Annotated in this window: 59 protein-coding genes and 1 pseudogene (2 of these 60 running past the window's edge); 19 read left to right on the forward strand and 41 right to left on the reverse strand. The window is 67.3% G+C overall.

What is annotated here, in order from left to right:
- Together WDM86_11450 and WDM86_11455 are read left to right on the forward strand one after the other, a co-directional pair.
- Nucleotides 1-1,080 carry the 3' portion of a hypothetical protein gene (locus WDM86_11450; protein ID MEI9990644.1) on the forward strand. The gene continues 42 nt to the left of window position 1, outside the view, so 1,080 of the gene's 1,122 nt are visible here — the last part of the coding sequence; the start codon falls outside the window, past its left edge; its stop codon occupies nt 1,078-1,080.
- Entirely contained in the window at nt 1,077-1,793 is a 717-nt protein-coding gene (locus tag WDM86_11455; protein MEI9990645.1) for a hypothetical protein, read from the forward strand. Before WDM86_11450 ends, WDM86_11455 begins: the two co-directional genes overlap by 4 nt.
- 10 nt (nt 1,794-1,803) lie before the next feature.
- Here the strand turns inward: WDM86_11455 and WDM86_11460 are convergent, their stop codons facing one another.
- On the reverse strand, nt 1,804-2,388 hold the full coding sequence (locus tag WDM86_11460; GenBank protein MEI9990646.1) for a TIGR02466 family protein: 585 nt from the start codon (nt 2,386-2,388) through the stop codon (nt 1,804-1,806).
- On the reverse strand, nt 2,389-2,838 hold the full coding sequence (locus tag WDM86_11465) for an MAPEG family protein (GenBank protein MEI9990647.1): 450 nt from the start codon (nt 2,836-2,838) through the stop codon (nt 2,389-2,391).
- A gap of 184 nt (nt 2,839-3,022) precedes the next feature.
- On the opposite strand from WDM86_11465, the gene WDM86_11470 reads away from it, so the two are divergent.
- Nucleotides 3,023-3,262: a hypothetical protein gene (locus tag WDM86_11470; GenBank protein ID MEI9990648.1), complete on the forward strand. Its 240-nt coding sequence runs from the start codon at nt 3,023-3,025 to the stop codon at nt 3,260-3,262.
- Between the two features lie 3 nt (nt 3,263-3,265).
- Here WDM86_11470 and gloB read toward each other — a convergent pair whose 3' ends face one another.
- Nucleotides 3,266-4,030 carry a hydroxyacylglutathione hydrolase gene (gene gloB / locus WDM86_11475; GenBank protein MEI9990649.1) on the reverse strand — a complete coding sequence of 255 codons (765 nt, stop codon included), beginning with the start codon at nt 4,028-4,030 and terminating at the stop codon, nt 3,266-3,268.
- Between the two features lie 85 nt (nt 4,031-4,115).
- Between gloB and WDM86_11480 the strand changes: the two genes are divergently transcribed.
- Together WDM86_11480 and WDM86_11485 are read left to right on the forward strand one after the other, a co-directional pair.
- Nucleotides 4,116-4,850, forward strand: a complete 735-nt coding sequence (locus tag WDM86_11480) for a methyltransferase domain-containing protein (protein ID MEI9990650.1) — start codon at nt 4,116-4,118, stop codon at nt 4,848-4,850.
- A 273-nt stretch (nt 4,851-5,123) separates the two neighbouring features.
- A complete protein-coding gene (locus tag WDM86_11485; GenBank protein MEI9990651.1) occupies nt 5,124-5,396 on the forward strand; it encodes a hypothetical protein in 273 nt (90 codons plus the stop codon).
- 39 nt (nt 5,397-5,435) lie between these two features.
- Here WDM86_11485 and metW read toward each other — a convergent pair whose 3' ends face one another.
- A complete protein-coding gene (gene metW, locus WDM86_11490; GenBank protein MEI9990652.1) occupies nt 5,436-6,047 on the reverse strand; it encodes a methionine biosynthesis protein MetW in 612 nt (203 codons plus the stop codon).
- Complete coding sequence (locus WDM86_11495) at nt 6,044-7,210, reverse strand: homoserine O-acetyltransferase (GenBank protein ID MEI9990653.1); 1,167 nt, start codon at nt 7,208-7,210, stop codon at nt 6,044-6,046. Before WDM86_11495 ends, metW begins: the two co-directional genes overlap by 4 nt.
- A 174-nt stretch (nt 7,211-7,384) precedes the next feature.
- Between WDM86_11495 and WDM86_11500 the strand changes: the two genes are divergently transcribed.
- The 3 genes from WDM86_11500 to WDM86_11510 are packed head-to-tail and all read left to right on the forward strand — an operon-like array spanning nt 7,385 to nt 10,223.
- Complete coding sequence (locus WDM86_11500) at nt 7,385-8,200, forward strand: hypothetical protein (GenBank protein ID MEI9990654.1); 816 nt, start codon at nt 7,385-7,387, stop codon at nt 8,198-8,200.
- Nucleotides 8,197-9,282 carry a histidinol-phosphate transaminase gene (hisC, locus tag WDM86_11505; GenBank protein MEI9990655.1) on the forward strand — a complete coding sequence of 362 codons (1,086 nt, stop codon included), beginning with the start codon at nt 8,197-8,199 and terminating at the stop codon, nt 9,280-9,282. The genes WDM86_11500 and hisC overlap by 4 nt, the downstream gene beginning before the upstream one ends.
- Nucleotides 9,279-10,223 carry a prephenate/arogenate dehydrogenase family protein gene (locus WDM86_11510; GenBank protein MEI9990656.1) on the forward strand — a complete coding sequence of 315 codons (945 nt, stop codon included), beginning with the start codon at nt 9,279-9,281 and terminating at the stop codon, nt 10,221-10,223. The genes hisC and WDM86_11510 overlap by 4 nt, the downstream gene beginning before the upstream one ends.
- Here the strand turns inward: WDM86_11510 and WDM86_11515 are convergent, their stop codons facing one another.
- From WDM86_11515 to ftsE, 7 genes are all read right to left on the reverse strand, one after another.
- Entirely contained in the window at nt 10,224-11,249 is a 1,026-nt protein-coding gene (locus WDM86_11515) for a DUF2125 domain-containing protein (protein ID MEI9990657.1), read from the reverse strand.
- A 172-nt stretch (nt 11,250-11,421) separates the two neighbouring features.
- Entirely contained in the window at nt 11,422-12,618 is a 1,197-nt protein-coding gene (locus tag WDM86_11520; protein MEI9990658.1) for a crosslink repair DNA glycosylase YcaQ family protein, read from the reverse strand.
- Nucleotides 12,619-12,648: 30 nt separating this feature from the next.
- A complete protein-coding gene (locus tag WDM86_11525) occupies nt 12,649-16,071 on the reverse strand; it encodes an LAGLIDADG family homing endonuclease (protein MEI9990659.1) in 3,423 nt (1,140 codons plus the stop codon).
- Between the two features lie 91 nt (nt 16,072-16,162).
- Entirely contained in the window at nt 16,163-16,900 is a 738-nt protein-coding gene (locus tag WDM86_11530; GenBank protein MEI9990660.1) for a 1-acyl-sn-glycerol-3-phosphate acyltransferase, read from the reverse strand.
- Between the two features lie 27 nt (nt 16,901-16,927).
- Nucleotides 16,928-17,515, reverse strand: coding sequence for a YdcF family protein (locus WDM86_11535; GenBank protein ID MEI9990661.1), 588 nt, complete (start codon nt 17,513-17,515; stop codon nt 16,928-16,930).
- Between the two features lie 43 nt (nt 17,516-17,558).
- Entirely contained in the window at nt 17,559-18,380 is an 822-nt protein-coding gene (locus WDM86_11540; GenBank protein MEI9990662.1) for a hypothetical protein, read from the reverse strand.
- A 69-nt stretch (nt 18,381-18,449) separates the two neighbouring features.
- On the reverse strand, nt 18,450-19,124 hold the full coding sequence (gene ftsE / locus WDM86_11545; protein MEI9990663.1) for a cell division ATP-binding protein FtsE: 675 nt from the start codon (nt 19,122-19,124) through the stop codon (nt 18,450-18,452).
- Between the two features lie 87 nt (nt 19,125-19,211).
- Between ftsE and WDM86_11550 the strand changes: the two genes are divergently transcribed.
- Nucleotides 19,212-19,958, forward strand: a complete 747-nt coding sequence (locus tag WDM86_11550; GenBank protein MEI9990664.1) for a DUF3426 domain-containing protein — start codon at nt 19,212-19,214, stop codon at nt 19,956-19,958.
- 174 nt (nt 19,959-20,132) lie between these two features.
- Here WDM86_11550 and WDM86_11555 read toward each other — a convergent pair whose 3' ends face one another.
- From WDM86_11555 to argH, 5 genes are read right to left on the reverse strand one after another with little or no spacing between them, the layout of a single operon-like run.
- The gene (locus tag WDM86_11555; protein MEI9990665.1) at nt 20,133-20,573 is read right to left on the reverse strand and encodes a DUF4175 family protein; all 441 of its coding nucleotides are present in this window, start codon (nt 20,571-20,573) and stop codon (nt 20,133-20,135) included.
- A complete protein-coding gene (locus tag WDM86_11560) occupies nt 20,525-22,492 on the reverse strand; it encodes a DUF4175 family protein (protein ID MEI9990666.1) in 1,968 nt (655 codons plus the stop codon). The genes WDM86_11555 and WDM86_11560 overlap by 49 nt, the downstream gene beginning before the upstream one ends.
- Complete coding sequence (gene lysA / locus WDM86_11565) at nt 22,443-23,711, reverse strand: diaminopimelate decarboxylase (GenBank protein ID MEI9990667.1); 1,269 nt, start codon at nt 23,709-23,711, stop codon at nt 22,443-22,445. The genes WDM86_11560 and lysA overlap by 50 nt, the downstream gene beginning before the upstream one ends.
- Nucleotides 23,708-23,860: a lipoprotein gene (locus tag WDM86_11570; protein ID MEI9990668.1), complete on the reverse strand. Its 153-nt coding sequence runs from the start codon at nt 23,858-23,860 to the stop codon at nt 23,708-23,710. Before WDM86_11570 ends, lysA begins: the two co-directional genes overlap by 4 nt.
- Nucleotides 23,857-25,239: an argininosuccinate lyase gene (argH, locus tag WDM86_11575; protein ID MEI9990669.1), complete on the reverse strand. Its 1,383-nt coding sequence runs from the start codon at nt 25,237-25,239 to the stop codon at nt 23,857-23,859. Before argH ends, WDM86_11570 begins: the two co-directional genes overlap by 4 nt.
- A 9-nt stretch (nt 25,240-25,248) precedes the next feature.
- Here argH and WDM86_11580 point away from each other — a divergent pair, with 9 nt between their 5' ends.
- From WDM86_11580 to WDM86_11595, 4 genes are all read left to right on the forward strand, one after another.
- Entirely contained in the window at nt 25,249-25,830 is a 582-nt protein-coding gene (locus WDM86_11580) for a TlpA disulfide reductase family protein (protein MEI9990670.1), read from the forward strand.
- Nucleotides 25,831-25,848: 18 nt separating this feature from the next.
- Complete coding sequence (locus WDM86_11585) at nt 25,849-26,172, forward strand: BrnT family toxin (GenBank protein MEI9990671.1); 324 nt, start codon at nt 25,849-25,851, stop codon at nt 26,170-26,172.
- The gene (locus WDM86_11590) at nt 26,153-26,404 is read left to right on the forward strand and encodes a CopG family antitoxin (protein ID MEI9990672.1); all 252 of its coding nucleotides are present in this window, start codon (nt 26,153-26,155) and stop codon (nt 26,402-26,404) included. Before WDM86_11585 ends, WDM86_11590 begins: the two co-directional genes overlap by 20 nt.
- A gap of 84 nt (nt 26,405-26,488) precedes the next feature.
- Nucleotides 26,489-27,670, forward strand: coding sequence for a cupin domain-containing protein (locus WDM86_11595; protein MEI9990673.1), 1,182 nt, complete (start codon nt 26,489-26,491; stop codon nt 27,668-27,670).
- Nucleotides 27,671-27,683: 13 nt separating this feature from the next.
- Here the strand turns inward: WDM86_11595 and WDM86_11600 are convergent, their stop codons facing one another.
- The 5 genes from WDM86_11600 to WDM86_11620 form a co-directional block, all read right to left on the reverse strand.
- Nucleotides 27,684-28,625 (reverse strand): hypothetical protein, encoded by a 942-nt coding sequence (locus WDM86_11600; protein ID MEI9990674.1) that lies wholly within the window; start codon nt 28,623-28,625, stop codon nt 27,684-27,686.
- Nucleotides 28,626-28,673: 48 nt separating this feature from the next.
- The gene (locus tag WDM86_11605) at nt 28,674-29,549 is read right to left on the reverse strand and encodes a 3-hydroxybutyryl-CoA dehydrogenase (GenBank protein ID MEI9990675.1); all 876 of its coding nucleotides are present in this window, start codon (nt 29,547-29,549) and stop codon (nt 28,674-28,676) included.
- Nucleotides 29,550-29,569: 20 nt separating this feature from the next.
- The gene (locus WDM86_11610; protein MEI9990676.1) at nt 29,570-30,511 is read right to left on the reverse strand and encodes an FAD-binding protein; all 942 of its coding nucleotides are present in this window, start codon (nt 30,509-30,511) and stop codon (nt 29,570-29,572) included.
- Between the two features lie 2 nt (nt 30,512-30,513).
- A complete protein-coding gene (locus WDM86_11615) occupies nt 30,514-31,263 on the reverse strand; it encodes an electron transfer flavoprotein subunit beta/FixA family protein (protein ID MEI9990677.1) in 750 nt (249 codons plus the stop codon).
- Between the two features lie 260 nt (nt 31,264-31,523).
- Nucleotides 31,524-31,886: a c-type cytochrome gene (locus WDM86_11620; protein MEI9990678.1), complete on the reverse strand. Its 363-nt coding sequence runs from the start codon at nt 31,884-31,886 to the stop codon at nt 31,524-31,526.
- 93 nt (nt 31,887-31,979) lie between these two features.
- Here WDM86_11620 and WDM86_11625 point away from each other — a divergent pair, with 93 nt between their 5' ends.
- Nucleotides 31,980-33,182: a Bcr/CflA family multidrug efflux MFS transporter gene (locus WDM86_11625; GenBank protein MEI9990679.1), complete on the forward strand. Its 1,203-nt coding sequence runs from the start codon at nt 31,980-31,982 to the stop codon at nt 33,180-33,182.
- A 123-nt stretch (nt 33,183-33,305) separates the two neighbouring features.
- On the opposite strand, the gene WDM86_11630 is transcribed toward WDM86_11625, so the two are convergent.
- The 6 genes and pseudogenes from WDM86_11630 to WDM86_11655 all read right to left on the reverse strand — a co-directional run bounded on the left by WDM86_11630 (nt 33,306) and on the right by WDM86_11655 (nt 37,984).
- Nucleotides 33,306-33,716 carry a PH domain-containing protein gene (locus WDM86_11630; protein ID MEI9990680.1) on the reverse strand — a complete coding sequence of 137 codons (411 nt, stop codon included), beginning with the start codon at nt 33,714-33,716 and terminating at the stop codon, nt 33,306-33,308.
- Nucleotides 33,717-33,810: 94 nt separating this feature from the next.
- The gene (locus WDM86_11635; protein MEI9990681.1) at nt 33,811-34,995 is read right to left on the reverse strand and encodes an FtsK/SpoIIIE domain-containing protein; all 1,185 of its coding nucleotides are present in this window, start codon (nt 34,993-34,995) and stop codon (nt 33,811-33,813) included.
- 79 nt (nt 34,996-35,074) lie between these two features.
- Nucleotides 35,075-35,614: pseudogene (locus WDM86_11640) on the reverse strand (DNA translocase FtsK).
- Nucleotides 35,535-36,185, reverse strand: a complete 651-nt coding sequence (locus tag WDM86_11645; GenBank protein ID MEI9990682.1) for a DNA translocase FtsK 4TM domain-containing protein — start codon at nt 36,183-36,185, stop codon at nt 35,535-35,537. Before WDM86_11645 ends, WDM86_11640 begins: the two are co-directional and overlap by 80 nt.
- Before the next feature lie 181 nt (nt 36,186-36,366).
- Nucleotides 36,367-37,449 (reverse strand): aminotransferase class I/II-fold pyridoxal phosphate-dependent enzyme, encoded by a 1,083-nt coding sequence (locus tag WDM86_11650; protein ID MEI9990683.1) that lies wholly within the window; start codon nt 37,447-37,449, stop codon nt 36,367-36,369.
- Nucleotides 37,450-37,741: 292 nt separating this feature from the next.
- Nucleotides 37,742-37,984: a hypothetical protein gene (locus tag WDM86_11655; protein MEI9990684.1), complete on the reverse strand. Its 243-nt coding sequence runs from the start codon at nt 37,982-37,984 to the stop codon at nt 37,742-37,744.
- Here WDM86_11655 and WDM86_11660 point away from each other — a divergent pair.
- Genes WDM86_11660 through WDM86_11670 form a run of 3 tightly spaced genes read left to right on the forward strand, consistent with a single transcriptional unit; the run spans nt 37,972 to nt 40,651 of the window.
- Nucleotides 37,972-38,625 (forward strand): hypothetical protein, encoded by a 654-nt coding sequence (locus WDM86_11660; GenBank protein ID MEI9990685.1) that lies wholly within the window; start codon nt 37,972-37,974, stop codon nt 38,623-38,625. The genes WDM86_11655 and WDM86_11660 overlap by 13 nt on opposite strands.
- Entirely contained in the window at nt 38,622-39,500 is an 879-nt protein-coding gene (locus tag WDM86_11665; GenBank protein MEI9990686.1) for a hypothetical protein, read from the forward strand. The genes WDM86_11660 and WDM86_11665 overlap by 4 nt, the downstream gene beginning before the upstream one ends.
- On the forward strand, nt 39,497-40,651 hold the full coding sequence (locus WDM86_11670; protein ID MEI9990687.1) for a hypothetical protein: 1,155 nt from the start codon (nt 39,497-39,499) through the stop codon (nt 40,649-40,651). The genes WDM86_11665 and WDM86_11670 overlap by 4 nt, the downstream gene beginning before the upstream one ends.
- Here WDM86_11670 and WDM86_11675 read toward each other — a convergent pair.
- The 3 genes from WDM86_11675 to WDM86_11685 all read right to left on the reverse strand — a co-directional run bounded on the left by WDM86_11675 (nt 40,648) and on the right by WDM86_11685 (nt 43,644).
- The gene (locus WDM86_11675) at nt 40,648-41,781 is read right to left on the reverse strand and encodes a methyltransferase domain-containing protein (GenBank protein MEI9990688.1); all 1,134 of its coding nucleotides are present in this window, start codon (nt 41,779-41,781) and stop codon (nt 40,648-40,650) included. The genes WDM86_11670 and WDM86_11675 overlap by 4 nt on opposite strands.
- 110 nt (nt 41,782-41,891) lie before the next feature.
- Nucleotides 41,892-43,235: an ammonium transporter gene (locus WDM86_11680; GenBank protein MEI9990689.1), complete on the reverse strand. Its 1,344-nt coding sequence runs from the start codon at nt 43,233-43,235 to the stop codon at nt 41,892-41,894.
- A 70-nt stretch (nt 43,236-43,305) separates the two neighbouring features.
- Nucleotides 43,306-43,644: a P-II family nitrogen regulator gene (locus WDM86_11685; protein ID MEI9990690.1), complete on the reverse strand. Its 339-nt coding sequence runs from the start codon at nt 43,642-43,644 to the stop codon at nt 43,306-43,308.
- A gap of 461 nt (nt 43,645-44,105) precedes the next feature.
- Between WDM86_11685 and WDM86_11690 the strand changes: the two genes are divergently transcribed.
- Nucleotides 44,106-45,329 (forward strand): FAD-dependent monooxygenase, encoded by a 1,224-nt coding sequence (locus WDM86_11690; GenBank protein ID MEI9990691.1) that lies wholly within the window; start codon nt 44,106-44,108, stop codon nt 45,327-45,329.
- Nucleotides 45,330-45,355: 26 nt separating this feature from the next.
- Here WDM86_11690 and WDM86_11695 read toward each other — a convergent pair whose 3' ends face one another.
- The 9 genes from WDM86_11695 to WDM86_11735 all read right to left on the reverse strand — a co-directional run bounded on the left by WDM86_11695 (nt 45,356) and on the right by WDM86_11735 (nt 52,883).
- On the reverse strand, nt 45,356-45,748 hold the full coding sequence (locus tag WDM86_11695; protein ID MEI9990692.1) for a hypothetical protein: 393 nt from the start codon (nt 45,746-45,748) through the stop codon (nt 45,356-45,358).
- A gap of 9 nt (nt 45,749-45,757) precedes the next feature.
- Nucleotides 45,758-46,861 (reverse strand): cell division protein ZapE, encoded by a 1,104-nt coding sequence (zapE, locus tag WDM86_11700; GenBank protein ID MEI9990693.1) that lies wholly within the window; start codon nt 46,859-46,861, stop codon nt 45,758-45,760.
- A complete protein-coding gene (locus WDM86_11705) occupies nt 46,858-47,910 on the reverse strand; it encodes a MaoC family dehydratase (protein MEI9990694.1) in 1,053 nt (350 codons plus the stop codon). Before WDM86_11705 ends, zapE begins: the two co-directional genes overlap by 4 nt.
- A gap of 4 nt (nt 47,911-47,914) precedes the next feature.
- Nucleotides 47,915-48,787 carry a CoA ester lyase gene (locus WDM86_11710; GenBank protein MEI9990695.1) on the reverse strand — a complete coding sequence of 291 codons (873 nt, stop codon included), beginning with the start codon at nt 48,785-48,787 and terminating at the stop codon, nt 47,915-47,917.
- Nucleotides 48,788-48,818: 31 nt separating this feature from the next.
- Nucleotides 48,819-49,364 (reverse strand): nuclear transport factor 2 family protein, encoded by a 546-nt coding sequence (locus WDM86_11715; GenBank protein ID MEI9990696.1) that lies wholly within the window; start codon nt 49,362-49,364, stop codon nt 48,819-48,821.
- Nucleotides 49,328-50,347, reverse strand: coding sequence for an aspartate-semialdehyde dehydrogenase (locus WDM86_11720; GenBank protein MEI9990697.1), 1,020 nt, complete (start codon nt 50,345-50,347; stop codon nt 49,328-49,330). Before WDM86_11720 ends, WDM86_11715 begins: the two co-directional genes overlap by 37 nt.
- Nucleotides 50,348-50,404: 57 nt before the next feature.
- Nucleotides 50,405-50,728, reverse strand: coding sequence for a hypothetical protein (locus tag WDM86_11725; GenBank protein ID MEI9990698.1), 324 nt, complete (start codon nt 50,726-50,728; stop codon nt 50,405-50,407).
- Nucleotides 50,729-50,806: 78 nt separating this feature from the next.
- Entirely contained in the window at nt 50,807-52,021 is a 1,215-nt protein-coding gene (locus WDM86_11730; GenBank protein MEI9990699.1) for a CaiB/BaiF CoA-transferase family protein, read from the reverse strand.
- 1 nt (nt 52,022) lies between these two features.
- Complete coding sequence (locus tag WDM86_11735) at nt 52,023-52,883, reverse strand: tryptophan 2,3-dioxygenase family protein (protein MEI9990700.1); 861 nt, start codon at nt 52,881-52,883, stop codon at nt 52,023-52,025.
- Nucleotides 52,884-52,986: 103 nt separating this feature from the next.
- On the opposite strand from WDM86_11735, the gene WDM86_11740 reads away from it, so the two are divergent.
- A complete protein-coding gene (locus WDM86_11740; GenBank protein MEI9990701.1) occupies nt 52,987-53,991 on the forward strand; it encodes a DUF992 domain-containing protein in 1,005 nt (334 codons plus the stop codon).
- A 272-nt stretch (nt 53,992-54,263) separates the two neighbouring features.
- On the opposite strand, the gene WDM86_11745 is transcribed toward WDM86_11740, so the two are convergent.
- Nucleotides 54,264-54,702, reverse strand: partial view of an OmpA family protein gene (locus tag WDM86_11745; protein MEI9990702.1) — the 3' portion only. Its footprint extends 626 nt past the window's final position; only the last 439 of its 1,065 coding nucleotides appear in the window; the start codon falls outside the window, past its right edge; it ends in the stop codon at nt 54,264-54,266.

A 54,702-nucleotide genomic window follows, 5' to 3' on the forward strand; every position in this document is an offset into this window, starting at 1 on the left:
CCCGCGCGCCGCAAGAAGCTGAGCCACGAGCTGTTCCACGGCCTGTCGCCGGAGGAATTCGACCGCGAGGCCAGATCGCTCGCCGACGCGCAGGCGATGACGCCGCAAGTCCGCGCCCGCCTCGAAGCGCAGCTTGTCGAGCGGCTCAAGACCCCGATCGACATCCCGTCCTGGGGCCCCGACTGGGTCAAGCGCGGCGAGCGCGTCTCCGCCGCCAACCAGCACCGCCGCAAGGGCGCCTTCGTGGGCTGGTTCGGCAAGAAGGATGAAGACGACGGTGATGAAAACGAGGATACGACGCCCGATCCCTTGAGCGCGGTGGAGCGCGACGATTCCGACATCATCATGCGCAACATGGAGAAGAGCCGCCAGGTCGCGCATTACCGTCCGCTTTATATCGCCGTGGTGGCGATCGCCGTGGCGATCGCGCTGCTCGCGATGTTCGTGGACTACCAGATCATCCGCGGCGATGTGTGGACGCGTGCGCTGTCGAACGAATTCATGGTCGTGCCGGACAGCCTGCAGAGCACCGTGATCTTCAAGAGCCTGCAGGTCATCTTCGCGGTCTTGATTGTGCATTTCTTCCTGAAGATCACCGGCGTCTACGGCCGCAACACGATGATCGCGACCGCCTTCGTGATGGCATTGGTGATGATCGGCTGCCTCGGCTATCTCGTCGCCTACAACAACATGGCGGGCGGCACTTCGGCCACGCTGGAGCAGCCGCGCGAGGACGGCGCGAGCGGCGGCGGCAGCAATTCCATCGACGCGCTGTTCACCGCGCCCAAGCCGGCGGCCTCCGACCCGCGCATGGCGACGCTGACGCCGGCCTCGGACGGCGTCTCGCTCGGCCTGCCGAAACTGTCGACGGCCTCGCTGGCGGCGGCCGATTCCTGGTTCTGGCTCGCCTTCGCCTCGGTGATCTTCTTCATCGTGACCACGGTGGCGGCGCTCTACATGCTCACGGTCGAGAACAATGTGCGCAATCTCCACATCGCGCGCGACTACAAGCACCGCCAGCGCCAGTTCGCCCAGCTCCATCTGCTGCAGCTCGCCGACAAACGCGCCCCGATCACATGAAGCTCCTGCTCGCGGCGGTCACGGCGATCGGGCTCACCGGCGGCGGCGTCCTGGCCGTGCACGCGGCGCGCGACGCCGACAGCGTCATGGCCTCGCTGAACGACGAAGCGGCGATCCCGGCCCAGCGCCTCGTCATCGGGCTCGACATCTCCAAGTCCAACCCGCTGGTCGACGACCAGCAATTCGCCAGCAAGGTCGCCGCCCGCATCGCCAATATCGTGCGCGGGCTGGGCATGGCGTCGGAAGTGCATGTGCGCACCTTCGGCAGCTACGATGCCTCGTCGAACAATTTCTATTACGACGCGCTGATCTCGGCGCGGAACCGGCCCGAGCACGTCGCCGGCGAAATCCGGAAGCTGATCGCCGGCACGCCCTATCTGGTGAAAAGCGGCAAATGGCGCTCGCAGGACAACACCAACATCCTCGCCTTCCTCGACAATGTCGCGCAGAGCATCGGCTGCGCCAGCCTGCCGACCACCGTCGTGCTCGCCTCCGACGGCATCGAGGATTCCGAATATGTCCGCCTCCAGCATTCCGGCGCGCATCTGCCGCCGCCCGACGGACGGCCCTTTCGCGGCTGTGTCGAGATGGAGATCCTGGGCATCGGCCAGGGCACCGGAAGCCCGGTCGAAACCATCCGCCTGCGCTCCGAATGGAGCCGGTGGGCCTTGGCCTCCGGCTTTGGCCGCTTTGTCGGCCTGAACGACTGGTAGGCGGCGGCGCTCAGCGATAGTTGAAGCTGATCGAGATGCGCGGCTTTCGCGAATCGTTCTGCGGCACGTCGTGGCGCAGCCAGCTCTCCCACAGAAGCAGCGTGCCCGGCCCGGGCGCGAGGGTGACGAACGGCTTGTCGCGCGCGCTCTGCCGCTTCACCGGCGCGGCCATCATCAGGGGCAGGCGCGGATCCTCGAAGCGGATCGCGCTCGCGCCCTTGGGCAGCGACACGTAATAGGTCCCGCTGATCGCCGAATGCGGATGGATATGCGCGCCATGCACCGCGCCCGGCTCCATGACGTTCAGCCACAGGCTGTCCAGCGTCAGTCGCGTGCGCGCGAACTGCAAGTCGCGCGCGAAACGGCGGACATGTGGATCGATCCGCGCGACCAGCTCGGCGAATTCCGGGGCGCGCAACGGCAGGTCGTCGAGCGAGGCGTAAGACGTATAGCCGCGATAGCCATGCTCCTTGGCCCAGCGCCGCCCGGCCAGATCCTCGCGCGCGATGGCGAGGCAGACGCGCGCCAGTGCGGCGTTGGGGCCGGCCGGCAATTGCGCCTTGTAGATCTGCGTCGCGAAATAGGATTTCGCCATTCAGATCGCCGGAAAGAACAGGGCCGCGAGCAGCAGGACGATCGCCAGAAGCGAGACCAGCCAGACCAGCGTCCGCAATCCCGGCACGCCGAAGCCGTAGAGCGGCAGATAGACGATGCGCGCCGCCAGATAGATCTCGCTGCCCCACACCGTCGCCCAATTGTGCCGCCCCGCCAGCGCCAGGAGGATCACGACCACCGCGAAGAACGGAAACGTCTCCATGAAATTGCGAGAGGCGCGCTCCAGCCGTCCGGCGACCTTGCTCACCGGCGGCGGCGGCTCGTCGCGCGCCCCGACATTCCATTTGAGGCCGCGCTGGCCGTTGCCGGTGCGCGCCGCGATCAGGATCTGGAACAGCCCCAGCGCCACGGCAAGCGCCAGCATCGTGAATTCCGTGCCGAGACCGCCCAGCGACGGCGCGAAAACCGGCAGAGCGTGGATGAATGACATGCGAGCCCCCTCGTTTGGCGCCAAGCCTAGCCGGTTGGCGGCGCCCGCTCCATGCCGGCGGGCGGCGAAAACGACGACGATTACATTTGCGCCATGATCGCGCCGGACGGCCAAGCCCTAATCCTTAGTGGTTCGTTGACGTCGTTTGTGCGATCTTGCCTCCGTCGCCGAAGGGGAACATCCGATGCGCGCACTGCTTCCGATTGCCGTTGTGGGTTTGCTGGGCTTCGCGCTTTCCGGCTGCATCGCCTATGACGTCGCGAGCGCCGGCGTCGGCGTGGCGACGACCGTGGTCAGCACCACCGTCCATGTCGCCGGCAGCGTCGCCAAGGGCGCGGCCGACACCGTCAGCGGTTCCGACGATGACGACGATTCCGACCATCACCATCATCACCACAGCGATGACGACGACGGCGACAAGTAAGTCCTAGAAATTATCCTTCCGCTTGCGCATCTCGGCGAACACCTCGACGTCGCTCGCATCGGCCAGTCCCAGCGATTGGCGGATCTCGGCCGAGCCGGGCCGCAGGAACGGATTGGTCTTCTTCTCGAGCCCGATGGTCGACGGGATGGTCGGCGCCCCCTTGGCGCGCAGGGCCTCGACCTCGCGCATGCGCCGCGCCAGCGCCTCGTTCTTCGGCTCCAGCGTCAGCGCGAAACGGCCATTGCTCAGCGTGTATTCATGGCCGCAATAGACCCGCGTCGCGTCGGGCAGCGTCATCAGCTTGGACAGGCTCGTCCACATCATCGCCGGCGTGCCCTCGAACAGCCGGCCGCAGCCCATCGCGAACAGCGTGTCGCCGGTGAACACCGCGTCGTCGAACACGAAGGCGATATGGGCGCGGGTATGCGCCGGGATCTCCAGCACCGGCACCGCGCGCGCGCCGAACGACCAGGCCGCGCTTTCGCCGACGCCCTCGTCGATGCCCGGAATGCGTTCGCGGTCCTTCTCCGGTCCCACCACCCTGGCGCCGAATTGTTCCTTGAGCGGCAGGTTCCCGCCGGTGTGATCGAAATGGTGATGGGTGTTCAGGATATGGGACAGTGTCCAGCCGTGCCGCGACAGCGCCTGGCGCACCGGCTCGGGCTCGGAAGGATCGACCACCGCCGTCAGCTTCGCATCCGCGTCATGGACCAGATAGGCGTAATTGTCCTTCAGGCACGGAACGAGTTCGATCTCAAGCGCGGCCATATTGTTGTCCTTTTGCGCGAATACGGACCCTAACAGCGGGGTCGCGCGCGTTGAACCGGACGCGGCGTCGCGCTAGGCAAAGAGCATGCAACTTGATGCCGCAGACTTGGCGGATTTCTACGAGGCGCCGCTGGGCCTTTTGACGCGGCGCATCGTAGCGCGGCAATTGCGCGTCCTGTGGCCGTCGGCCAAGGGCGCCTGCCTGCTTGGCTATGGATTTGCCGTGCCTTATTTGAGGCAGTTCCAGGCCGAGGCCGAACGCGTCGTCGCGCTCATGCCGGCGCAGCAGGGCGTCGTCGCCTGGCCGCCTGCCCGTTCCTTGACCGCGCTCGGCGATGAGGCAGCCTTGCCTTTCCCCGACGCCTTCTTCGATCGCATCCTCGTCGTGCACGGTCTTGAAGGCGCCGATGGCGCGCGTCCCCTGCTGCGCCAGCTCTGGCGCGTGCTGGCGCCGGAAGGTCGCCTGCTGCTGGTCGCGCCCAACCGCACGAGCCTGTGGGCCCAGCTCGACCGCTCGCCGTTCGGCGTCGGCCGGCCGTTCAGCCGCGGCGAGCTCGACCGGCTGTTGCGCGGCGCCCTGTTCGAACCGCTGGCCTGGGACCGCGCGCTCTACATGCCGCCGTTCCGCGGCCGCCGCCTCGTCGGCACCGGGATGGGCTGGGACCGCATTCTCAAGCGGATCGCGCCGGGCACCGCCGGCGTGCATCTGGTCGAGGCCGGCAAGACCTTCTACGGCAGCGCACCGGTGCGCGTCGGCAAGACGGTTCCGCAATGGGCGCCGGCGCGCGAGGCGCAGGCCACGATGCGCGGCGAACGTTAACGTCTTGACGTCGGTGACATCGGCGTCACCGTTCTCGCCGCCGGCGCGGTACGCTAGTGCGAACCGCATCCGATTTTCGCGTAGCGGGCATGCGTCGGCGCGGATGCTTCGTCCCATGCGCGTTTGTCGCGGGAAACGCGCGTATCGGCGCGCGGGCGTAACCGGAACGTCATCACTCTAACAGATGCGTGATCGTAGCCCTCTTACATTCGTCATGGTCTTCCCCCAAATGCACTGAACCGGCCGAGTGCCGGTTCAAAACAGGAGGATGCGATGAATCTCACGAAATATGTGGTCTCGGCCGCGGCGCTGTCGGTGATGCTGGGTACCGCCGCCTACGCGCAGACCGACGAGCCCGCCACCGCCATCGGCTGCCTGCACCTGCAGAAGAAGGTGTCGGCCGCGCTCGATGCGAATCAGCAGTCGCCGAACTATTCCACCGCCAAGACCCGCGCCCGCGATGCCGCCAGCTTCTGCGCGCACGGCGTCTACAAGATCGGCGTCGACGGCTATTCCAAGGCGCTCGACCTTCTCGGCGCCAGCTAAAGGACGTGATGGCGAGCGGGTGCCCCCGCTCGCTCGCCGTCAATCCTTCTTCAACAGAAAGATCGCGCCGTCCGCCAGGATGTTCGGGCCCCAGGATTCGGCCCGCATCGCGCTCGAGCGGCCCTTCTCGTCCAGCGCCAGCGCGCGCTCGATCTTCGCGCCCATCTCCCGCGCCAGCCCGAGGAAATCGGCGATGGTGCACAGATGGATGTTCGGCGTGTCGTACCAGTGATAGCTCAGCGCGCGCGTCCGCGGCATGCGGCCGTGAACGACAAGCGAGGCGCGCACCCGCCAATGGCCGAAATTCGGCAGCGAGATCACGGTGCGCCGCCCGATCCGCAGGAGATGGCCCAGCACCTCCTTGGGATTGCGCGTCGCCTGGATCGTCTGGCTCAGGATCGCCACGTCGAACGCGCCGGACGGATATTCGCCAAGGTCGGTGTCGGCATCGCCCTGCATCACCGGCAGGCCGCGCGCCACGCAGGCGTTCACGTTCTGCTGCGACAGCTCGATGCCGCGCCCGTCCACGCCCTTGGTGGTCGAAAGAACTTCCAGCAGCGCGCCGTCGCCGCAGCCGACGTCGAGCACCCGCGCGCCCAGGGGGATCATCTCCGCGATCGCCGCCAGATCGGGGCGCAGCGCCGCCGTCATGCGCCCACCGAGACCGCGACCGAATTCAGAAAGCCGCGGATGGTCGCGAACATCTCCGGCTCGTCGAGCAGGAAGGCGTCGTGGCCGCGGTCGGTCGCGATCTCCACGAAGCTGACGGTGGCGGCGCTGGCGTTCAGCGCGTGCGCGACATGCTTGTTCTCCGCGGTGGGGAACAGCCAGTCGCTGGTGAAGGAGACGATCAGGAAACGCGCCTTGGCACCGGCGAAGGCCGCCGCGAGCACCCCGCCATGCTCGGCGGCGATGTCGAAATAGTCCATCGCGCGCGTGATGTAGAGATAGGAATTGGCGTCGAAGCGGTCGACGAAGGCGATGCCCTGGTGGCGCAGATAGGACTCGATCTGGAAGTCCGGCCCGAAGCCGAACGAGATCCGCTCGCGATCCTGCAATTCGCGGCCGAATTTGCGCTGCAGCGCGGCCTCCGACAGATAGGTGATGTGCGCCGCCATGCGCGCAACCGCCAGGCCCTTCGAGGGCTGCACGCCGTGGAGTTGATAGGTGCCGTTCTTCCAGTCCGGATCGGCCATGATCGCCTGGCGGCCGACTTCGTGGAAGGCGATGTTCTGCGCCGAATGGCGCGCCGCGCAGGCGATCGGCACCGCCGAGACCACCCGGCCGGGAAATTCCGCCGCCCATTGCAGCACCTGCATGCCGCCCATCGAGCCGCCGATCACGCTCAGCACCTTCTCGATGCCGAGCGCGTCGAGCAGCATGGCCTGCGCCCGCACCATGTCGCGGATGGTGACCAGCGGGAAGTCGAGGCCGTAGGGCCGGCCCGTCGCCGGCGAGATCTCCGCCGGTCCCGTCGTGCCCATGCAGCCGCCGAGCACGTTGGAGCAGATGACGAAGAACCGGTCGGTATCGATCGGCTTGCCCGGCCCGACCATCGTGTCCCACCAGCCCTGCTTGCCGGTGACGGGATGGGCCGAGGCGGCGAACTGATCTCCGGTCAGCGCATGGCAGACCAGCACCGCGTTCGATTTGTCGGCGTTCAGCGTGCCATAGGTCATGTACGCCACGGTCAGGGGCGCGACGGTCTGGCCGCAATCCAGCGTCAGCGGCGCGTCGAAAGTGATCGCGTGGCCGATATCGGCGTCGGTGTCGGCCACCGGACGCAGGAATTTCGGATTTCCGACTCCCGCCATTCGCCTCTCTTTTCGCGGCCAGCCTTGACCCAGGGGCGGTTTTGCTAAGGCCAGCGGCCGGCGGTGTCAAACCCGCGCTTTGATTTTGCGCCGCGCCGCCCTTATCAATACCGCCCCTTCGGCCAGCCGGCGGGGGCGTTTCCTGTAAAACAAGGATAAATACGAATTCCGCCGATGCCGCCGCGCAAGCCATCACAAGACGATCTGCCCGCCCGCCTGGACGCCCTGGACGACAAGATCCACGACCTCCTGATCAAGCGCGCGCAGATCGCCACCGCGATCTCGCCGGCCGAGCAGGCCGTGCGCCTGCGCCGCCTCGTGGGCCGGCACAAGGGCAGCCTGCCGCTCGCCGCCTTGCTGCGCATCTGGCGCGAGATGATGGCGGCCCAGGCGCCGGCGGGCCGCACCATCCATGTCTATGCCGCCGACCGCGCCGGCCAGTTCCGCGATCTGGCGCGCGATCTGTTCGGCTCGCTGGTGACGATGAAGGGCCATCTGTCGGCGACCGCCATCGTGCACGAATGCTCCGGCGATCCGGCCGCCTTCGGCGTCGTGCCGCCGCCGGAAAGCGACGAGAACGCGCGCGCCTGGTGGGCCCAGCTCACCCCGGCCGGGCAGGCCGGCCCGCGCGTGGTCGCCACCCTGCCGCTCGTCGGCGCCGAGCAGCCCGCCGCCTATGTCATCGGCACGCTGGAGCCCGAGCCGAGCGGCGACGACACCACGCTGGTGATGCTGGAAGCGGGCGACGGCCTCAGCCTCACCAAGCTGCAATCGCTCCTGAAGCTGGGCGGGTTCGACGCCCGCCTGCTGGCCGTCAGCCGCGATTCGACCAACAGCGCGGTCCGCTATCACCTGCTCGACGTCGCCGGCTTCGTGCAGCCCGGCGATTCGCGGCTCGGCGTGCTGATGGAGCAGGGCGGCGAGGGCATCCTGCGCACCGCGATCGTCGGCTGCTATGCCAATCCGCTCACCGGAGTTCCCGCGCCATGACGCTCACGCCCCGTCCCGGCATCCTCGATATCGTGCCCTATGTCGGCGGCCGCGCCGAAGTGACGGGTGTGGCGAAGACCTACAAGCTGTCGTCCAACGAATCGGCGCTCGGCGCCAGCCCCAAGGCGATCGAGGCTTTCCTGTCGGCGGCGCACGGCCTGGACATCTATCCCGAAGGCAGCGCCAAGCACCTGCGCGAGACGATCGCGCAGCATTACGGGCTCGATCCGGCGCGCATCGTCTGCGGCAACGGCTCCGACGAGATCCTGACCCTGCTGGCGGCGGCGTATCTTCGACCCGGCGACGAAGTGCTGTTCAGCGAGCACGCCTTCCTCGTCTATCGGATCGCGGCGCTCACCAACAGCGCCAGGCCGATCTCGGTGCCGGAGAAGAACCTCACGACCGATGTCGATGCCCTGCTGGCGGCGGTGACGCCGAGGACGCGGCTGGTCTATCTCGCCAATCCGAACAACCCGACCGGCACCTATCTTCCGCACGACGAGGTGCGCCGGCTGCAGGCGGGGCTTCCGGCCGACGCGCTGCTCGTCATCGACGCGGCCTATGCCGAATATGTCCGCCGCAACGACTACGAAACGGGGATCGAAATGGTCTCGCGCTTCCCCAATGTCGTGATGACGCGGACTTTCTCGAAGATCTATGGCCTCGCGGGCCTGCGAGTCGGCTGGTCCTATTGCCCGGCGGACGTGGTGGACGTCCTCAACCGCATCCGCGGTCCGTTCAACGTCTCGGTGCCGGCGCAGCGCGCCGCGGCGGCGGCGCTGACCGACAGCGCCCATCTCGAAACCAATTTCGCGCACAACGAGAAATGGCGCGCCTGGCTGACCGACGCGATCCGCAAGCTCGGCCTGCGGGTCGACGACAGCGTCGCCAATTTCGTGCTGATCCATTTCGCCGACGCGGCAACGGCGAAGGAGGCGGACGACTTCCTCTCGCGGCGCGGCGTCATCCTGCGCGGCGTGGCGAGCTATGGCCTTTCGCAGTGCCTGCGGCTCAGCGTGGGGCCGGAAGAGGGCAATCGCGCCGCCGTCGCCGCGCTGGCCGATTTCGTGAAAGCCAGATGAAGAAGCCCCTGTTCGACCGCGTCGCCGTGCTGGGCTTCGGCTTGCTCGGCTCGTCCGTGGCGCGGGCGATGCGGCGCGGCGGCGTCGCCGGTCATATCGTGGCGCACGACCGCCGCGACGCGCTCGCCGTCGCGCGCAAGCTCAAGCTCGCCGACAGCTACGCCGCGACGCCGGCGGCGGCGGTGCGGGGCGCCGATCTGGTGATCCTGGCGACGCCGGTCGGCGCCTATGGCGCGCTCGCCAGGGCCTTCGCGTCCAGCCTGAAGTCGGGCGCCATCGTCAGCGATGTCGGCTCGGTCAAGGGCTCGGTGATCGCCGATGTCGCGCCGCATCTTCCCAAGACCGTGCATTTCGTGCCGGCCCATCCGGTCGCCGGCACCGAACAGTCCGGCCCCGCCGCCGGCTTCGCCGAGTTGTTCGACGGCCGCTGGTGCCTGCTCACCCCGCCCAAGGGCACCGACAAGCGCGCGGTCAAGGCAATGCGCGCCTTCTGGGAACGGCTCGGCAGCAAGGTCGAGACGATGGACGTCAAGCATCACGATCTGGTGCTCGCGGTCACCAGCCATGTGCCGCATCTGATCGCCTACAACATCGTCGGCACCGCCGACGATCTGAAGAGCGTGACCGAGGGCGAGGTGATCAAATACTCTGCCGGCGGCTTTCGCGATTTCACGCGCATCGCGGCCTCGGACCCCACGATGTGGCGCGACGTGTTCCTCAACAACAAGGACGCGGTGCTCGAAGTGCTGGGCCGCTTCAGCGAGGATCTGAGCGCCTTGCAGCGTCAGATCCGCTGGGGCGACGGCGATGCGCTGTTCAAGCTGTTCACGCGTACCCGCGCAATCCGCCGCGGCATCGTCGACGCCGGCCAGGACAGCGCCGCGGTGAATTTCGGCCGCACGCCCGCGCCGGTGGCGGAGAAGAAGACGCGTAAGCGCTGATCAATACAGCGGCTCTTCCGTCGTCGCGGGTTCGCCGCCGACGGTGACGATGCCGCCGTGAAAGCCGACCACAGCACCCAGCAGTCCCGCTTGGTTGCTCCCGCCGACCGCCGCGCGGTCGAGCAACGCCGCCGCGATGCCGTCATTCGGATTGCCGCGCGCGCCATGGCGGCGGGCATTGTCGAGCAGCGTCTCGATGCCGGCGATCTTGAAATCCAGCAAGCCGTCCACCGCATGCGCCGCATCGAGCGCGAGGCGGCCCTTGCCCATCGCGCTCAGCCCCTTCCACGAAATCTCCAGATCGTTCACCGCCAGCGCGCCATTCGCGGCGCGGAAGGTTTCGAGCGCGCTCACCCAATCGGTCAGGCCGGCGCGCAACCCGTCGAACGCCCGCGCCGGCGCGGCGGCGGCGCTGAGCTTCACCGACACGATGTCCGGGCCGAACAAAGACGTCAGCCGTGGCGACAGATGCACGCCGTCGGCGGTGGCGAAGAGATCGAGCACGGTGCCGCCCGGCGCGATCCGCGCGTGAAGCTGCACCCGACCCGCCGTCAGCGCCGGCGAGCCGAAGCCGACAAGGTCGAGATCGAAACGCGACAGCCCGCGTTCGCCCGCGATGGTGCTGGCGTGCAGGTCGCCGACCTCGAACGGCATCGCATGCGCCTTGCCCGCGAGATCGGTCCAGCGCAGCGCCTGCCGCCCCGCCGCCTCGTAGATGAACTGCTCGCGGCCATAGGTCAGGCCGTGCATCGCGAATTTCTCGCTCGCCCAGGACGCAGGCCCATGCGGCGTCTTCACCGTCAGGCTGAAGTCCTGGAACACGACATCGAGGTTGAACGGAAAGCCGCTGACGCTCTTCGACTTGAAGCTGAGCGTCACGCCGGGCATCGCCTCATGCCCGTTCATCGCGTCCAGCCGCGCCGACAGCGCGCCCGCGACCACCCACCAATAGACGCCGGTCGCCGCCGCGAGCGACAGGAACAGCGCCAGCGGCGCATAGAGAAAGAACCGGCTGGAATATTTCATGGGCCGCGAACCTGGTGTCCTGAATCAGACGTTCATCGCATTAAAAGGAGGTGTCATGGCCCGCGAATGCGGGCCACCCAGGTGACATCTGCTCTGGCAGTGCAGGTTTCAGCTGGGTGGCCCGCATTCGCGGCGGATGACAGTGATTGGTGCGAAATTTCAACTTGGGACATTAGACGGTTTTGAGCGCGGATTGCGGGAACAGGATGTCGCGTACCTCGCCGAGCCGTGCCTGCCGCGCCAGTTCCCGTTCGAGCTTGCCCCGCCGCGCCTTGCTCAGCGTCAGCCGATTCTCCATCCACAGCGCCTTGACCGCCAGGGCGTCCTTCGCCCGCTCCGCCTTCATGTCGATGCGGCCGACAAAGCGGTCGCCCTCCAGCAGGGGGAAGACGTAGTAGCCATAGGTCCGCTTCGGTCCGGGCGTGAACACCTCGAGCCGATAGTCGAAGCCGAAGATGCGCTCGACCCGCGCCCGGTCGCGCAGCACCGGATCGAACGGCGACAGCACCCGCAGCCGCGAAGTCGGCGCCGGCAGGTGCGCCACCTGCGCTTCGATGTCGGGCCGCGCCACGGCATTGAAGCCGCGCAGGCCGGGCGCGCCCTCCAGCGTCACGTCGATCAGCCGGCCCTTCTTCTTTTCGCCCTCGATCCATTTCGCCGCCTCGGGGATGGAGGCATGGCCCCAGAAATCCGCGATCATCCGCGCCGTCCCGGCGCCCAGCCGGTCGAGCGCCGCGTTGTGCGCCCAGTCCAGCGTCTGCAGCCGCGTCGGCCGCGCCGTGCGCAGATCCTTCGCGATGACGCGCTCGGACAGATCGTAGATCTTCTCGAACCCGTCGCGCGCCAGCACCGCGAGCTCGCCGGTGCGCCAGAGATATTCGAGCGCCGCCTTGGCCGGCCCCCAGCCCCACCACGGCCCGGTGCGTCCGCCCAGATGCGCGAAGTCGCGCGCCCGCGACGCGCCGTGCTGTTCGATGTGCCCGCGCACCACGTCCAGCACCTTGTCGTCGCCATAGCGCTCGCGCCACGCCGCGACATTGGCCTTGCTCCTGGCGAAGCGGTGGCGCCAATGCGGATAATGCTCCAGCGGGATGAGCGAGGAATCGTGCGTCCAGTGCTCGAACAGCGCCGGCGCCTTGGCCTGCAGCCGATCGAGATGGCGCGGCCGATAGCCGGTGTGGCGCGAAAAGAGAATGTGATGATGCGCCCGCTCGACGATCTTGATCGAATCGAGCTGCACATAGCCGAGCTTGCCGATCAGCGGCGCCACCGCGGCCGCCCCGCCCGCCTGTCGCACGCCCGAAAGCCCATGCCGCGCCAGGATCAGCGCGCGGGCTTTTTCGTTGGGGATGTGGAAAGGCTTGTTCAATGGCCTATCGCTTCGCTGCTTGAGGCCATCTCACCCGCAACGCGAATAGCCGCACGACACGCAGGATTCGCAGCCTTCGAGCTTGACCAGGCTGGGCGAGCCGCAGCGCGGGCAGAACCGCGCCGGCGCGCCTTCCGCGGCCACCGCCACGGCGCGGCGCTCGCTCGCCATCAGGGCCTCGCCATGCGGCGCGATGAAGCCGGTGTCGATCATGTGCTTCTCCAGCACCTCGCCGATCGCCGCCATCAGCGAGGGCACATAGCGCTCGCCGCTCCATTGGCCGCCGCGCGGATCGAAGATCGCCTTCAATTCGTCCACCACGAAGGACACGTCGCCGCCGCGCCGAAACACCGCCGAGATCATCCGCGTCAGCGCCAACGCCCAGGCATAGGCCTCCATGTTCTTGGAGTTGATGAACACCTCGAACGGGCGCCGGCGTCCGTCCTTCTCGATGTCGTTCACCGTGATGTAGAAGGCATGGTCGCTGTCCAGCCATTTGATCTTATAGGTCTGGCCGATCAGCACGTCGGGCCGGTCGAGCGGCCGCGTCATGTAGACGACCCCGCCCGTGCTCTCGCGCGGCCGCGCCGCCGGCACCGGCGCAATCTCCTCCGCCGCCTCGGGCGCCGCCGCTTCCAGCACCGCGCCCGTCACCGCGTTGGGCCGATAGGTCGTGCAGCCCTTGCAGCCCAGCTCATAGGCGCGGGCATAGACGTCCTTGAACGCCTCGAAGGAGATGGAAGCCGGCACGTTGATCGTCTTGGAGATCGAGCTGTCGATATGGCGCTGCGCTGCCGCCTGCACCGCGAGGTGGTCCTCGGGCGCGATGGTCTGCGCCGTGACGAAATAATCCGGCAGCGCCGCTTCCTCGCCGAAGCGGGCGCGGAAGGCGCGATAGGCATAGTCCTCGACCGCCTCGGTGGTGTGGCTGCCGTCGGGCTGCAGCACGCGGCGGGTATAGCTATAGGCGAACACCGGCTCGACGCCGCTCGACACATTGCCGGCGAACAGCGAGATCGTGCCGGTCGGCGCGATAGAGGTCAGAAGCCCGTTGCGGATGCCGTGTTTGGCGATGGCGCCGCGCACCTCCTGCGGCAGGCGCAGGGTGAAGGGCCGGTTCAGGAACTCGTGCGCGTCGAACAGCGGAAAGGCGCCCTTCTCGGCGGCCAGTTCGGCGGAGGCGAGATAGGCCGCGTCGCTCAGCGCCGACAGCCAGGCATCGATCAGCGCCACGCTCTCTCGCGAACCATAGCGCGTGCGGCAGAAGATCAGCGCGTCGGCGAGGCCGGTGACGCCGAGCCCGATGCGCCGCTTGGCTTTGGCTTCCGCCTGCTGCTGCGGCAGCGGGAAGCGCGACACGTCGATGGCGTTGTCGAGCATGCGCACGGCGACCTTGGTCAGCCGCGCCAATTCCTCGATATCGAGATGCGCATCCTCTTCGAAGGGCTGCTTCACCAGCTTGGCCAGATTGATCGACCCCAGCAGGCACGCGCCGTAAGGCGGCAGGGGTTGCTCGCCGCAATTATGCGCCCACAGGCCGTCGGCATCGAAAGCGTTCAACCCGGGAATGGCGGCGTCGAAGACCTCGGCCTCGCCGTCGGCATGGATCGACTCGACGGTCGCGCAAAACCGTTCCCGATTGAGGGCGCGGCGATAATTCGCCACCGCCATCGTCAGCCGCGACGCCTTGTCGGAATCGGAAAATCCGACGCGTTCGGCGAAGACCGGCAGATTGTCGCCGGAAATGACCAACTCATGTTGTGCCATTGTCGCATAGGCTTTGCTGCCGCCTTTGCCATCGGGCAAATCCCGTTCGCCTTCCGGCCGCCGGTTGCGATAGATGACGCTGGCGATGCCCAGCCGCAGCAACATGCGTTGCACGGCTTCCAGACGTTCGAGATCGCTCTGGCTCAGCCGCACGCTCACGCCTTTATCCTGCGCGCCTTGCACGCTGCCATCGGCGTCGAAGAAGCCGCGCAGGAAGGCGGCATGGAAGGCGCTGGAGCGGCGCTCCAGCGCCGGCGAAATCCGCTTGTTGCCCGGCGCCATGCCGGCGTCGAGCGCCAGTCTTTTAAGGGCGCCCGTCGCCAACCGATATTCGCCACGACCTGGCACTTCCAGCCAACCGGCAAAATCGCTCCGATGCGGCATCCGCGATGCCGCCTCGAACGCCGCGTCCATCACACCGCGAACGCCGCTTTGCAGGTCTTCGCCGTTGACCGCGCGCGCGCCCGGCCATACCGAAAGAACGGCCTTGTCCGCCTTCAATGTTCCATCGCCCACGAGAAGACCGAGCAGATAGCCCTCGTCGCGATCCGTCGGCGCATGCCCAGGATCGCCCCATGCCGCGATGGCGCGATGGTCATGGAGCAGAACCTCGTCGCCCGTCTTCAGCGTGCCGGCCTCCGCCCAGATCCAATCGCTGGACCAGCGGGTCCGCCGCGTGACTTTCCGCACGCGATGATCGGCGGTGAGCCGGAGCGAATAGCCCTCGGCCGTCGTCAATCTGACGACGGGCTTCGTGCCGTTCGAAAAGAAACCGCGCGGATCGCTCGGCCAGGCGCGGCCTTCGGCCAACGCTTCGAACGGCTTGCCGACGAGTTCGCCGACCTGTCTTGGTCCCTCCGCCGTCGCGATCCAGCTATCGCCCGTGATGCACGGATTCGTCGCGGCTATCGTCTCGCAGTATCCGAGATTGTTTTCCGTGTTGATCCGGTCGATGAAGATCACGCCGGGCTCGGCGGTCTCGTAGGTCGCGCGCATGATGCGGTCCCACAGATCGCGCGCCCGCACGCTGCGATAGACCGCGCCGCCGAACTTCAGGTCCCACGGCGCGTCCGCCTTCACCGCGTCCATGAACGCGTCGCTCACCAGCACCGAGAGATTGAAATTGGTGAGGTGTCCCGCCTCGCGCTTGGCGTCGATGAAGGTTTCGATGTCGGGATGGTCGATCGCCAGCGTCGCCATCATCGCGCCGCGCCGGCTGCCGGCCGACATGATGGTGCGGCACATCGCGTCCCACACTTCCATGAACGACACTGGGCCCGAAGCATCGGCGCCCACGCCCTTCACGGCGGCGCCCTTGGGACGCAGCGTCGAGAAATCGTAGCCGATGCCGCCGCCCTGCTGCAGCGTCAGCGCCGCCTCGCGCACGGCGCAAAAGATGCCGTCCATCGAATCCTCGATGGTGCCCATCACGAAGCAGTTGAAGAGGGTCACCGACCGGTCGGTGCCGGCGCCCGCCAGGATGCGTCCGGCGGGCAGGAAGCGGTGTCCCGCCAGCGCCTGGGCAAAGGCTAGCGCCTGCGCGCCGCGCTTCTCCGGGGCTTCCGCGGCGGCGGAGGCGAGGGCGACACGCGCCCAGGTGTCGGCGAAATCGCCGTCCACGGGTGTGCCGTCCGGCTGTTTCAGCCGGTATTTCATGTCCCAGATCTGGCGGGAAATATCGCTCATGGCCTCGTCCCAGGGGCCCGCGTGGCGGGCTACACAGCTAACGCTTTGGGACTTGAAAATCAAGGTTTGTTCGCGGAACGTTCCGACTTGGTTACCGGCTGTTGCGCCGGTCGAGCTGCGCCTGTCCTTCGGCGATCAGCAGGTTCGTCGCCCCCTCGATGGCGCCCTCCAGGCGGTCCATGAAGTCGCGCCGCTTCAGCCCGGCCGGGATGGTCGGCAGGAATTCGACCACGATGGTGCCCTTCTTCTTCAGGAACCCCACCGGCCCCGTCCAGAACAGGCCCGAATTGAGCGCCACCGGCACGCAGGGCACGCCGAGCTGGCCGTAGAGCGCCGCCACGCCCGGCTTGTAGTCCGGCGGCGCGCCGGGCTTGACGCGGGTGCCCTCGGGAAAGATCGCGATGCTGCGTCCGGCGGCCAGCTCGCGGCGCGCGGCGGCGGCCATCTTGCGCAGCGCGTTCGCCTTGCCCTCGCGGTCGATCGCGATCATCCGCGCCTTGGTGATGTACCAGCCGTAGAACGGCACATATTGCAGGCTCTTCTTGAGCACGATGGCCGGATCGTCGAGCAACAGGTAGATCGCCATCGTTTCCCACATGCTCATATGCTTGAGCGCGATGAGGACGCCGTTGGGCGGCAGCGTGCCGCGCACCTCGAAGCGCACGCCGGCGAACACGCGCAGGCCCCAGAAATTGATCGCCACCCAGCGCCGTGCCATCCACGCCGTGATCCTGCGCGGCAGGACCAGCGCCGGCAGGAAGCCGACCGCCAGCACGGCCGTCACGAGGGAAAACCAGACGATGAAGATCGTCGAGCGGAGGATGGTCATATATGAAGAATCGCCCGGGCCCAGGTTTCAAGCCTTGCCGGGCGCCGTGCTGTGGTCAACCGCGGTCATCACAAAGCTTGCGACGTATTTCAAGTACTCGTTGTGCAGCAGGTGCAGCGTGCCGGGATGCCACCACGCCGCCATGTCCACGCCGGCCGGCTCGACCGGATAGGCGATCAGCGTCACGCCCGGCATCATCGCATGGAACAGGCGCAGGCTGCGCGGCATGTGATAGCTCGCGGTGACGACGATCAGGCTCTTGAAGCGATGCCGCGCCGCCCATTCGGCCGCTTCTTCCGCATTGCCATAAGTGTCCTCCGCCGCATAGCCGATATCGGCGCAGCACGCGAAGCGCCGCCCGCCATTGGAAATCTGCTTCAGCTCCTCCTTGCTGGAGGCCTTGTTGGCGCCCGAGATCAGGAGCCGCTTGCCGACACCGCCCTCGAACAGCGCGACGGCCGCGTCGACCCGCGCGTCGCCGCCGGTCAGCGCCACGATGCCGTCGGCCTTCAGCGCCTGTGTCGGGCGCACCGGCAGCGTCGCGACGAACAACAGGAAGCCCGCGACATAGATCGCGACCAGTCCGCCCAGGATCTGCACAACGCGCATGGCCATGACTCTATATAGTTAGGCGCGAATCCGGGCAAAAAGCGGGCGGTCAGTAGATCTCGCGCACCGCCGCCAGCACCGAAAGCCGCGCCGTCGCCCAGGCGATCAGCGTCGCGATCACCGGAACCGCCGCGAGCCACGCCGCCTCGTCGAGCTTCAGCGCGACCGGCGGCAGGAACGGCACCGCCTCCACGCCGGCGAATTCCAATCCGCCCGCCGCCAGGAACAGAAGCGCCGCGACCAGCGCGCCGGCCGCGCTGGCGCCCAGCGCCGCCAGGGCATAGTGCCGCTCGAAGGCGCGCGCGATGAACAGGGCATGCGCCCCCATCTGGTGCAGCAACTGCACCATGTCGTGCTGCGCCTCCAATCCGGCGCGCGTCGCGAAGGCGACGATCGACGCGGTGGCGACCGCGATCAGCACGAGGATGCCGGTGGCGCTCCACACGATCGTATCGGCCAGGCCTTTCAGCCGCGCGATCCAGCGGCCGTGATCGTCGAGCTGCGTGTCGGGCGCCGCCCGCTTCAGCCGCGCCGCGAGGCCGGCAATGTCGACCGCCGCGCCCGGCACGAGGACGGCATCGATCAGTTTGGGCAGCGGCAGTTCGGCGACCAGCGCGCCCTTGCCCAGCCAGGGCTCGACCAGGCTCTGCATCTCGGCGTCCGACAGCGGCGCGGCATGCGCAATGCCCGGTGTCGCGCGCAGCACGGCGAGCGCGCCTTCCGTCTCGCGCTGCAATGTGTCGTTCACCTCGCCCTGCGACGGCACCAGGATCTGCACCGTCAGCCGGTCCGAAAGTCCGGCGCGCCAGCCCAGCGAGGCGCGCTCCGCCACCAGCGAGGCGCCGAGCGCCAGCGCGGCGAGAAACGCCATCACCCCCGATCACCAGGTCGAGCGGCGCCGCGCCCTTCTCGCGCGGCATCAGGCGGCGCGACGAGCGGCTCATGCCCGCACCGCCGTGCGCAGTTCGACGAGCCGCCCGTCCACCAGCCGCATCTCGCGCGCCTTGGTGCTTTCGATCAGGGCGCGGTCATGGGTGGCGATCAGCACCGTGGTGCCCAGCCGGTTCAACTCGCCGAACAGGCGGATCAGCCGCGCCCCGATCTCCGGATCGACATTGCCGGTCGGCTCGTCGGCGATCAGAAGGTCGGGCCGGGCCACCACGGCGCGGGCGATGGCGATGCGCTGCTGCTCGCCGCCGGACAGCGTCGCCGGCCTGGCGTTCATCCGGTCGCCCAGCCCCACCCAGGAAAGGAGTTCCTCCACGTCGTGCTCGTATTCGCCCTCGTGCCGCCCGGCCAGGCGCAGCGGCAGCGCGACATTGTCGAACGCCGACAGATGCGCCAGCAGGCGGAAATCCTGGAACACCACGCCGATGCGCCGGCGCAGGGCGGGAAAGTCGGACCGCCTGGCGGTCGCCATGTCCTGGCCGAACAGGGTGATCAGCCCGCGCGACGGCGGCTCGGCCAGGTAGATCAGCTTGAGCAGGGTGGTCTTGCCGGCGCCCGACAGGCCGGTCAGGAAGGTGAACGACCCCGCCTCCAGCACGAAGGTCACGTCGCGCAGCACCTCCGGACCGGAGCCGTAGCGCATGCCGACATTTTCGAAGCGTACCATGGGCTTGGACCATATCGGGCGGGCCCGCGCCTTGCGAGGGCTCTGGCCTTAAAGGTATTTTCGTCTCAACCGGAGACACTCCTTGATATGATTCTGACCTGCCCACAATGCGCGACGCGCTATCAGACGGACGCGGCGAAGTTTCCCGCCGCCGGCCGCAATGTGCGCTGTGCCAAATGCGGTCACGTCTGGCACCAGATCGGCCCGGCGCCCGAGCCCGATCCGGAAGCCGAGATCGAGGTGCACGAGCCTCCTCCTCCTCCACCGCCGCCGCCCGAGCCGGCGAGCATTGCGGCGCAGCCCCGCGTCGCGGCTTTCGCGCCGACGCCGGTGACGGTCGCGCATGCGGCGGAAGACGTTCCGGCCGCCGCGCCGCGCCGCGGCGCGCCATGGCTCGGCCGCGCCGCGGTCGTCGCCGGCTGGGTCCTGCTGGTCGGCTTGATCCTGGTGATCGGCGTGGCGGCCGTGCGCTTCCGCGACAATGTCGCGACCTGGCTGCCGCAGACATCGTCGTTCTACGCCGCCGCCGGCCTGCCGGTGAATCCGCGCGGCATCGATTTCACCGACGTGGCGCAGTCGCTCGGCACCGAGGACGGCCAGCAGGTTCTCGCCGTCACCGGCCGCATCGTCAACCGCAGCAATCACGAACTGAGCGTGCCCCTGGTGCGCGTCGGCCTGCTCGATCTGGACAGCCACGAACTTTATCACTGGACCTTCGTGCCGGGCGTTTCGACGCTGAAGCCGGGCGCCTCGGCGAAATTCCGCACGCGTCTCTCCAGCCCGCCCGCCGGCACCCACGACATCGAACTGCGCTTCGCGGGCGCGGGGGAATAACTTTCCTCTCCCGCTTCGCGGGAGAGGACGCAAAAGCTTGCACTTAGCGGAGCACTTGCGGAGCACTTGCGGAGCTAAGTGCTTAGCTTTTGCTGGTGAGGGCCGCGCGACAGGCCCTCACCCGAAATTCGCTTCGCGAATTTCGACCTCTCCCGCAAGCGGGAGAGGTTATTTTCAAAACTCCTTCAACAACCGATCGATATAATCCAACTCCTGCTGCGGTCGGCCGCGTTCGGCGGCCCGGCGCCGCAGCTCCATCAGGATGTCGCGGGCGCGCTGGAGCTCCGAGGCGCTCGGCACCTTCACGTCGTTGCCGAACGAGCTCCCGTTCCCGGCGCGGCCCAGCGGGTCCTCGTTGGCGCCGTTCTGCTGGTCCTGGCCCATCTCCTTCATCAGCTTGTTCGCCAATTCGTTGGCGGCGCCGCGCAGCGCGTCGAGCGCGTTCTTCTGGTCGAGGCTGGACCCGTTGAAGTCGTTCGAGCCCAGCTCCTGTCCCGACTGGCCCATCGAATTGCCGGCGCGGCCCAGATCGTTCGGCGCCGGAATCTTCTGGCCGCCGAGTCCGTTCAGGATGTCGCCGAGCTGTTTCTTGATGTCGCCCTGTTCCTTCTGCAGCGCCTTGGATCGACCTGCTCGCCCTGGCGGCCCTTGAAGGTCTTGTCGAGCAGCGCCCTTTGCTTGCCCATCAGATCGCCGAGCCCGCGAATCGCATCGGACAGCGCCTTGCTCGTGGGCGATTGCGGACCGTTGCCGTTGCCCGCGCCGTTGCTCAGCCGGAGATTTTCAAGAAGGTTCTGCAGCAGCGCCAGCATCTGCTGCGCCTGGCCGCGCGCGCCGCTTTGCGCGAGCTGCTGGATCGTCTTGAGCAGCGTCTGCAGATCCTGCTCGCTCAGCACCTTGGTGTCGGGCGGCGGCGGTCCGGCATTGGCCTGCGGATTGGCCGCCAGCGCCTGCATATAGCGCTGCATCGCTTCGTTGTAGCGCTGGAGCAGTTCGTCGATCACATCCTGCGGCGCGCCCTGGGCCAGCGCCTGCGCCAGCATCGCCTGCAAGCGCCGCAGATCCTCCGCCGCCGACAGCATGCCGCCGCGTTCGAGCCCGGCCGCGATCTGCCACAACAAGTCCTCGACGTGTTCGACCTCCTCGGCATGGGCCGCATGGACAAGGCCCCAGCGCGCGGCGCGGATCGCCGTGTAGACGCCCGACTGGTTCGCATAGAAAATCTGCGGCGCGAGGGTGAGCGCGTCGAGCATCCTGGCCACGCGATTGCGGTCCTGCGGCGTGGTGCTGGTCGCCAGATTCTGCCGCTGCTCGATCAGCGCGCGGGCCAGCGGATTGGTGAACACCCGCGCCGGCAGGCGATAGGTGACCGGCTTGGTCGACGCCGTCTGGCCCGCGCCGTCCACCGCCTGCAGCACGATGTCGACGTCGAGGCCGGCATAGGGATGCGCCGTCAGGTCCTGGAACGCGGTCTCGTTGACCGATTTCGCCGAAGCCGGCAGCGACAGATCGAGGACCAGTGCCTTGCCGTGCCGGTTGTGCGGCGTGATGATCGCGCGCACCGCCGTCACGCCGTAATCGTCGCTCGCGCGATAAGCGAGCTTGAGTGCCTGGTGCTCGGTCTTGCCCGGCGGTGCGGTGAAGGCGATGGTCGGCGCGTGGTCCGGGATCGCGGTGAACGACCAGTCGCCGATGGCGCGGCCCGAGCTTCTCACCCGCACATGCGCGTCGCCAAGGATGCGGGCGCTCGCGGCGTATTCGCCCCGGCCGCCGGCAAAGCCCGCGCCGCTATCGCTGTCGGAATCGAAGGCGAGGCCCGGCGCATGGCCCGCGCCATGGACGCGCAGATTGAGCACCGATCCCGCCGGCACGGCGAGCGTCATGCCCTTCGCCAGATAGACCGGCGGCTGGCCGGTATAGGCCGGCGGATCGATCCAGGCATCGAGCGTGGCGCTTTCCGCCGCGCCGTCGTCGTTGAACCCGGCCCATAGCCGTCGGACCGAATCCGTGCCGGCGACCGCCAGTCCCGCCACCACCAGCAGCAGCACGACGAAGCGCAGCGCGCGCGGATCGCGCCTGGGCAGTCCCGGCGACGGCCAGGCCACCGAGAGCCTGCCGACGCTCGCCAGCAGCCGGCGCAGATGCAGCGCCCACAATTCCTCGGCCAGCGGATCGCCGCCGCCGATGGCCAGCCGGTCGCCGGCTTCGGAGATCGGCCGGTGCGCAAGGCCGCTGGACCGCTCCAGCCGCCGCGCACCTTCGAGCCAGTCCGGCAGATGCAGGTCGCGGAACCCGAAATAGAGCGCCAGCCCAGTGGCCGTGATAGCGCCGGCCAGGATCAGGGCATGCACCGTCCAGGGCAGCGGCGCGAACAGGTCGAACAGCGCGGCGGCCGCGAACAGCCCGGCGATGCCGCTCGCCGGCCACAGCGCCGGCCAGACCCGCTCGAAGGCCAGCGCCGCGCGCGACCACCGGATATAGCGGTCAGCCCTCAAGCCAGTCTGGAATTCTTTCGGATCCGAATAACGCGTCATCGTCCATTCTTGGCCGGACCACGCTCCATCGCTCGTCCTTGACGAGCACTTCCGGCGCGGGCGGGCGCGCATTGTAAGCCGAAGCCATCACCGCGCCATAGGCGCCGGCGGAGAGGATCGCCACCAGGTCGCCGGCTTCGAGTTCCGGCATCTCCCGGTCGGCGGCGAAAATGTCGGAGGTTTCGCAGACCGGGCCGACCACGTCATAGCGCCCGCGCGGCGTCTGGGCGCCCGGCTCGGCGACGCGCACGATCTCGTGATGGGAATCGTACAGCGCCGGCCGGATCAGGTCGTTCATCCCGGCATCGACGATGGCGAAGGTCTTGGCCTCGCCCTTCTTGATGTAGAGCACCCGCGTCACCAGGATTCCGGCATTGGCCGCGATCAGCCGGCCGGGTTCCAAAATGAGCTGGCAGCCCAGGCCCTGGGTGATCCGCGTCGCCAGCGCGCCATAGGCCGACGGATCGGGCGGCGGCGCGTTGTCGGTGACGTAAGGCACGCCCAGCCCGCCGCCGAGGTCGAGGCGGCTGATCGTGTGGCCGTCGGCGCGCAGCAGCGCGGCCAGCTCCACGACTTTCCGGAACGCCTGCTCGAACGGTTCCAACTCGACGATCTGGCTGCCGATATGGACGTCGATCCCGACGGCCGCGATGCCCTTCAGCGACGCCGCCAGCTTGTAGGCCTCGCGCGCGCGCGACCACGGAATGCCGAACTTGGTCTCCGCCGTTCCGGTGGTGATCTTGGCATGCGTCCTGGCATCGACATCGGGATTGACGCGGATGGTGATGGATGCCGTCTTGCCCATCGCGCCGGCGACCTCGCTCAGCGCCAGCAGTTCCGGCTCGCTCTCGACATTGAACTGATAGATCCCGGCATCGAGGCCGAGCGCCATCTCGATCCGGGTCTTGCCGACGCCGGAAAACACGATGCGGTTGCCGGGTATACCGGCGCGCAACGCCTTCTTGAGTTCGCCGCCCGAGACCACGTCGGCGCCCGCGCCAAGCCGCGCCAGTGTCTTCAAGACGGCGACATTGCCCAGCGCCTTGACCGAGAACGCGACCAGCGAATCCTTCGGGACCGCGGCCGCGAAGACGCGATAGTGCCGCTCCAGCGTGGCGCTGGAATAGCAGTAGAACGGCGTGCCGACCTTTTCCGCCAGCACGTTCAGGTCGACGCCTTCGGCATGCAGAACGCCACCGCTATAGCCGAAATGGTTCATAGCCCTTGCTGCTGGGTGGTCGGCGGCTTGGAGGGATCCTTCTGCCCCTTCGGCGTCGGCTTGCCGTCCGGCATGACGAGATCGTTCTTCACGCCGCAACCGGCGACGCTGAGCGCGAGCAGGACGGCGAGGACCAGCCGAGCGTTCACTTCATCTTCTCCCGCCAGAAGAAAAGCTGCTCGCGCACCCGGTCGGGCGCGGTGCCGCCATAGCTCATGCGCGCCTTGACCGAGGCCTCCAGCGACAGCACGGCGAACACCTCCTGCGTGATCCCCGGCTCGACCGCCTGCATTTCGGCCAGCGGCAGTTTTTCGAGCGGCAGGTTCAATTCTTCGGCGCGCCGAACGATGCTGCCGGCGATGTGATGCGCCTCGCGGAACGGCTTTCTCAGCGTACGGACGATCCAGTCGGCCAGGTCGGTCGCGGTCGGATAGCCTTCCTCCGCCGCCGCACGCATCGCTTCCGGGTTCACCGTCATGTCCGCGATCATCCCGGCCATCGCGGCAAGCGACACCTCGACCGTGTCGGCGGCGTCGAACACCCTTTCCTTGTCTTCCTGCAGATCGCTGCCATAGGCCAGCGCCAGGCCCTTCACCACCGTCGCCAGCGCCACGAAGTCGCCCAGCACGCGCCCCGTCTTGCCGCGGATCAGCTCGGCCGCGTCGGGATTTCTCTTCTGCGGCATGATGGAGGAGCCGGTGGTGAACGCGTCCGACAGCCGCACGAAGCCGAAGGCCGGCGTCGACCATTGCACGATCTCGCCCGCCAGCCGCGACAGATGCGTCGCCGCGATGGTCGCGGCGGCGAGATATTCCAGCGCGAAATCGCGCGCCGACACCGCGTCCAGCGAATTGCGCATCGGGCGCAGGAAGCCGAGCGCCTTGGCCGTCACGTCGCGGTCGATCGGATAGGGCGTGCCGGCCAGCGCCGCGGCGCCAAGCGGGCTCTCGTTCAGCCGCTTGGAGCAATCGGAAAAGCGCGTGCGGTCGCGCGCGAACATCTCGACATAAGCGAGGCAGTGATGCCCGAAGGTCACTGGCTGGGCCGGCTGCATGTGGGTGTAGCCCGGCATGATGGTCGCGTAATTCGCTTCGGCCTGCGCGAACAGCGCGCGCTGCAAGCCGTCGAGCCCGGCATCGGCGCGGGCGCAAGCCTCGCGCACCCATAGCCGGAAATCCGTCACCACCTGGTCGTTGCGCGAGCGCGCGGTGTGCAGCCGCCCCGCCGCGTCGCCGATCAGATCCTTGAGCCGCGATTCGATGTTGAGATGGATGTCCTCCAGCTTGCGGCTGAAGACGAATTTGCCCTCGGCGATTTCCTTCTCGATGATATCGAGGCCGCGCAGGATCGCCTCGCAATCGGCGTGGCCGATGATCTGTTGCACCGCCAACATGCGGGCATGCGCCTTGGAGCCCGCGATGTCCTGGGCGGCCATCCGTTTGTCGAAATCGATGGAGGGCGTTATGACCTCCATGATGGACGCGGGGCCGCCCTCGAACCGGCCGCCCCACATTTTGTTCGCAACCATGAGATGCCCGTGACGCTGTCCCGCACACATTACATCGTAATCGCCGCGGTGATCGCGGTCCTGGCCGCGGCTGCTGTTCTATATGAGATGCGGGGCGGCGCTGTCCAACGAGCGGCGGGCCCGCCGGCCGTCCTGGCCCCGTTTGCCGCGGCGAAGGCGCCCGCGCCGGTGCCCCAGGTCGCGATCGTCAACAGCGGCGGCACCCGCCGGACCCTGGCCTCGTTCAAGGGCAAATACATCCTGCTCAATCTGTGGGCGACCTGGTGCGCCCCCTGCGTGCGCGAGCTTCCGGCGCTGGCCAAGCTCAAGGCCGCGGTGCCGTCCGACCGGTTCGACGTCGTGGCGGTCGATGTCGGGCGCGGCACGGCGGCCGACGCGCGGACCTTCCTCGACGCGCATGGTGCCAAGGCGCTCGACACCTATGTCGATTCCAATCTCGCTCTGCTGCGGGCCTTCGGCGCTTTCGGCCTGCCGCTCACCGTTCTGGTCGATCCGCAAGGCCATGAGGTCGGCCGCGCCGTCGGCCCGGCCGCCTGGGATTCGCCCGAGTCGATCGACTATTTCCGCGGACTGGCATCGGCCAGGTCCTAGGTTTGTATTGCCATTTGTGTGTACAAATGGCAGACTTCCGGCATGGTTCGGGCGGTCGCCGGATTCGACTGGGATGTCGGCAACCTGGCCAAGTGCCGCAAGCACGGCGTTTCCCTCGCGGAAATCGAGAGCTTGTTCGAAGGCTCGCCGCGGATCGCGCCCGACCTGAAGCACTCGGCGACGGAAGACCGCCGAATTGCCGTCGGTCGCGGCGCTTCGGGCCGGGCGTTATTCGTGGCCTTCGTGTTCCGCATGGTCGACGGGACGCTCCGCATTCGGCCGATCACGGCGCGCTACATGCACAGCAAGGAAGTCGAGGCCTATGAAAAAGAGAGTCCCTAAGCTGACATCCGATGCGGCCGCCGAGCGGTTTCTCGCGCGGGATCTATCGGGTCTCGATTTCTCGCAGTTCAAGCCCGTCCGCTTCGAATTCGAAAAAAAGACGGCGCGCGTAAACATGCGGCTGCCCGAGACGCTGCTCAAAGCCGTGAAGGCCCGCGCAACCGCGAGAAAAATTCCCTATCAGCGCTTCATTCGCGAATCGCTCGAGCGCGCCGTCGCGACCAGGAAATAGCCGGCGCTGCCGCGCCGCGTCGGGCGCCGCCCGCGCAAGCGCGGTTCCTCGACAGCGGCGGACCGGCGATGTTAGCGTGCCGCCATGGTGGACTTCGCGGATTTCGTGGCGCCGTTCGATGCCGACGCCTTTCGTGCGGACTATTACGGCAAGCGCCCGCTGCACATTTCCGGCACGGGCCGGGAACGGACCGGCATCCTGGATTGGCCGCGGTTCAACGCGGCGCTCGCGCTCGCGTCCTTTTGGACCGAAGACACGCTGAAGCTCTACTTCAAGAACCGCGCGGCGCTGCGCGACACCTATTGCGACCTCGCCGATTTGCGCCCGGGGCAGAGCGCGCCGGTCAATCCCGAGCGGGTCAAGGTGCTGCTGGGGCTCGGCGCCAGCCTGATCACCAACCAGTTGCATCGGGTTTGCCCGGAGGTGAACGCGGTGGCCCACATGCTCGAACGCGAATTCGCCGCGCGCGTCATGGCCAACGCCTATTGCTCCTTCAACGGCGTGCAGGCGTTCCAGACCCATTTCGACCTGCACGATGTCTTCGCCGTCCAGGTCGAAGGCGAAAAACTGTGGCGCGTCTACGAGGCGCGGGCGGACACGCCGGTCGCGCCGGTGCCGCCGGGCGAAGCGGGCGAGAAATGGTTGTTGGCGACGCGCGGACGTTTGCTGTTCGAAGTGCGCATGAAGCCCGGCGACATCCTCTATCTGCCGCGCGGTCAGTACCACGACGCCCTGACCGCGGCGCAAGCCTCGCTCCACGTCACCTTCGGGGTCACGCCGCCGACGGGGCTCGCCCTGTTCAAGCTGCTGGAGAATGTCATGGCCGGCGAAAGCGCCTTTCGCGCCGCCCTGCCGGATGCGCGCCGCCCCGGCGAGCTGCGCGAGCGGCTCGCCGTTCTCGCCGACCGGCTCAAGGCCGTGCTCACCTCGCCCGCCTTCGCCCTGGATGTGCTGAACCATCAGCGCGGTCTGGCCGGCACAGCGCCGGACTACGACTTGCCGGCCCAGATGCCGTCGTCCTGGTACGCGACCGCCCGTCCGGCGAAAGTCCTGCGGCGCGATGCCGGTTTCGTCCTCATCTGCGACGGACGCGAGATCGCGCTGGGCGCCGCCTATCCGGCCGTCGAATGGCTGGTGCAGCAGCGGTTCTTCTCCCTGGAAGACGCGCTCGCCCGCCATCCCGGCGTGGACCGGTCCGAGCTGCGCGCCGTCCTGGAGCTTCTCGTCGGCGCCAAGATCGTCGCGCCGACCCAGATGCAGCAGTAAACGCGCCGATACATCAGGACGCGGTGCGCGCCTGGAGCGCGTCCAGCGCCGGCCGGGCATAGGTGTCGATCGCCCGGCGCAGCGCGGGCGACGCGGCGGACTGCTTGGCCTCGGTATCGGATTCGAAGATCGCGGCCTCGCCCCGCGGCGCCTTGGAATAGGTCCGCGCGGCATCCGCCATGCGCTCCTTTTGCGCGCCGTCCAGCGCGAGCGAAAAATGCGGCGCCACGATGTCCCACGCCGCCGCCGGCAGGTCCGCATAGGACACCAGCTTGCCCTGGCCGGCGTTCAGCCGCAGCGCCGCGGTGCAGAACGCGCCATAGAGGCGGGCGATGTCCTCCTCGCTGGATCGCGACACGCCGAGCGGATCGATCACCCGGACAAGCCGGTGATAGGGTTCGGAGTCCTTGGCGAACCATCCGGCGGGCTCTTTCAGCAGCGAAACGCCGACCTCGACCGGATCGCGATAATTGAAGACCCAGGGCGATGTGGGAAACGCCTCGGCCAGCATGTCGCAGAACAGCGTGTTCCAGCTCGTGAGTTTCAGGACATAGGGTCCGCGCGCATGGGCGGCGAACGCCGCGCCGAGCGAGCGCAGCGCGCCGACCAGATCGTGGCGCGGCCAGGTGTGCGGCGGCAGCAGGATCTCGCTGACCGGCAGTGGCTCGCCATAGACCACCAGATTCTCGTGCTGCTTCAGCAATTGCGACAACAGGGTCGAGCCGCAGCGCGAGACATGGAAGATGATGCCCGCGGGCGCGCTGCCCGGCGCGGCCTTGCCCAGATCGCTCCGGGGAACGTGCACGACCCGGTCCGGCGACGCGATCCGCACCACCGTCTGCTGCATGAACGGGTCGTGCAGCTCCCGCGGCGCGATGTCCCGCAGCATCAGATACAGGCCGGTCGGGTGCAGGGCCGCGCGCACCGGAAGCCCGCCGCCCGGACTCTTATCCATGGGCCCAGGAAATCACGCGGCCGTTCGGCGCGTCAATGTCGTGACGGATCACCGCGTCGGGACCGGATGGTCGCCGCGATAGTCGTAGAAGCCGCGGCCGGTCTTCTGACCGAGCCAGCCTGCTTCGACATATTTCACCAAAAGCGGACAGGGGCGGTATTTCGAATCCGCCAGGCCCTCATACAGCACCTGCATGATCGACAGGCAGGTATCGAGCCCGATGAAATCGGCGAGCTGCAGCGGCCCCATCGGATGGTTGGCGCCCAGCCGCATCGCGGTGTCGATCGCCTCGACGTTGCCGACGCCCTCGTACAGCGTATAGACCGCCTCGTTGATCATCGGCTGCAGGATGCGGTTGACGATGAAGGCCGGGAAGTCCTCGGCATAGGCCGCCGTCTTGCCGACCCGGCGCACGATCTCCAGCGCCGCCTGGAAGGTCGGATCGTCGGTCGCGATGCCGCGGATGACTTCAACAAGCTGCATCATCGGCACCGGGTTCATGAAATGGATGCCGATGAAGCGCTCCGGCCGGTCGGTCGCGGTGGCGAGGCGCGTTACAGAGATCGACGAGGTGTTGGTCGCGATCAGCGCCTTGTCGTTCAGCCGCGGCGTCAATTCCTGGAAAATCTTCTTCTTGACCGCCTCGTCCTCGGTCGCCGCCTCGATCACGAGGTCGCGGTCCTTCAGATCGTCCAGCGCGGTGGTGGTGCGGATGCGCTTCAGCGCCGGCTCGATCTGCTCTTCCTTGATCAGGCCGCGCGCCGCCTGGCGGTGCATGTTCTTGGTGATGCGGTCCAGCGCCTTGCCGAGCTGGTCCTTGTTGACGTCGTCCAGCACCACATCGTAACCCGCCAGCGACAGGACGTGGGCGATGCCGTTGCCCATCTGGCCCGCGCCGATAACGCCGATGCGTTCAATAACCATGTGCTTCTGTCCTCGTTGGCCTAATAGCCAAGCTTGGTGAGCTCTTCGTCCATTTCCGGGATTGCCTTGAACAAATCGGCGACGAGGCCGTAATCGGCGACCTGGAAGATCGGCGCTTCCTCGTCCTTGTTGATGGCGGCGATGACCTTGGAGTCCTTCATGCCGGCCAGATGCTGGATCGCGCCGGAAATGCCGACCGCGATGTAGAGGTCCGGCGCCACGACCTTGCCGGTTTGTCCGACCTGATAGTCGTTGGGCACGAAGCCGGCATCGACCGCGGCGCGCGATGCGCCGACCGCGGCGTGCAGCTTGTCGGCGATCTTGTCGAGCAGATGGAAATTGTCGCCCGACTGCATGCCGCGCCCGCCCGAGATCACGATCTTGGCCGAGGTCAGTTCGGGGCGTTCCGACTTGGACAGCTCCTCGCCGATGAATTTCGACAGGCCCGGATCGGCCGCCGCGCCGATCTTCTCGACCGTCGCCGATCCGCCTTCGCCCACGACCTTGAAGGTGGTGGTGCGCACGGTGATGACCTTCTTGCCGGCGCCAGCCTGCACGGTGGCGATGGCGTTGCCGGCATAGATCGGCCGCTCGAACGTATCGGGGCTGACGACCTTGATGATCTCGCTGATCTGCGCCACGTCCAGCTTGGCGGCGACGCGCGGCAGGTAGTTCTTGCCGTTGGTCGTGGCGGGCGCGAGGATCGCATCGTACTTGTCGGCGAGGGAGAGGATCAGCGTCTCCATCGTCTCGGCGACCATCTTGGCATAGAGCGGATCGTCCGCGAGGATCACTTTCTCCACGCCCGCGAGCTTGGCGGCGGCTTCCGCCACCGCGCCGGCATCCGATCCGGCGACCAGCACATGCACCGGCGCGCCGAGTTGCGTCGCGGCGTTCACGACCTTGGCGGTGGCTTCCTTGAGGGACTTGTTGTCGTGTTCGGCGATGACGAGAGAGGTCATGGTCAGATCACTCCCGCTTCGTTCTTCAGCTTGTCGAGCAGTTCGGCGACGGTCTTCACCTTGATGCCGGCCTGGCGCTTGGGCGGCTCGGTCACCTTCAGAACCTTCAGCTTCGGCGCGATATCGACGCCGTAGTCGGCCGGCGACTTCTCCTCGATCGGCTTCTTCTTCGCCTTCATGATGTTCGGCAGCGAGGCATAGCGCGGCTCGTTGAGGCGCAGATCGACGGTCATCACCGCCGGCAGCTTGACCTCCACGGTCTGCAGGCCGCCGTCGATCTCGCGCTCGATCTTGGCGCTCTCGGCGTCCAGTTCAAGTTTATGGGCGAAGGTGCCCTGGGCCCAGCCCAACAGCGCCGCCAGCATCTGGCCGGTCTGGTTGGAATCGTCGTCGATCGCCTGCTTGCCCGCGATCACCAGCGACGGCTTTTCGATCTCGCAGATGGCTTTGAGGATCTTGGCGACCGCCAGCGGCTCGACCTCCTGGTCGGTCTTCACCAGGATGCCGCGATCGGCGCCCATGGCGAGGGCGGTGCGGATGGTCTCGGATGCCTGCTGCGGCCCAATGGAGACGGCCACGACTTCCGTCGCCTTGCCCTTCTCCTTCAGGCGCACCGCCTCTTCGACGCAGATCTCGTCGAACGGGTTCATGGACATTTTGACGTTGGCGAGGTCCACGCCGGACTGGTCCGCCTTCACGCGAACCTTGACGTTGTAGTCGATCACCCGCTTGACGGGCACCAGCACTTTCATGAGTTCGAAAATCCCTGAACGGTGGCGGTTGGTTTAGCGTGTGGCGCGAGGCATGCGCCGCGTTTGTTAGGTTCCGCCCCTCTTTTTGCGGCGCAAAAACTAGGACCGCCGCCATCCCCGTGTCAACGAACCGTCATTCCGGTTTCTTTGGGGAAACAAGGGCAGGCAATCCCTCGGATTAATTGGTTGCAGCGCAGCATTTTGCCCCAAGCAGCGTCATTCCGCCGCACTCTCGCTCTCCCCCTGAGGGAGGGCAACTGTCACTTCAGCGTATCGAGATAGGCGACGACGTCGGCCACCTGCGCCGGGTTGGAGATGCCGCCGAACGCCATGCGCGTGCCGGGCACCAGCCGGGCCGGGCTGGTGATCCAGGCCGTCAGCTTGTCGTTGGTCCAGGTGATGCCGGACGTCTTCAGCGCCCCGGAATAGGCGAAGCTGGGAAGCGACGCCGCCTTGCGCCCGACCACGCCGAACAGGTTCGGCCCCAGCCCATTGCCGCCGCCCTTTGTGGCGATGTGGCAGATGGCGCAGCGTCCGAAGATCGTCTTGCCGTTGCCGGCGTCAGCGGCCATGGCCGGCGAGCTGGCGACCAAAAGGGCAGCGAACAACAACTCTTTGCGCATTGCGATCTCCCGCTCGTCTTCCCCGATCCTAGCAGAGGCGTGCCGGCTCGAAATAGCGGCTGCGGTTGCGGCGAATGCGCGTTAGGTAGTGCCATGCCATCCGCTCCTTCCCCCCTCAAAGGCGCCCGCCGCGTCGAGCTGATCGTCATCCTCGGCGCGCTCACCGCTTTCGCGCCGCTCTCGACCGACATGTACCTGCCGGCGCTCCCCTCGATCGCGCACGACTTCCACGCCTCGATCGGCGATGTCGAGCGCACGCTGGCGTCGTTCTTCCTGGGCTTCGCGCTCGGCCAGGCGCTGTTCGGCCCGCTCGCCGACCGCTTCGGGCGCAAGGCGCCGCTGATCGGCGGCCTTGCCGTCTATGTCGCGGTTTGCCTTCTGGGCGCGGCGACGTTCTCGGTGCCGCTCCTCACCGGATTGCGGTTCGTCCAGGCGGTCAGCGCCTGCGCCGGCGCGGTCATCGCGCGCGCCTGCGTGCGCGATCTGTTCGAGGCGGCCGAGGTGCCGCGCATCTTCTCGGTGATGATGACGGTGATGGGGCTGGCGCCGCTGCTCGCGCCGTTGCTCGGCGGCTATCTCCTGCTGCTGCTGGGCTGGCGCGCGATCTTCCTCACCCAGGCCGTGCTGGGATTGCTCGGCCTTCTCGCCGTCGTGCTGCGCCTGCCGGAAAGCCATGCCGGGCCGCGCCGCGACCTGCATCTGGGGACGATCTTCCTCGACTATGGGCGCATCGTGACCGACCGCCGCTTCATCGGCTATGTGCTGGCGGCGGCGACCTCGGCCGGCGGCCTGTTCGCCTACATCACCGCCAGCCCGCATGTCTTCATCGATCTGTTCCACGTGCCGGCGCAGCATTTCGGCTGGTTCTTCGGCGCCAACGCGGTCGCGCTCATCACCGGTTCGCACGTCTCCGGCCGGCTGCTGAAGACGCGGCGCGCGGAGCAGGTGTTGATCGTCGCCCAGCTCGGCCAGGCCGGCGCCGGTGTCCTGCTCATGACCTTCGCGACGACGGGAATCGGCGGGGTGTGGGGCATTGCCTTCGGCCTGATGCTCTATGTCGGGCTCAACGGCGCGGTGATGCCGACGGGAAGCGGCCTCGCGATGCGGCCCTTCAGCCTGAACGCCGGCATGGCCTCGGCCCTGCTCGGCACGTTCCAGTTCGGCATGGCGGCGCTGGCCTCGATCGTCGTCGGCGCGCTGCCGCAGACCAGCGCGCTGGCGATGGCGTCGGTGATCGCCGCCTGCGGCATCGGCGGTCTGGTGTTCAACCTGCTGCTGAGCCCGAAGAGCGACTGAGTTTTTCCTAAAGCCCAATTGTCATACCCCGCGAATGCGGGGTACCCAGTTGACGCTTGCTCCGGCCGTGCGGATTTCACCTGGGTCCGCCGCATTCGCGGCGGATGACACTGAGTGGCAGGATCAGTGCCCGGTGCCTGACTTCGCGGTCTCGATCGCGGCGCGGAAGGCGAGCGGGTCGGCGATGCTGGGCAGGTCGACATGGTCGACGCCGGTGCCCTCGATGCGCAGATGGCCGTAGCCGAGCATGCGGCCCCACAGATTCTGCGTCACCCGCACGCCCTCGATGTTCGGTAGCGCGACCTCGAAGGTCTTGAGGTTGAACAGCCCCTCCTTCTCGACGAAGCGGTGCGTGGTGACGCCGATCTCGGTCGTCCATTTGCGCACCATCATGACGACGAAGATCACGATGCCGATCAGGAACCAGCCGAGGAAGATCAGCGCCAGCCACGCTTTCAGGCTGTACCACCAGTGGAAATGCGCCCGCGCGACCAGGCGCTCGCCCTGGCCCAGCGTGCTGTCGATATAGGACATGCGGTACTCCCCCGACTCGTCGGAGCGACCATAACGCGCAAATCGGGCAAAACGGAGCGGCTTAAGGCCGCTCACGGGCCCCAAACGCGGCCGGTCAGTGTTCCTCGTGGTCCGGCAAGAGGACTTCGCGCAAACCCTTGTGGTTGGGCTTGGAGACTACGCCGTCATGCTCCATGCGCTCGATCAGGCTGGCGGCCTTGTTGTAGCCGATCTGCAGCCGGCGCTGGAGATACGACGTCGTCGCCTTGCGCTCGCGTGCCACGATGGCCAGCGCCTTGTCGTAAAGATCGTCGCCCGAATCCGAATTGCCGCCACCGCCGGAGCCCATCAGGGCATAGGGGTCGTCGCCCTCCTCGTCCGGCTCCTCGGTCACCGCTTCGAGATAGTCCGGCGTGCCCTGGGTCTTCAGGAAGCGCACCACGTCCTCGACCTCGCGGTCGGTGACGAACGGGCCGTGGATGCGGCGGATGCGCCCGCCGGCCATCATATAGAGCATGTCGCCGGCGCCCAGGAGCTGCTCGGCGCCCTGTTCGCCCAGGATGGTGCGGCTGTCGATCTTGCTCGTCACCTGGAACGAGATGCGGGTGGGGAAATTCGCCTTGATCGTGCCGGTGATCACGTCGACCGACGGGCGCTGGGTCGCCGCGATCAGATGGATGCCGGCGGCGCGCGCCATCTGCGCCAGGCGCTGCACCGCGCCCTCGATCTCCTTGCCGGAAATCATCATCAAATCGGCGACCTCGTCGACGATGACCACGATATACGGCATCGGCTCGAGTTCGAGCACCTCGTCCTCATAGATCGGCTTGCCGGTCTCGCGGTCGAAGCCGGTCTGCACCGTGCGCTTCAGGCTCTCGCCCTTTTCCTTGGCCTTGCGCACGCGGTCGTTGAAGGCCTCGACGCCGCGCACGCCCAGCTTGGACATCTTGCGGTAGCGTTCCTCCATCTCGCGCACCGCCCATTTGAGCGCCACGACGGCCTTCTTGGGATCGATCACCACCGGCGACAAAAGGTGCGGAATTCCGTCGTATACGGACAATTCCAGCATCTTGGGATCGATCATGATCAGCCGGCATTGCTGCGGCGTCATGCGGTAGAGCAGCGACAGGATCATGGTGTTGAGCCCGACCGACTTGCCCGAACCCGTGGTGCCCGCGACCAGCAGATGGGGCATCTTGGCGAGGTCGGCCATCACCGGCTCGCCGCCGATGGTCTTGCCGAGCGCCAGGGTCAGCGGCGCGCGCGCCTTGTCGTATTCGCCGCTCGCCTTCGCGCAGATAGACGGTCTCGCGGGTGTGGTTGGGCAGCTCGATGCCGATCACGTTGCGCCCCGGGATCACCGCGATGCGCGCCGCCACCGCCGACATCGAGCGCGCCACGTCGTCGGCCAGGCTGATCACCCGCGAGGATTTCACGCCAGCCGCCGGCTCGAATTCATAGAGCGTCACCACCGGGCCGGGACGCACCGCCATGATGCGGCCCTTGACGCCGAAATCGGTCAGCACCGCTTCCAGCATGCGGGCATTCTCTTCCAGCGCCTCGTCGGACAGCGCCGTGGCGTCGTGCACCACCACCGGCTCGGCCAGGAGGCTCAGCGCCGGCAACTGGTATTCGCCGCTGACCAGATCCAGCGCCGGTTGCTTGGCGCGCTTGATGTTGGTGGCCGCCGCCTTCTTGGCCTCCTCGCGCTTGACGCGGCTTTCGCGCCGCTCGGCGAGCCGGGTCGCGGCGATCGGCTCGGGCGCCACGTCGAGGGCATAGGCTTCTTCCTCGGGCTCGCGCTCTTCGTCGAATTCGGGTTCGTATTCTTCTTCTTCGTCAGGACTGTGCGCTTTGCGAAAGACGAATTTCGGCATCTTCACCAGCGAGCCGGCCCACAAGGCCCGCCGCCGGCACATTGGCGAGGCCGCGCAGGATCGGTGTCAGGCGCAGGCCCGTCGCCAGGAAGGACAGCGGAAGCCCCGCGAGAAGCAGCAGCACCGGCAGCGCGATGGCGATCCAGCCGCGGCCATAGACCTGCGCCACATGCGCCGACATCGACGCGGCGGCGATGCCGATCAGTCCGCCATCCTGCGCCGGCAGGCTCTTGAAGGCGGGCAGGACGCCCAGCCCCGCCGCCAGCAGCAGCGTGCCGAGCGGCCAGGCGAAGGCGCGCCACATGGCGTGTTTCAGGTGCAGCCCGCGCAGCGCGCGCACGCCCCAGACCAGCGGCGGCGCCAGCGCCGCGATGGCCGCGATGCCGAAGGCCTGCAGCAGCATGTCGGCCGCCATCGCGCCCATGCCGCCCAGCCAATTGGCGGTCGGCCCGCCGGTGGCGTTGTTCCAGGAGGGATCGGAAGGGTCATAGCCCGCCAGCGCGACCAGCGCCGCGCCCGAGCCCAGGAACAGCAGCGCGCCGGCGCCGCGCATGATCGCGAGCCGCGCCAGCCTCGCCAGCGCCCGGCGCGCATCGGCCAGCGCGTCCGCCATGGCGGCACCACGCGAGCGCGGTTGATACACGCCCCCTGCCGTCACCCTGCGCGTTGCCTGGCTCATGCCCGCTCCAGAACTTCCGTCATCCTTTCGAGTGCCGCCATAATGGTTGACACCTCGTTAACGAGCGCAACCCTTATATAGGGAAACCCAGGGTTCGACTGGGTTTTCCCCGCGATCACTTCTCGACCCATGAAGGCGCCGGGCAGGGTGCGGACGCCGGCCTCGCGCCATAGCTTGAGCGCGGTCTCCTCGCCATTGCCGACATCGAGCCACAGGAAGAACCCGCCCTCCGGCACCCGGAAAACGGCGCGGTTGCCCAATATCCGCTGCGCCAGGCGGAATTTCTCGCGATAGCTCTCGCGGTTCGCCGCGACGTGCGCCTCGTCGCGCCACGCCGCCGCCGCTCGCCGCGATGATCGGCAGCGGCACTTGCGGGCCGGCATAATTGCGGAACTGGCGGAAGCGCTCGATCAGCCCGGCCGCGCCCGCCACGATACCCGAGCGCAGCCCGGGCAGGCCCCGACCGCTTGGACAGCGAATGGAAGGTCAGCAGGGCGCTCGTAAGGCGCGCCCCCGCACCCGGCAACGCCCCGACCGGCGGCTTGTCGAGGTAGATGTCGGCGTAACATTCGTCCGCGAACACCGTGAAGTCGTACTGATCGGCGAGCGCGAACAGTGTTCGCCAATAGGATTCGTCGGAGCAGGCGCCCTCGGGATTGGACGGCGAGCAGAGGTAAACCACTGCCGTCCGCTCCAGCAGCGCCTTGGGCAGTGAAGCGTAATCGGGCAGGAATCCCGTCGCCGCCGTTGCCGGCACGAACACTGGCTCGCCGCCCGCCGACAGCGCGGCGGCCGCATAGCACTGATAGAACGGATTGGGCAGCAGCACGGCCGGTCGCTGCCCCGCTTTGGTCTCCGGCATGACGGTGAAGGCGGCGAGGAACAGTCCCTCCCGCGTGCCGTTCAGCGGCAGCAGGTTCTTGTCGGGATCGATGGAGCCTTCCGCCAGCGCGAAGCGCCGCGTCAGCCAGCCCGCCGCCGCCGCGCGCCACTCGGCGCTGCCGTTGATCGGCGGATAGGTCCCGAACTCCGCCGCGTGCCGCGCGATGGCCTCGGCCACGAAATCCGGCACCGCGCCATTGGGATCGCCGACCGCCAGGCTGATCGGCGGCCGCCCCGGCTTGTGCGGGTCGAGCAGCGTCGCCAGCTTGGCGAAAGCCGAAGGCGGAAGTTCGGACAGGCGGCCGGGAAAGAGCATCCCGCCACCTTAGCGAAGGCCAAACGCGCCGCGCCAGCGAAACATGGTCAACCGCAATTTAACCTTGAGGCCCGAACATCGCCGCGCATTCCTATCGCGGCCCCCGCATGCCCACCGCCTTCACGCTGCTTCTGCCCTGCGCCGGCAAATCCTCGCGCTATCCCGGCGTGCGGCCCAAATGGATGCTGACGCTCCCCGAAGGCGAACTCGCCATCGCGCGCGCCGCTTCCAGTGTTCCCGCGTCTTCTCACCGCCGCATCGTCGCCGCCGTCCGCGCCGATCACGAACAGCGCTATGGCTGCAAGGCGCTCCTGGCCCGCATCTTCGGCGATGCCGTCGATGTCGTGGTGCTGGAGCACGACACGCGCGGCCCGGCCGACACCGTCGCGCAGATGATCGCGCGCGCCCGCATTGACGGTCCCATCGCCATCAAGGACGCCGACAGCTTCTTCGATCCCGGCCCGCTGCCCGATGGCGGCTTCGTCTCGGTCAGCGACGTGCGGTCGAGCCCCGGCATGACGAATGTCGGCGCCAAGAGCTTCGCCGTCGTCAACGGCCAGGGCCTGGTGGTCGAGATGGTCGAGAAGAGGTCTCGCCTCCAACCATGTCTGTGTCGGGCTCTACGGCTTCGCCGACGCCGCCCAGTTCCGCGACGCCTTCCGCGACATCGCCCGCGAGGCGCCGGACGGCGAGATCTTCGTCTCCCATGTCATGAACCGGGCCATCGCCGGCGGCATGATCGTGCGCCCGCACGAGGTGGGCGGCCTGATCGATGTCGGCACGCTCGAGGAATGGCGCCGCTATGTGCGCAAGCGCGGCACCATCGTCGCCGATCTCGACGGCGTGGTGTTCCAGAACCATTCGCGCTATTTCGCGCCGTTCTGGAACGAGCCCGACGAGCCGATCGCCGCCAACGTCGAGGCGCTGCGCGGCTACGCCGCCGAAGGCACCCAGCTCATCTTCATGACCGCGCGTCCCGAGGAATATCGCGCCCGCACCGAGGCGACGCTGCGCCAGCTCGGCCTCGCGCCGCACGCGCTGATCATGGATTGCCGCCACGGCCGCCGCTTCCTGGTCAACGACCATGCCGGCACCAATCCCTATCCGTCCGCCGTCGCGATCAGCCTGGACCGCAACAGCCCGACGCTGGGCGATCACCTGCAGGACTGGCGGTGAGCGTCGACGGCGCCCTCGCCGCCGCGCCGGTGCCGGCGGAGCGCGCCTTTAAGGTCCTTGGCGGCCATTCCGGCGCCGCGCTGGTGCTGTGCGAGGGGGCCGGCCGCTCCGTGGTGCGCAAGACCGCCGCCGCGCCGGCCGCCAATCTCCGCCTGCGCCAGCAGGCGATCAAGCAGCGCCTCCTCGCGGCCCAGGGCTTCGCCTTTCCCGCCGTGCATCGCATCGGCGCCGACGACACCGGCCGCGCCTTTTTCGAGATGGACTATGTCCCCGCCCGCACCCTCGCCGAGATCGTCGCCGGCGCCGTCCCCTGCGGCCGCGACGCCATCCTGGGCGCCGTCGCGCATTTCGTCCGCGCCTGCTCGGCGTTGAGCGCCTCCACGATCCCCGCCGCGGCCTTCCGCGCCAAGATCGAGAGCATCGCCGCGACCGTGCCGGGCGATGCCGCCGTCGCCGGCGTCGCCCGCGAGCTGCTGGCGCGCGGCTGGAGCGACATCCCCCATTCGCCCGACCACGGCGATCTGACGCTGGAGAACATCCTGCTGGCGCCGGACCAGTCGGTGGTGTTCATCGATTGCGACGTCGCCTGGGTGTCCTCCTGGTGGCTCGATCTCGCCAAGCTGTTCCAGGACCTCGAAGGCCATTGGTGCCTGCGCGCCGTGCCGTCGCCCAGCATCGACGCGCTGGAGCGCCTGCGTCTCTTCGCGGCCGATTTCCGGCGCCTGGCGCAGGCGCTCGATCCCGCCTTGCCGCGGCGTCTGGCCCAGCTCGCGGCGCTGCATCTTCTGCGCACCCTGCCCTATGCCAGGGACCGCGCGACCGCCGCCTTCGCCGCCGCCGCCGCGTCGCGGCTTTTGAAGGACGGCGCATCGTGAGCCGCCCCGTCGACGTGATCGTCACCGGCTTCACCCGCAGCGCGGAGCTTTGCGTCCAAAGCTTCGAGACGCCGCGCCACCTTCGGCAGATGGGATTGGTCCGCGCCATACGCTACGTCACCTGGGATTCGCCAGAGCTCGACGCGGCGGTGGCGCCCGTCCTCGCGATGGACGACGTGGCGGTCACGCGCGTGCCGGCGCCCGCGCCGCCGGGCAATTTCAAGCAGAAGGGTGTCGTCTACCAGGTGCGCAATCTCGAAGCCGCTCTGGCCCTTGTGCCGGAGGACGACACGCTGGTCGTCAAGACGCGGCCCGATTTTCTGTTCGGCGCCGGTTTCCTCGAACGCAAGATCCGCGATTTCGACCGCCAATGCCGGATCGAAGCGAGCGCCACCGCCTTCGGCGTCAAGCTTCCGCGCGGGCCGTTCTCGCGCAAGGTCTGGCTGCCCTGGGCCGACGCGAACCAGCCCTTCTTCTATGAGGACGCCGCCTTCGCCGGGCTCAAGCGCGATCTGGCGCATCTCGTCACGCCCGACATCCAATCGCGGCTTGGCGCGATGGACGACCTCGAATGCGGTTCGCTCGCGCATGCCGTGCGTTTCGGCACGGTCTTCCTGGCGCGCTTCCCGATCTTCCGCGGCTATTTCGAGAACTACCATGTCTTCGCCAACAACACGGATTATCGCCGCGGCCAGCTCGGGACGGTGATCGAACATCCTTTCTTCTGGACCCTCGTCCTGGCGCATGCCTGGATCCTGTACAGCAGCTTCCATGTCGATGCGGGCCGCCCCGGCGACCTGCGCTTCTTCGCCAACAACGCGAATCCGAAGGTGGATTGGAGCGATCCGGACACGCTGACGCTCGCCGCGCCCTATGACGACCTCGCCGGCTGGCGCGCGACCACGAAAGCCGGCACCGAGGTCTATTCCGGCGTCAGCCGGGTCTATGGCCGCCTCGTGGACGACGCCTGGCAGCGTGCCCTGTTCACGCAGCGCTTCGCGGACATCCCGTGGGAGATGCTGCAGGGAATAGCGCAGACCCTTCCGCATTACGACAAAGGCGTGCTGGACGAGATGGAAGACGAATATTACGCCTTGCTCACCGCCCATTGGCGTCAGCACTGGCTGCCGCGGCAGCGCCGGGCCGCCTAAAGCGGCGTCGCGTCGCTGGTCAGGATCGTCACATCGGCGCGCTGGGCGCGCAGCCGCGCCGCGATCTCCGCTTCATGCGCGCCGCCGTTCAGCACGACCAGCGGATTGCGCGCGTCGGGCAACGCCGTTTGCGGCGCCGCGACCGCCAGGCCGGTCCCATAGAGTCGCCGCCCCTGTTTCACCGCCGCGTTGTCGAGCAGCGCCTTGAACCGCGCCTCGTCCAGGCCCTCGGCAAGCAGCGCCTGCGCGTACACGCTCGCCGGCATCAGGAAGGCGTCGCCGTCATGTGTGGCCAGCGCGGCGTTCAGCGCGCGGGCCTGGGCGCGGAAGCCCGCGTAATAGGCCCTGATGGCGGTGCGCGCCTGGCCGGTCGCGGCCGGCGCCGCCGTATCGGCCCTGGCGCGGGCGAAGGCCAGGAAATCCGTGTCGTTCTCCGCCCACACGACGCGCGCCGCCAGCGTCCAGCCGAAGTTTGCGAAACTCGCGATCAACCGCGCCAGGCCGACATAGATCCCGTGCTCGAAATTGAGCGCACCCGCCAATCCCTTCGCCAGCCATTTGTCGAGATCGGGCCACGCCACGATCACATGGGCACAGTCCCGCGCCGTCGTCAGCGTCGCCAGCGCCGCGCGCAGGTCGGTGACATGTTCCAGCATATGGCTCATCACCACGCTGTTCGCGCCGGCGAGCGAGGCGTCGTCCAAAAAACCGTCGACCACCCTTATGTCCGCCGGAAGCTCGGGCGAGCGCAGCGCATGGGGCTCCAGGATCGTATAGGCCGCGCCGCCGCCGGCGCGCCGGTAGGCCGCCGCCAGCGTCCCGCTGCCGCCGCCGACATCGACGATCGTGCCCGTCGCATGCGTCTTCACGAACGCCGCGAACGCCGCGTGATGCCGCGCCCAGGCCGCACCGAGACCGGTTGCATGCCCTGCCTGGTAGATGCGTTCCAGCGGCGGCAGCGTCACGATCTGGGCCGAGCCGCAGGCGCCGCACGCCGCCCAGTCCATCGCCGCGCGCTCGTCCGAACCCGGCGCGAACGCCACGCAGCCCTGATAGACCGGATAGGGCGGCGTGGTCAGGACCGCCGTCAGCCCGCCGGCCCCGCACACCATGCAATGCTCGCGGCGCATCCCGTCGTCCCGAATCAAGCAGCGGCAGCTTGATCCCGTCCGCGTCCCAAACAAAAGGGGCGCCGGTTGCCCGGCGCCCCAGTTGAGGGAGATAACCGCTACACGGGGGATCAGCCGTGTATCGTTTCTCCGTGGAGGTTGATGTCGAGACCTTCGACCTCGACCTCCTGGGAGACTCGGATGCCCACGATCATGTCGATCACCTTCAGGATGATGAAGGTCGCGATCGCGCAATACACGAAGACCACCACGACGCTGTAGAACTGGATCGCCACCTGGTGGAGATTGCCGTCCGCCAGCCAGCCCTTGCCGGCCGAGTTGATCGCGTTCTTCGCGAACACGCCGGTCAGGATCGCGCCCAGCGCTCCGCCCACGCCGTGCACGCCCCAGGTGTCGAGTGCGTCGTCATAGCCGAGCAGCTTCTTCACCCAGACCGAGGAGATGTAGCAGACCACGCCCGCGGCCAGCCCGATGATGAGCGCGCCGAACGCGTCGACGAAGCCCGAGGCCGGGGTGATCGCCACCAGGCCCGCCACCGCGCCGGAGATCATGCCGAGCACCGACGGCTTGCGGCTGATGATCCACTCCGCGAACATCCAGGCCAGCGCCGCCGCCGCCGTGGCGACCTGCGTCGCCGCCGCCGCCATGCCGGCATTGTAGCCCGCCGTCACCGCCGAGCCGGCGTTGAAGCCGAACCAGCCGACCCACAGCAGCGAGGCGCCGATCAGGGCGAATAGCAGATTGTGCGGCGCCATGTTCTCGGTGCCGTAGCCCACGCGCTTGCCCAGCATCAGGCAGGCGACGAGGCCCGCCGTGCCGGCGTTCAGATGCACGACCGTGCCGCCGGCATAGTCGAGCGCGCCCCACGACGCGCCGAGGAACCCGCCGCCCCACACCCAATGGGCGATCGGCACATAGACGAGCAGCAGCCACAGCGACATGAACCACATGAAGGCGGAGAACTTCATGCGGTCCGCGATCGCGCCGGCGATCAGCGCCGGGGTGATGATCGCGAAGGTCATCTGGAAGAACATGTAGACCGACTCGGGGATCGTTCCCGCCAGCGGGTTGATGCTCTTCAGCGTCATGTTGAACAGCATGAACTGGTTGAAGCTGCCGATATACTGGTTGAGGTTGCTGTCGGCATTGGTGGTGAGCGACGCCGAATAGCCGATCACCATCCACAGGATCGTGATGATCGCGGTGGCGCCGAAGCTCTGCGCCGCGGTCGCCAGCATGTTCTTCTTGCGCACCATGCCGGCATAGAACAGCGCCAGGCCCGGAATGGTCATCAGGAGCACCAGCGCGCTCGAGGTGATCATCCACGCCGTATCGCCGGAATTCAGCGGATCGGGCGGCGGCGCCGCCGCCAGGGCCGATCCCGTCGTCAGTGCCAGCGCCCCAAGACCGGCGCCGATACCGACCCCCACTCGCTTCAATGTCGCAAAACTCATTTCAAACTCCCCTTCATGGATCCCAATGATTGATGTTTGGCCTACCGCTTCGCTGCTTGAGGCCGATGTCCTACAAGGCGTCGCCGTCGGTTTCCCCCGTACGGATGCGCACGACCTGCTCGAGCGGCGTGACGAAGATCTTCCCGTCGCCGATCTGGCCGGTCTTGGCCTTGGACGTGATCGCCTCGATCACCGCTTCGGCCATTTCGCTTTTGACGGCGACTTCGATCTTGAGCTTCGGCAGGAAGCTCACGGCGTATTCCGCGCCACGATAGATCTCGGTATGCCCCTTCTGCCGGCCGTACCCTTTGACTTCGGTGACGGTCATGCCCTGCACGCCCAGCGCCGAAAGCTGCTCCCGGACCTCGTCGAGCTTGAAGGGTTTGATGATCGCCGTGATCAGCTTCATCTGGCGTCCTTCCATGGTTGTTCACGCCCAGCCACATTCCGGGCGTTAACGCTTCATCAAGAACCGTGCCGCGACGCAGAAATGTGACGGATCGTTGATTCAAAAGGGAATTTTCTATCGACGAAAGACCACTGACCTTTGAGGATCATATAAAATGCTCATTTTATAATCATCTTACTTTGTGCTGCTGAAAATATAGTCACGTCTTGAAAGGCCGGGCCGGCGAACGATATTTGGGTGGTGTGTTGGGGCGGAACGTCGCTGGCCCGGCCGCAATCGGCGGTGGGCCCGATGACAGTTCCCGCAGGCAAGATGGGCCCGCTATCCCGTTCTTATTTTCAACGAAATCAAATACATAGATCGAAATCCCACAAATCGAACCGCATTTTCGCTTCGAAAGGGGGAGGGGGTGGCAATATCCCGCGATCCAATTGGGCATGCTCACGGCGTAGGCTAACCCCATGAGCCAATGCGACATCATCATCGGCGGCGGCGGCCTGGTAGGCCTGACCCTCGCCATCGCCCTCGCCAAGGGGGGCCTGTCGGTCGCCGTGGCCGATCCGGTGCCCGAGGCGGCCGCGCTCGACGCCGCCTTCGACGGCCGCGTCAGCGCGCTGGCCTTCGCCACGGTCCGCATGTTCGAGGCCCTGGGCATCTGGGAGCATCTGGCGAAGGACGCCCAGCCGATCGCCGACATTCTGGTCACCGACGCGAAGCTGAACGGCGAGCCCTCGCCCTTCTCGCTGCATTTCGATGCGGCCGAGGTCGGCGCCGCCTCGCTCGGCCATATCGTGGAGAACCGCCACACCCGCGCCGGCCTGTTCGCCGTCGCCGCCACGCTGCCCAATCTGCGCCTGATCGCGCCGGCCGCGCTGGTCGATCTCGTGCCGGGCCCGTACAGCCTCCGCGCCACGCTCTCGACCGGCGAGACGCTCGAAGCCGCGCTCGCCATCGCCGCCGACGGCCGCGAATCGGCGATGCGCGACAAGATGGGGCTTGGCATCGTCGCGTGGTCCTATGCGCAATGGGGCATCGTCGCCACCGTGGCGCACGAACGGCCGCACAACGGCGTCGCCTATGAGCACTTCCTGCCCTCCGGCCCCTTCGCGATCCTGCCGATGACCGGCAACCGATCCTCGCTGGTATGGACCGAAGACGAAAAGCTCGCGCCGAAGATGCTCGCGCTGGACGCCGAAGCCTTCGACGCCGAGATCGCGCGGCGCTTCGGCAGTCATCTCGGCGCCACCAGGGCAGCGGGTCCGCGCTGGTCCTATCCGCTGAAATTCCATCTCGCGCGGGGTTATGTGAAGCCGCGCTTTGCGCTGGCGGGAGACGCCGCCCATGGCATCCATCCCATCGCCGGCCAGGGCCTCAATCTCGGCCTCAAGGACGCCGCCGCGCTGGCCGATGTCCTGCTCGATGCGGCGCGGCTCGGCCTCGACATCGGTTCGCTCGACACGCTGAAGAAATACGAACGCTGGCGCCGTTTCGATTCGCTCGCCATGGCGGTCGCGACCGACGGCTTGAACCGTCTCTTCTCCAACGACATCGCGCCGCTGCGTGCCCTGCGCGATGTCGGCATGGGCATCGTGGACGCGATCGGCCCCGCCCGCCGCTTCTTCATCCGCCACGCCGGCGGCGATATCGGCAAACTCCCGCGACTGATGCGCGGCGAGGCGGCCTAAGCGCATCGACAGATGCGCGCCAATTGTCAGTTGAGTTTATCTTTGCGCCGTTCGGCCAGCGCGACCGGCAGGTCCTGGTAATAGCCGCGCGCGATGGCGCGGATCTTATCGGCGCGCGCGCGTTCGGCCTCGGTGCGGTCCGCGAAGCGTTCGCCTTCGAACAGATAGCGCGTCACCGGCGTACCCAGCCGCTCGTCCGGTTCGACGATTTCGCTGACGCTCTCGACCTGTTCTTCGGCGGTGCGCAGCGTGTGGCGGTAATGCGCCAGCGGATCGGCGCGGTCGCGCTCCTGCTCGGCGATGCGGCGCACATTCTCATCGTCGAACCGCTTCACGCGCGCGACGATCCAGCGGCGGTACCGATACACGATAAGCGCCGCCAGGATAAAGAGTGAGGTCGCGATGATCTGGCGCAGCATCGCTTCCGACTATACAGCCAGGGCGGCGTCGCCGCGAATGCCATGGCCGCGTTTCAGGTAGTCTTCGCTCTGCATTTCGTGCAGGCGCGACACCGTGCGGCGGAAGGCGTCGGCGCCGTCGCCCGCGACATAGAGTTCATCCGGCGGCGCCTCGGCCGAGCAGATCAGCTTGACGCCCTCGTCATAGAGCGTGTCGATCAGCAGCATGAAGCGCCGCGCCTCGTTGCGCTGGTTCGCGCCCAGCCGGGGGATATGGTCGATCAGCACGGTATGGAAGGCGCGCGCCACCGCGAGGTAATCCGCGCCCGCGAGCGGCTGGGCGCACAGATCCTCGAACCCGAACCGCGCCACGCCCTTGGCCGCTTGCGGCACGCGCAAGGTGCGCCCCAGGATGGTCAGGTTCTGCGGCGCGCCCTTCTTGCGGTCGGTGAGCTTGAACCAGGCGGCATCCATCGCCGCATCGGCCTTCGGCCCCAGCGGCCAGAGATAGACGCTGAGCCCGGATATCCGGTGCAGGCGGTAATCGACGGCGCCGTCCAGTTCGACCACTTCGAGCCGCCGCTTGATCTCCTCGATGAAGGGCAGGAAAAGCTGGCGGTTGAGCCCGCCCTCATAGAGCCGGTCCGGCGGCGTGTTCGAGGTCGCCACCACCACCACGCCGCGCTCGAACAACTGTTCGAACAGCCGGCCCAGGATCATGGCGTCGGCGACGTCGGTCACCTGGAATTCGTCGAAGCACAGAAGCCGCGCCGCCTCCGCGATGCCGCGCGCCACCGGCGGGATCGGATCGCCCGCGCCGGCGCGCTGGCGCTCGGCATGGATCGCGGCATGCGTCTCGACCATGAACTCGTTGAAATGGATGCGCCGCTTCGGCGCGACCGGCGCCTCGGCGAAGAACAAATCCATCAGCATGGACTTGCCGCGCCCGACATCGCCCCAGAGATAAAGCCCGCGCGGCGGCTTGGGCGCCGCGAAGAAGAACCGCCGTCCCGGCCGATAGGATTTCAGCGCCTTGGCCAGCGCCGCGAGTTTCGCCGCCGCGCGTTCCTGCGCCGCATCCTTTTTCAATTCGCCCTTGGCGACCGACGCGCGATAACGATCGAGAAGACTCATCCGCGCGGCATCGCCGCCCAATAGTCGAAATCCAGGATCACGCCCGCCGGATAGGCGCCGTCGTCGCCGCGATCCGGAAATTCCGCGCAGGGCAGATCCTTGGTCGCCACCAGCCTGAGGCGGAGCAGGCCGACATCCTTGCGGTGGACGAGCGGCTGCTTGTCCAGCACCTGGCTCCAGGCGAACACCGTCTCGCCGGCGAACAGCGGATTGACGTGCCGCCCGCCATTGATGCCGGCGATGGTCAGCGCGTTGCCCAGCCCGTTGAACGAGATCGCGCGCGCCAGGCTGATGACATGGCCGCCATAGATCAGCCGGCGCCCGAAGCGGCCCTGGCCTTCGGCATACTGGTTGAAGTGCACCCGCGCGGTGTTCTGGTAGAGCCGCGTCGCCAGCATGTGCTCGGCTTCTTCCACCGTGATGCCGTCGACATGGTCGATCTTCTCGCCGACCGCGTAGTCGTCCCACAGGTGTTTCGATCCCGACTGCGCGACATCGAACAGCGTGTCGTATTTCAGATGCGCCGGAATGCGCAGGTCTTCCACCGCGACGGCCTCGGCCAGCGCCGGCACCACGGCCGGTTTCGCCGCGGCTTCCGGATCGCGCTTCCTCACCATCACCCATCGCACATAGGAGAGCACGCCTTCGTCCTTCTCGTTCATGCCGGTGGTGCGGACATAGACGACGCCGGTCTGGCGGTTGGAGTTCTCCTTGAGGCCGATGACTTCGGAATGCGCCGACAGCGTCTCGCCGGGATAGACCGGCTTGAGGAACCGTCCCTCGGCATAGCCGAGATTGGCGACGGCGTTCAGCGAGATGTCCGGCACCGACTTGCCGAACACGGTGTGGAAGACGAGCAGGTCGTCCAGCGGACTGCGCGGCAGCCCGACCTCCTGCGCGAAGAAATCGGAAGACTGCAGCGCGAAGCGCGAGCCGTAGAGGGCCTGGTACAGCGCCGCATCGCCCTGGGTCAGCGTGCGCGGCGTCGCATGTGCGATCTTCTGCCCGACATGGAAATCCTCGAAGAAATTTCCGACATTCGTTTTCATTCCGTCACGCCCCCAGATCGGCGATCGCGTCCGCCATCGCGACGGTGCCGCGCGCGATCTCGGCGTGCAACAGCTCCACCATCCGCCCGTCCAGCTTGATCGCGCCCTTGCCCTTGTTCTCCGGCAGTTCGAAAGCGGCGATCACCTTGCGCGCCGCCTCGACCTCTTCCGCCGACGGTGCGAATACACGGTTGCAGGTCTCGACCTGGGAGGGATGGATCAGCGTCTTGCCGTCGAACCCGAAGGCGCGCGCCTGTTCGCAACTCGCCCGGAAACCCTCGGCGTCGGCGATATCGTTGTAGACGCCGTCGATGACGGCCAGTTCGTTCGCCCGCGCCGCCAGAACCGACAGGCCCAGCGCGGCGGCAAGGTTCATCCGGTCCTGCGTGTGGGTGCCGCGAATCTCCTTGATCAGATCGTTGGTCCCCATGACGAAGGCCGCCAGCCCGCCGCCCGCCGCCGCGATGCTCGCGATGTTCAGGATCGCCGCCGGCGTCTCCACCATGGCCCAGACCGCGATGTTTCGCAGATGCCGGTGCTGGATCAGACGCTCCTCGACCGCGTGCAGGTCGGCGGGTTTGGAGATTTTCGGCACCAGGATGGCGTCGGGCTGCGCCTCGGTGGCCGCCTTGAGGTCCGCCTCGCCCCAGGGCGTCGAAAGGCCGTTGACCCGCACGATGATCTCGCGCTTGCCGAAGCCGCGCGCCTTGACCGCGTCGCACACCTGCTGGCGCGCGATGTCCTTGGCGTCCGGCGCCACCGCGTCTTCGAGATCGAGGATCAGCGCATCGGCCGGCAGCGTCCGGGCCTTCTCCAGCGCGCGGGCGTTCGAACCCGGCATGTAAAGCACCGAGCGGCGCGGCCGTATCGTCGTCATGGCGGTTCCTTCGATATTCGCTTGCGTCAGATTACCGGTTTTGCGCGGCAGCGTAGCGTGCGCGAACCGCCGCACGATAGGCCTCGACGTCGGGCCGCTCGCGCAGCCGCCTGGCCCAGCGCGCCATGACCTTGGCCATGCGCTCCGGGGCGAGGCCGAGCTGCGCATGGGCCACGCCGCCGTTCACGCTCTCATGATATTCCGCGATCAGGCCGTCCTTCAGGACGAAGCGGCTGGTGCCGTCGATCACCACCTCGCGGCCGGCATAGTCCGGCACCGTCGAGACGAAGGTCGACAGCGAGTGGGCATAGCCGATATCGCCGTTCACCACCGGATCGAAGAATTTCCAGTCGTATTCCGTCGCGTCGCGATGGAAGAGGTTCTCCAGCATGTCGGCGATGCCGGCGCGGCCGGTATGCGCGCCGTAGATATAGTCGAAATAGGTCCCGTCCGGCGTGAAGCAGGCGGCCAGCGCCTGGCCGTCGCCGTGCGTCGCCGCGGCGGCGAAGCGCTCGATGAGCGCCGCGAACGCCGCCGGCGTCACGCCGCCCTCAGCAGCTTGCGGTTGATCAGGCATTCGGCGATCTGCACCGCGTTCAGCGCCGCGCCCTTGCGCAGATTGTCCGCCACGATCCACAGCGAGAGGCCGTGCTCGACGGTCGGGTCCTTGCGGATGCGGCTGACATAGGTCGCGTCCTCGCCGGCGCATTCGATCGGGGTGACGTAACCGCCGTCCTCGCGCTTGTCGACAACCAGGATGCCCGGCGCGGCGCGCAGGATCTGCCGCGCCTTGTCGGCGGTGATCGGCTGCTCGAATTCGATGTTCACCGCCTCGCTGTGGCCGATGAACACCGGCACGCGCACGCAGGTCGCGGTGAGCTGGATGTCGGGATCGAGGATCTTCTGGGTCTCGACCATCATCTTCCACTCCTCCTTGGTCAGGCCGGAATCAAGGAAGTCGTCGATCTGCGGGATGACGTTGTAGGCGATCTGCTTGGTGAAGTGCTCGACCTCGACCGGATCGGCGACGAACACCGCGCGGGTCTGGCGGAACAGCTCGTCCATCGCCTCGCGCCCCGCGCCGGAGACGGACTGATAGGTCGAGACCACCACGCGCTTGATCCTGGCCGCGTCGTGCAGCGGCTTCAGCGCGACGACGAGCTGCGCCGTCGAGCAGTTCGGATTGGCGACGATGCCCTTCTTGATGCCGCTGAGCGCGTCGGCGTTCACTTCCGGCACCACCAGCGGCACGTCGCGGTCCATGCGCCAGGCGCTGGAATTGTCGATCACGATGGCGCCCTGGGCCGCGATCTTCGGCGCCCAGGCCTTGGAGACGGCGCCGCCGGCGCTCATCAGCACGATGTCGGTGCCCTTGAAGTCGTAATAGTCGAGCGCCTTGACCTTCAGGGCCTTGTCGCCGAACGAAACCTCGGTCCCGATCGAGCGGGGCGAGGCCAGCGCCACCACTTCGCTCGCCGGAAACACGCGCTCGTCGAGCACGTTCAGCATTTCGCGGCCGACATTGCCTGTCGCGCCGACCACCGCCACCTTGTAGGACATGCTGTTTTCCGCCTGTTTCGCGCGTTCCCATACGCCAAATGGCGGGTTTCGGAAAGCTTACCAGGTCAGCTTGAGCTTCAACCCGCCGCCGTCGATCACGCCGTCCAGCATGGTCTTGGCCGACGGCGCGTTTTCCAGCCGGTAGCTGAACAGCTCGGCGCGACCATGGGCGAGGCCGAGCCTGACGGCGATGAGCTCGCCGATCGGCTGTTCCGTCAGGCGGCCGTCGGGCTGCTGACCGACCCAGGGCTGGGCGATCCCGGGCGTGTCATAGGCGTTGTAATAGACCGGCTTGTCCTGCGGCATCACGAGCTGCGCCGCGGCGGCGCGCCCGGCGAAAGCCGTGACGACAATGAATGGAATCGCGAACCCAAGGCGCATCGAGCAAGGTCTCCACCCCCTTACTATGAACGCGTTGGCTGAACGCTTCGTTGCGAAACATCAAAGCTTTGGGGCTTTTTAAACGACGCCCGTTTCGCGCAGCCGTCCGATTTCGTCCGGCGAAAGACCGAGCACCTCGCCAAGCACCTGATCGGTATGCTCGCCGAGCAGCGGCGGGGCGCTCTTGTATTCCGGCGGCGTCGCCGACAGCCGCAGCGGACTGGCCGGAAGGCGCATCGGCCCGGTGGCATGCGTCATGGCAACGGTGAGATGCCGCGCCACGGCCTGCGGATCGGCGAACACCTGGTCGACGCGGTTGATCGGCCCGCAGGGCACGTTCGCGGCCTCGAGCGCCGCGATCCATTGCGCGGTCGTGCGCCGGGCGAGGACGGGTTTGAGCACATCGACCAGCGCCTCGCGGTTCGCCACCCGTTCGGCATTGGTCGCATAGCGCGGATCGGCGGCGACGTCTGCGATGCCGGCGACCGCGGCGAAGCGTCGGAATTGCGGTTCGTTGGTGGTGGCCAGGATCAGGTGGCCATCCGCCGTCGCGAACACCTGATAGGGCACGATATTGGGATGCGCGTTGCCCAGCCGCCCCGGAACCATCCCGCCGGCCAGATAGTTCGTCGCCTGGTTGGCGAGCGCCGCCGCCTGGCAGTCGAACAGCGCCATGTCGATCGACTGGCCTTCGCCGGTCCGCCCCTGATGGATCACGGCGGCCAGGATGGCGATCCCGGTATAGAGCCCGGTCACCAGGTCGCTGACCGCCACGCCCACTTTCATCGGCTCGGCGCCGGGTTCGCCGTCCTTCTGCCCGGTGACGCTCATCAGCCCGCCCATGCCCTGGATGACATAGTCGTAGCCGGCCTTGTCCTTGTACGGCCCGTCATGGCCGAAACCGGTCAGCGAGCAATAGATCAGCGCCGGATTCTCGGCGCGCAGGCTGTCGTAGTCGAGACCGTATCTGGCCAGCGCGCCGGTCTTGAAGTTCTCGACCACGACATGGGCGCGCCGCGCCAGCCGCTTGATCAGCGCCTGGCCTTCCGGCTTCGACATGTCGACGGTGACGGATTTCTTGTTGCGGTTGGCGGTCAGGAAATAGGTCGCGTCGCCCTTGCTGCCGTCGGGATTGACGAGGAAGGGCGGGCCGAAATGGCGCGTCTCGTCGCCCTCGCCGGGCTTTTCGATCTTGATCACCTCGGCGCCGAGATCGCCCAGGATCTGCGTCGCCCACGGCGCCGCCAGGACGCGCGACAGGTCGAGCACGCGAAGATGAGAAAGGGCGCCCACGCTATATCTCGCCCCTGACGGCCCAGAGTTCGGGATAGAAGGTCAGTTCGAGGGCCTTCTTCAGATAGTTCACGCCCGATGTCCCGCCCGTGCCCTTCTTGGCGCCGATGATGCGCTCCACCGTCTTCATATGGCTGAAGCGCCAGAGGTGGAAGCGGTATTCGAGATCGACCAGTTTCTCCGCCAGCTCGTAGAGGTCCCAATGGGTTTCGGCGTCGCGATAGACCGCGCGCCAGGCTTCCGTCACGCGCGGATCGGCGGCATAGGGCTTGGCGAAATCGCGGCTGAGCTTGGCCTTCGGAATGGTCAGGCCGCGCCGCGCCAGCAGCGCCAGCGATTCGTCGTAGATGCTGGGTTCGGTAAGCGCCGCGCGCACCTGGTCGCGGACGGTCTTGTCGGATTCGAAGACGCGCGCCATCGCCGCGTTCTTGTTGCCCAGCCGGAATTCGAGCATGCGGTACTGGAAGGATTGGAAGCCCGACGACTTTCCCAAGCTGCCGCGGAAGCTCGCATAGTCGAACGGCGTCATCGTCGACAGGATCTCCCAGGACTGGATGAGCAGCGCCTGCACCCGGCTGACGCGCGCCATCATCTTGAAGGCCGGGCCGAGCTCGTCCTTGCGGATCTGCCCGATCGCCGCGGCGATCTCGTGCAGGCAGAGCTTGATCCACAGCTCGCTCGCCTGGTGGATGACGATGAACAGCATCTCGTCATGCGCGCCCGACAGCGGCGTCTGACAGGCGAGGAGCCGGCGCAACCCCAGATAATCGCCATAGGACATCGCATCGCGGAAATCCCAATGGACGTCCTCGCCGGTAAGGTCGACGGACGGCGGCGCGGCGCGGGTCTTTCGGGCAGCCATGGGCGGGGGCGGGAACCTTAACTAAGGCGCGCATGACGCATTCGCAGCGCCGAAAAGGCGATGCTAAGGTGCCGGCTGCAGCCACACAACGAGCAAGAAAAGCATGGGAAACGCATGGAAGGCGGGAGTTTGCCTGGGGGTCCTCGTCGCGCTCGGGGCCGGTCAGGCCGAAGCCGCCCGCAGGCCCGCGCTCAGATGCGCCCAGCCGGCCGAGGTCGCGGCCATCCAGACGACGGTGGTCGATCAGCAGCTGGTGGACGCGGCGCTGACCTGCGGCGACGCGACCCGCAACGGCTTCAACGCCTACCGCACCTCGTTCGGGCCCGAGCTGCGCGGCACCGACAAGCTCCTGCTCAACATGTTCAAACGCGTCTATGGCGGATCGCGCGGCGACGCCGCCTATAACCTGTTCAAGACCGACATGGCATCCAAAGCCGAGCTGCGCCGGGTCCATGACGCGGCCAATTTCTGCCAGGCCGCCGATCTGGTGCTGGCGGCCGCCAACGCGCCGGCCAAGCCGGCGCTGAAGGATTTCGTCGCCGGCGTGCCGTTCGCCGTAAGCGAGACGCCGGTCGACACCTGCGCGGTGAAGGTCAACACGACTTTCCACGGCGTGATGGCCGCTCCGGGGATCCGGCCGACGCCGCGTCCGCCGCAGCCCGACGACGAGCCGATCGTCCTTGCCGAGGCCGCGCCGCCGCCGCCCGCCGGCATCAAGGTCGGCAGCCTGACCTGCAACATATCGAGCGGCTTCGGCTTCCTGTTCGGCTCGTCCAAGGAGCTCAAATGCACCTTTGCGCCCAATAGCGGCTCGGGCGAGCACTACACCGGTACCTTCTCGAAATACGGCCTGGATATCGGCTATGCCGACAATGCGACGCTGCTATGGGGCGTGGTGGCGCCGACCTCCGACGTCCGTCCGGGCGCGCTGGAGGGCGATTATGCCGGCGCCACGGCGGGCGCGACGATCGTCGTCGGGCTCGGCGCCAATGTCCTGATCGGTGGCCTCGACAAGTCCATCGCGCTGCAGCCGCTGAGCGTGCAGGGCAATACCGGCCTCAACATCGCCGCCGGCGTCGGCGTGATCACGCTGAAATACGAGCAGTAGTAGCCTGAAGGTTGGAAAGGCTGTCGCGTCGTACTCTCCCGTTCACGGGAGGGTCGAAATTCGCTGCGCGCAGCGGAGCGAATTTCGGGGAGGGGACAGCCTTTCCGGAAGAGCGCGATCTGCACCGCTGTCCCCTCCCCGAAAAATTCGTGTGTACGCTGTCGCTACACACCGCTCGAATTTTGTCGACCCTTCCGTGAACGGGAGGGTACGCAAACGAAAAGGGCGGACCGTAAGGCCCGCCCTTTCCGTATTCTGAAGCGAGGTGACGCTTAACCGCCGAGGTCGATGACCGCGCGACGGTTCTGCGGTTCGCGGACGCCGGGACCGGTCGGGACCAGCGGATCGTGGAACGACTTGCCCACGATCTCGATGCCACCGCCATCCAGGCCTTCGCGGACCATCTCGTCCTTGACCGACTGGGCGCGGCGCACCGACAGCGCCTGATTGTAGCTGTCCGAACCGACCGTGTCGGTGTGGCCGGTGACCAGCACCTTGACGAAGCCGTTGGCCTTCGCGGTGCGAACCGCTTCGGCAACCACTTCCTGCGCCTTGTCGGTGAGGTTCGACTTGTCGAAGTCGAAGAAGACGATGAACGTCTTGACCGGCGGAGGCGGCGGGGGAGGCGGCGGCGGGGGCGGCGGAGGCGGGGGAGGCGGCGGCGGAGGCGTCTCTTCGAGGAACCAGCGGATGCCGACCATCGCGACATGC

Source organism: Rhizomicrobium sp. (genome assembly GCA_037200045.1).
In the GTDB taxonomy this organism is placed as follows: Bacteria; Pseudomonadota; Alphaproteobacteria; order Micropepsales; family Micropepsaceae; genus Rhizomicrobium.

Coding starts and splice junctions, on each gene's coding strand:
- WDM86_11455 (MEI9990645.1), top strand. CDS start 1,077: ATGAAGCTCCTGCTCGCGGCGGTCACGGCGATCGGGCTCACCGGCGGC.
- WDM86_11460 (MEI9990646.1), bottom strand. CDS start 2,388: ATGGCGAAATCCTATTTCGCGACGCAGATCTACAAGGCGCAATTGCCG.
- WDM86_11465 (MEI9990647.1), bottom strand. CDS start 2,838: ATGTCATTCATCCACGCTCTGCCGGTTTTCGCGCCGTCGCTGGGCGGT.
- WDM86_11470 (MEI9990648.1), top strand. CDS start 3,023: ATGCGCGCACTGCTTCCGATTGCCGTTGTGGGTTTGCTGGGCTTCGCG.
- gloB (MEI9990649.1), bottom strand. CDS start 4,030: ATGGCCGCGCTTGAGATCGAACTCGTTCCGTGCCTGAAGGACAATTAC.
- WDM86_11480 (MEI9990650.1), top strand. CDS start 4,116: ATGCAACTTGATGCCGCAGACTTGGCGGATTTCTACGAGGCGCCGCTG.
- WDM86_11485 (MEI9990651.1), top strand. CDS start 5,124: ATGAATCTCACGAAATATGTGGTCTCGGCCGCGGCGCTGTCGGTGATG.
- metW (MEI9990652.1), bottom strand. CDS start 6,047: ATGACGGCGGCGCTGCGCCCCGATCTGGCGGCGATCGCGGAGATGATC.
- WDM86_11495 (MEI9990653.1), bottom strand. CDS start 7,210: ATGGCGGGAGTCGGAAATCCGAAATTCCTGCGTCCGGTGGCCGACACC.
- WDM86_11500 (MEI9990654.1), top strand. CDS start 7,385: ATGCCGCCGCGCAAGCCATCACAAGACGATCTGCCCGCCCGCCTGGAC.
- hisC (MEI9990655.1), top strand. CDS start 8,197: ATGACGCTCACGCCCCGTCCCGGCATCCTCGATATCGTGCCCTATGTC.
- WDM86_11510 (MEI9990656.1), top strand. CDS start 9,279: ATGAAGAAGCCCCTGTTCGACCGCGTCGCCGTGCTGGGCTTCGGCTTG.
- WDM86_11515 (MEI9990657.1), bottom strand. CDS start 11,249: ATGAAATATTCCAGCCGGTTCTTTCTCTATGCGCCGCTGGCGCTGTTC.
- WDM86_11525 (MEI9990659.1), bottom strand. CDS start 16,071: ATGAGCGATATTTCCCGCCAGATCTGGGACATGAAATACCGGCTGAAA.
- WDM86_11530 (MEI9990660.1), bottom strand. CDS start 16,900: ATGACCATCCTCCGCTCGACGATCTTCATCGTCTGGTTTTCCCTCGTG.
- WDM86_11535 (MEI9990661.1), bottom strand. CDS start 17,515: ATGGCCATGCGCGTTGTGCAGATCCTGGGCGGACTGGTCGCGATCTAT.
- WDM86_11540 (MEI9990662.1), bottom strand. CDS start 18,380: ATGGCGTTTCTCGCCGCGCTGGCGCTCGGCGCCTCGCTGGTGGCGGAG.
- ftsE (MEI9990663.1), bottom strand. CDS start 19,124: ATGGTACGCTTCGAAAATGTCGGCATGCGCTACGGCTCCGGTCCGGAG.
- WDM86_11550 (MEI9990664.1), top strand. CDS start 19,212: ATGATTCTGACCTGCCCACAATGCGCGACGCGCTATCAGACGGACGCG.
- WDM86_11560 (MEI9990666.1), bottom strand. CDS start 22,492: ATGACGCGTTATTCGGATCCGAAAGAATTCCAGACTGGCTTGAGGGCT.
- lysA (MEI9990667.1), bottom strand. CDS start 23,711: ATGAACCATTTCGGCTATAGCGGTGGCGTTCTGCATGCCGAAGGCGTC.
- argH (MEI9990669.1), bottom strand. CDS start 25,239: ATGGTTGCGAACAAAATGTGGGGCGGCCGGTTCGAGGGCGGCCCCGCG.
- WDM86_11590 (MEI9990672.1), top strand. CDS start 26,153: ATGAAAAAGAGAGTCCCTAAGCTGACATCCGATGCGGCCGCCGAGCGG.
- WDM86_11595 (MEI9990673.1), top strand. CDS start 26,489: ATGGTGGACTTCGCGGATTTCGTGGCGCCGTTCGATGCCGACGCCTTT.
- WDM86_11600 (MEI9990674.1), bottom strand. CDS start 28,625: ATGGATAAGAGTCCGGGCGGCGGGCTTCCGGTGCGCGCGGCCCTGCAC.
- WDM86_11605 (MEI9990675.1), bottom strand. CDS start 29,549: ATGGTTATTGAACGCATCGGCGTTATCGGCGCGGGCCAGATGGGCAAC.
- WDM86_11610 (MEI9990676.1), bottom strand. CDS start 30,511: ATGACCTCTCTCGTCATCGCCGAACACGACAACAAGTCCCTCAAGGAA.
- WDM86_11615 (MEI9990677.1), bottom strand. CDS start 31,263: ATGAAAGTGCTGGTGCCCGTCAAGCGGGTGATCGACTACAACGTCAAG.
- WDM86_11620 (MEI9990678.1), bottom strand. CDS start 31,886: ATGCGCAAAGAGTTGTTGTTCGCTGCCCTTTTGGTCGCCAGCTCGCCG.
- WDM86_11625 (MEI9990679.1), top strand. CDS start 31,980: ATGCCATCCGCTCCTTCCCCCCTCAAAGGCGCCCGCCGCGTCGAGCTG.
- WDM86_11630 (MEI9990680.1), bottom strand. CDS start 33,716: ATGTCCTATATCGACAGCACGCTGGGCCAGGGCGAGCGCCTGGTCGCG.
- WDM86_11645 (MEI9990682.1), bottom strand. CDS start 36,185: ATGGCGGACGCGCTGGCCGATGCGCGCCGGGCGCTGGCGAGGCTGGCG.
- WDM86_11650 (MEI9990683.1), bottom strand. CDS start 37,449: ATGCTCTTTCCCGGCCGCCTGTCCGAACTTCCGCCTTCGGCTTTCGCC.
- WDM86_11660 (MEI9990685.1), top strand. CDS start 37,972: ATGTCGGCGCCAAGAGCTTCGCCGTCGTCAACGGCCAGGGCCTGGTGG.
- WDM86_11675 (MEI9990688.1), bottom strand. CDS start 41,781: ATGCGCCGCGAGCATTGCATGGTGTGCGGGGCCGGCGGGCTGACGGCG.
- WDM86_11680 (MEI9990689.1), bottom strand. CDS start 43,235: ATGAGTTTTGCGACATTGAAGCGAGTGGGGGTCGGTATCGGCGCCGGT.
- WDM86_11685 (MEI9990690.1), bottom strand. CDS start 43,644: ATGAAGCTGATCACGGCGATCATCAAACCCTTCAAGCTCGACGAGGTC.
- WDM86_11690 (MEI9990691.1), top strand. CDS start 44,106: ATGAGCCAATGCGACATCATCATCGGCGGCGGCGGCCTGGTAGGCCTG.
- WDM86_11695 (MEI9990692.1), bottom strand. CDS start 45,748: ATGCTGCGCCAGATCATCGCGACCTCACTCTTTATCCTGGCGGCGCTT.
- zapE (MEI9990693.1), bottom strand. CDS start 46,861: ATGAGTCTTCTCGATCGTTATCGCGCGTCGGTCGCCAAGGGCGAATTG.
- WDM86_11705 (MEI9990694.1), bottom strand. CDS start 47,910: ATGAAAACGAATGTCGGAAATTTCTTCGAGGATTTCCATGTCGGGCAG.
- WDM86_11710 (MEI9990695.1), bottom strand. CDS start 48,787: ATGACGACGATACGGCCGCGCCGCTCGGTGCTTTACATGCCGGGTTCG.
- WDM86_11715 (MEI9990696.1), bottom strand. CDS start 49,364: ATGCCTGATCAACCGCAAGCTGCTGAGGGCGGCGTGACGCCGGCGGCG.
- WDM86_11720 (MEI9990697.1), bottom strand. CDS start 50,347: ATGTCCTACAAGGTGGCGGTGGTCGGCGCGACAGGCAATGTCGGCCGC.
- WDM86_11725 (MEI9990698.1), bottom strand. CDS start 50,728: ATGCGCCTTGGGTTCGCGATTCCATTCATTGTCGTCACGGCTTTCGCC.
- WDM86_11735 (MEI9990700.1), bottom strand. CDS start 52,883: ATGGCTGCCCGAAAGACCCGCGCCGCGCCGCCGTCCGTCGACCTTACC.
- WDM86_11740 (MEI9990701.1), top strand. CDS start 52,987: ATGGGAAACGCATGGAAGGCGGGAGTTTGCCTGGGGGTCCTCGTCGCG.